Source organism: Stutzerimonas sp. NM35 (assembly GCF_054604355.1).
In genome coordinates this window covers 4,043,968-4,099,726 of sequence record NZ_CM137728.1, presented here as the reverse complement: position 1 = coordinate 4,099,726, position 55,759 = coordinate 4,043,968, and the positions used below count along the sequence as shown (strand labels likewise).

At 63.5% G+C, this 55,759-nt stretch carries 56 protein-coding genes (2 of these 56 running past the window's edge); 24 read left to right on the top strand and 32 right to left on the bottom strand.

Going from position 1 to position 55,759, the window contains the following annotated elements; all coding sequences use genetic code 11:
* The 3 genes in view from pilO to ACYCFC_RS18915 are tightly spaced (each overlapping or abutting the next) and all read right to left on the bottom strand, a layout consistent with a single transcriptional unit that may run on beyond the window.
* A protein-coding gene (gene pilO / locus ACYCFC_RS18925; RefSeq protein ID WP_181082848.1) for a type 4a pilus biogenesis protein PilO crosses the window boundary here: on the bottom strand, positions 1-87 show its 5' end (the start). It extends 537 nt beyond the left edge of the window; only the first 87 of its 624 coding nucleotides appear in the window; it begins with the start codon at positions 85-87; its stop codon lies off the left edge, out of view.
* On the bottom strand, positions 84-653 hold the full coding sequence (gene pilN / locus ACYCFC_RS18920) for a type 4a pilus biogenesis protein PilN (RefSeq protein ID WP_181082847.1): 570 nt from the start codon (positions 651-653) through the stop codon (positions 84-86). The genes pilO and pilN overlap by 4 nt, the downstream gene beginning before the upstream one ends.
* Positions 653-1,717 carry a type IV pilus assembly protein PilM gene (locus ACYCFC_RS18915; RefSeq protein ID WP_181082846.1) on the bottom strand — a complete coding sequence of 355 codons (1,065 nt, stop codon included), beginning with the start codon at positions 1,715-1,717 and terminating at the stop codon, positions 653-655. The genes pilN and ACYCFC_RS18915 overlap by 1 nt, the downstream gene beginning before the upstream one ends.
* Positions 1,718-1,900: 183 nt before the next feature.
* On the opposite strand from ACYCFC_RS18915, the gene ACYCFC_RS18910 reads away from it, so the two are divergent.
* Entirely contained in the window at positions 1,901-4,339 is a 2,439-nt protein-coding gene (locus ACYCFC_RS18910) for a penicillin-binding protein 1A (RefSeq protein WP_181082845.1), read from the top strand.
* A 203-nt stretch (positions 4,340-4,542) separates the two neighbouring features.
* Here the strand turns inward: ACYCFC_RS18910 and ACYCFC_RS18905 are convergent, their stop codons facing one another.
* From ACYCFC_RS18905 to rpmE, 3 genes are all read right to left on the bottom strand, one after another.
* Positions 4,543-5,811, bottom strand: coding sequence for a malic enzyme-like NAD(P)-binding protein (locus ACYCFC_RS18905; protein WP_181082844.1), 1,269 nt, complete (start codon positions 5,809-5,811; stop codon positions 4,543-4,545).
* 173 nt (positions 5,812-5,984) lie between these two features.
* A complete protein-coding gene (locus ACYCFC_RS18900) occupies positions 5,985-6,782 on the bottom strand; it encodes a thermonuclease family protein (RefSeq protein WP_181082843.1) in 798 nt (265 codons plus the stop codon).
* Positions 6,783-6,805: 23 nt separating this feature from the next.
* The gene (gene rpmE / locus ACYCFC_RS18895) at positions 6,806-7,018 is read right to left on the bottom strand and encodes a 50S ribosomal protein L31 (protein ID WP_003283472.1); all 213 of its coding nucleotides are present in this window, start codon (positions 7,016-7,018) and stop codon (positions 6,806-6,808) included.
* A gap of 220 nt (positions 7,019-7,238) precedes the next feature.
* Between rpmE and ACYCFC_RS18890 the strand changes: the two genes are divergently transcribed.
* From ACYCFC_RS18890 to ACYCFC_RS18880, 3 genes are all read left to right on the top strand, one after another.
* Positions 7,239-9,458 (top strand): primosomal protein N', encoded by a 2,220-nt coding sequence (locus ACYCFC_RS18890; RefSeq protein ID WP_459652572.1) that lies wholly within the window; start codon positions 7,239-7,241, stop codon positions 9,456-9,458.
* 103 nt (positions 9,459-9,561) lie between these two features.
* Positions 9,562-11,301: an arginine--tRNA ligase gene (gene argS / locus ACYCFC_RS18885; RefSeq protein WP_181082841.1), complete on the top strand. Its 1,740-nt coding sequence runs from the start codon at positions 9,562-9,564 to the stop codon at positions 11,299-11,301.
* Positions 11,302-11,967: an SPOR domain-containing protein gene (locus ACYCFC_RS18880; RefSeq protein ID WP_459652571.1), complete on the top strand. Its 666-nt coding sequence runs from the start codon at positions 11,302-11,304 to the stop codon at positions 11,965-11,967.
* A gap of 45 nt (positions 11,968-12,012) precedes the next feature.
* On the opposite strand, the gene ACYCFC_RS18875 is transcribed toward ACYCFC_RS18880, so the two are convergent.
* From ACYCFC_RS18875 to trxA, 4 genes are all read right to left on the bottom strand, one after another.
* Entirely contained in the window at positions 12,013-12,984 is a 972-nt protein-coding gene (locus ACYCFC_RS18875; protein WP_459652570.1) for a CDP-6-deoxy-delta-3,4-glucoseen reductase, read from the bottom strand.
* Between the two features lie 114 nt (positions 12,985-13,098).
* Positions 13,099-14,565 carry a 4-hydroxy-3-polyprenylbenzoate decarboxylase gene (gene ubiD / locus ACYCFC_RS18870; RefSeq protein WP_459652569.1) on the bottom strand — a complete coding sequence of 489 codons (1,467 nt, stop codon included), beginning with the start codon at positions 14,563-14,565 and terminating at the stop codon, positions 13,099-13,101.
* Positions 14,566-14,665: 100 nt separating this feature from the next.
* Positions 14,666-15,925, bottom strand: coding sequence for a transcription termination factor Rho (gene rho, locus ACYCFC_RS18865; RefSeq protein WP_181082837.1), 1,260 nt, complete (start codon positions 15,923-15,925; stop codon positions 14,666-14,668).
* Positions 15,926-16,143: 218 nt separating this feature from the next.
* A complete protein-coding gene (trxA, locus tag ACYCFC_RS18860; RefSeq protein WP_181082836.1) occupies positions 16,144-16,470 on the bottom strand; it encodes a thioredoxin TrxA in 327 nt (108 codons plus the stop codon).
* A gap of 210 nt (positions 16,471-16,680) precedes the next feature.
* On the opposite strand from trxA, the gene ppx reads away from it, so the two are divergent.
* Positions 16,681-18,180 carry an exopolyphosphatase gene (gene ppx, locus ACYCFC_RS18855; protein ID WP_459652568.1) on the top strand — a complete coding sequence of 500 codons (1,500 nt, stop codon included), beginning with the start codon at positions 16,681-16,683 and terminating at the stop codon, positions 18,178-18,180.
* A 173-nt stretch (positions 18,181-18,353) separates the two neighbouring features.
* Here ppx and ppk1 read toward each other — a convergent pair whose 3' ends face one another.
* Positions 18,354-20,570, bottom strand: coding sequence for a polyphosphate kinase 1 (ppk1, locus tag ACYCFC_RS18850; protein ID WP_181082834.1), 2,217 nt, complete (start codon positions 20,568-20,570; stop codon positions 18,354-18,356).
* 18 nt (positions 20,571-20,588) lie between these two features.
* Positions 20,589-21,602 carry a porphobilinogen synthase gene (gene hemB, locus ACYCFC_RS18845; protein ID WP_459652567.1) on the bottom strand — a complete coding sequence of 338 codons (1,014 nt, stop codon included), beginning with the start codon at positions 21,600-21,602 and terminating at the stop codon, positions 20,589-20,591.
* Positions 21,603-21,900: 298 nt separating this feature from the next.
* Here hemB and elbB point away from each other — a divergent pair, with 298 nt between their 5' ends.
* Positions 21,901-22,566, top strand: coding sequence for an isoprenoid biosynthesis glyoxalase ElbB (gene elbB, locus ACYCFC_RS18840; protein ID WP_181082832.1), 666 nt, complete (start codon positions 21,901-21,903; stop codon positions 22,564-22,566).
* 146 nt (positions 22,567-22,712) lie between these two features.
* On the opposite strand, the gene ACYCFC_RS18835 is transcribed toward elbB, so the two are convergent.
* Genes ACYCFC_RS18835 through ACYCFC_RS18820 form a run of 4 tightly spaced genes read right to left on the bottom strand, consistent with a single transcriptional unit; the run spans position 22,713 to position 26,622 of the window.
* Entirely contained in the window at positions 22,713-23,345 is a 633-nt protein-coding gene (locus tag ACYCFC_RS18835; RefSeq protein WP_459652566.1) for a LysE family transporter, read from the bottom strand.
* 10 nt (positions 23,346-23,355) lie between these two features.
* Positions 23,356-24,126 (bottom strand): TerC family protein, encoded by a 771-nt coding sequence (locus tag ACYCFC_RS18830; protein ID WP_459652565.1) that lies wholly within the window; start codon positions 24,124-24,126, stop codon positions 23,356-23,358.
* A gap of 7 nt (positions 24,127-24,133) precedes the next feature.
* Positions 24,134-24,715 (bottom strand): mechanosensitive ion channel domain-containing protein, encoded by a 582-nt coding sequence (locus tag ACYCFC_RS18825; RefSeq protein WP_459652564.1) that lies wholly within the window; start codon positions 24,713-24,715, stop codon positions 24,134-24,136.
* On the bottom strand, positions 24,712-26,622 hold the full coding sequence (locus tag ACYCFC_RS18820; protein WP_459652563.1) for an ATP-binding cassette domain-containing protein: 1,911 nt from the start codon (positions 26,620-26,622) through the stop codon (positions 24,712-24,714). Before ACYCFC_RS18820 ends, ACYCFC_RS18825 begins: the two co-directional genes overlap by 4 nt.
* 66 nt (positions 26,623-26,688) lie before the next feature.
* On the opposite strand from ACYCFC_RS18820, the gene ACYCFC_RS18815 reads away from it, so the two are divergent.
* On the top strand, positions 26,689-27,168 hold the full coding sequence (locus tag ACYCFC_RS18815; RefSeq protein WP_459652562.1) for a TIGR02444 family protein: 480 nt from the start codon (positions 26,689-26,691) through the stop codon (positions 27,166-27,168).
* A 2-nt stretch (positions 27,169-27,170) separates the two neighbouring features.
* Here ACYCFC_RS18815 and ACYCFC_RS18810 read toward each other — a convergent pair whose 3' ends face one another.
* The 9 genes from ACYCFC_RS18810 to ACYCFC_RS18770 form a co-directional block, all read right to left on the bottom strand.
* A complete protein-coding gene (locus tag ACYCFC_RS18810) occupies positions 27,171-27,899 on the bottom strand; it encodes an AlgP family protein (RefSeq protein ID WP_459652561.1) in 729 nt (242 codons plus the stop codon).
* A gap of 227 nt (positions 27,900-28,126) precedes the next feature.
* Complete coding sequence (gene rsd, locus ACYCFC_RS18805; RefSeq protein WP_181082825.1) at positions 28,127-28,594, bottom strand: sigma D regulator; 468 nt, start codon at positions 28,592-28,594, stop codon at positions 28,127-28,129.
* Positions 28,595-28,843: 249 nt separating this feature from the next.
* Positions 28,844-29,335, bottom strand: coding sequence for a disulfide bond formation protein B (locus ACYCFC_RS18800; protein ID WP_459652560.1), 492 nt, complete (start codon positions 29,333-29,335; stop codon positions 28,844-28,846).
* A gap of 280 nt (positions 29,336-29,615) precedes the next feature.
* Complete coding sequence (locus tag ACYCFC_RS18795) at positions 29,616-30,854, bottom strand: heme biosynthesis HemY N-terminal domain-containing protein (protein ID WP_459652559.1); 1,239 nt, start codon at positions 30,852-30,854, stop codon at positions 29,616-29,618.
* A complete protein-coding gene (locus ACYCFC_RS18790; protein WP_459652558.1) occupies positions 30,851-32,035 on the bottom strand; it encodes a uroporphyrinogen-III C-methyltransferase in 1,185 nt (394 codons plus the stop codon). The genes ACYCFC_RS18795 and ACYCFC_RS18790 overlap by 4 nt, the downstream gene beginning before the upstream one ends.
* A gap of 19 nt (positions 32,036-32,054) precedes the next feature.
* A complete protein-coding gene (locus ACYCFC_RS18785) occupies positions 32,055-32,825 on the bottom strand; it encodes a uroporphyrinogen-III synthase (RefSeq protein ID WP_459652557.1) in 771 nt (256 codons plus the stop codon).
* Positions 32,822-33,760 (bottom strand): hydroxymethylbilane synthase, encoded by a 939-nt coding sequence (gene hemC / locus ACYCFC_RS18780; RefSeq protein WP_459652556.1) that lies wholly within the window; start codon positions 33,758-33,760, stop codon positions 32,822-32,824. The genes ACYCFC_RS18785 and hemC overlap by 4 nt, the downstream gene beginning before the upstream one ends.
* A gap of 98 nt (positions 33,761-33,858) precedes the next feature.
* The gene (locus ACYCFC_RS18775; RefSeq protein ID WP_181082819.1) at positions 33,859-34,605 is read right to left on the bottom strand and encodes a LytR/AlgR family response regulator transcription factor; all 747 of its coding nucleotides are present in this window, start codon (positions 34,603-34,605) and stop codon (positions 33,859-33,861) included.
* A 5-nt stretch (positions 34,606-34,610) separates the two neighbouring features.
* The gene (locus ACYCFC_RS18770; RefSeq protein WP_459652555.1) at positions 34,611-35,684 is read right to left on the bottom strand and encodes a sensor histidine kinase; all 1,074 of its coding nucleotides are present in this window, start codon (positions 35,682-35,684) and stop codon (positions 34,611-34,613) included.
* Positions 35,685-35,851: 167 nt separating this feature from the next.
* Here ACYCFC_RS18770 and argH point away from each other — a divergent pair, with 167 nt between their 5' ends.
* From argH to ACYCFC_RS18730, 8 genes are all read left to right on the top strand, one after another.
* Positions 35,852-37,246: an argininosuccinate lyase gene (gene argH / locus ACYCFC_RS18765; protein WP_459652554.1), complete on the top strand. Its 1,395-nt coding sequence runs from the start codon at positions 35,852-35,854 to the stop codon at positions 37,244-37,246.
* Positions 37,243-37,788: an AAA family ATPase gene (locus ACYCFC_RS18760; RefSeq protein WP_459652553.1), complete on the top strand. Its 546-nt coding sequence runs from the start codon at positions 37,243-37,245 to the stop codon at positions 37,786-37,788. The genes argH and ACYCFC_RS18760 overlap by 4 nt, the downstream gene beginning before the upstream one ends.
* Before the next feature lie 18 nt (positions 37,789-37,806).
* The gene (locus ACYCFC_RS18755; RefSeq protein ID WP_181082815.1) at positions 37,807-38,286 is read left to right on the top strand and encodes a GNAT family N-acetyltransferase; all 480 of its coding nucleotides are present in this window, start codon (positions 37,807-37,809) and stop codon (positions 38,284-38,286) included.
* 35 nt (positions 38,287-38,321) lie between these two features.
* A complete protein-coding gene (locus ACYCFC_RS18750) occupies positions 38,322-39,476 on the top strand; it encodes an NnrS family protein (RefSeq protein WP_459652552.1) in 1,155 nt (384 codons plus the stop codon).
* A gap of 91 nt (positions 39,477-39,567) precedes the next feature.
* Entirely contained in the window at positions 39,568-40,095 is a 528-nt protein-coding gene (locus ACYCFC_RS18745) for a hypothetical protein (protein ID WP_181082813.1), read from the top strand.
* A gap of 46 nt (positions 40,096-40,141) precedes the next feature.
* Complete coding sequence (locus ACYCFC_RS18740; RefSeq protein ID WP_181082812.1) at positions 40,142-40,561, top strand: hypothetical protein; 420 nt, start codon at positions 40,142-40,144, stop codon at positions 40,559-40,561.
* A 100-nt stretch (positions 40,562-40,661) separates the two neighbouring features.
* Entirely contained in the window at positions 40,662-40,907 is a 246-nt protein-coding gene (locus ACYCFC_RS18735; RefSeq protein ID WP_181082811.1) for a TIGR02647 family protein, read from the top strand.
* A gap of 104 nt (positions 40,908-41,011) precedes the next feature.
* A complete protein-coding gene (locus ACYCFC_RS18730; RefSeq protein ID WP_459652551.1) occupies positions 41,012-43,864 on the top strand; it encodes a class I adenylate cyclase in 2,853 nt (950 codons plus the stop codon).
* Positions 43,865-43,885: 21 nt separating this feature from the next.
* Here ACYCFC_RS18730 and rnk read toward each other — a convergent pair whose 3' ends face one another.
* Together rnk and cyaY are read right to left on the bottom strand one after the other, a co-directional pair.
* Positions 43,886-44,293 (bottom strand): nucleoside diphosphate kinase regulator, encoded by a 408-nt coding sequence (gene rnk, locus ACYCFC_RS18725; RefSeq protein WP_181082810.1) that lies wholly within the window; start codon positions 44,291-44,293, stop codon positions 43,886-43,888.
* Between the two features lie 151 nt (positions 44,294-44,444).
* On the bottom strand, positions 44,445-44,777 hold the full coding sequence (gene cyaY, locus ACYCFC_RS18720; protein ID WP_181082809.1) for an iron donor protein CyaY: 333 nt from the start codon (positions 44,775-44,777) through the stop codon (positions 44,445-44,447).
* A gap of 149 nt (positions 44,778-44,926) precedes the next feature.
* On the opposite strand from cyaY, the gene lptM reads away from it, so the two are divergent.
* The 6 genes from lptM (at position 44,927) to ACYCFC_RS18690 (ending at position 49,599) form a co-directional block, all read left to right on the top strand.
* On the top strand, positions 44,927-45,067 hold the full coding sequence (gene lptM / locus ACYCFC_RS18715) for an LPS translocon maturation chaperone LptM (protein WP_181082808.1): 141 nt from the start codon (positions 44,927-44,929) through the stop codon (positions 45,065-45,067).
* 12 nt (positions 45,068-45,079) lie between these two features.
* Positions 45,080-46,327, top strand: coding sequence for a diaminopimelate decarboxylase (lysA, locus tag ACYCFC_RS18710; RefSeq protein ID WP_459652550.1), 1,248 nt, complete (start codon positions 45,080-45,082; stop codon positions 46,325-46,327).
* 10 nt (positions 46,328-46,337) lie between these two features.
* Entirely contained in the window at positions 46,338-47,168 is an 831-nt protein-coding gene (gene dapF / locus ACYCFC_RS18705; protein WP_459652549.1) for a diaminopimelate epimerase, read from the top strand.
* Positions 47,165-47,860 carry a DUF484 family protein gene (locus tag ACYCFC_RS18700; RefSeq protein ID WP_181082805.1) on the top strand — a complete coding sequence of 232 codons (696 nt, stop codon included), beginning with the start codon at positions 47,165-47,167 and terminating at the stop codon, positions 47,858-47,860. The genes dapF and ACYCFC_RS18700 overlap by 4 nt, the downstream gene beginning before the upstream one ends.
* Before the next feature lie 141 nt (positions 47,861-48,001).
* Positions 48,002-48,901 carry a tyrosine recombinase XerC gene (gene xerC, locus ACYCFC_RS18695; RefSeq protein ID WP_459652548.1) on the top strand — a complete coding sequence of 300 codons (900 nt, stop codon included), beginning with the start codon at positions 48,002-48,004 and terminating at the stop codon, positions 48,899-48,901.
* Positions 48,898-49,599 (top strand): HAD family hydrolase, encoded by a 702-nt coding sequence (locus ACYCFC_RS18690; RefSeq protein ID WP_459652547.1) that lies wholly within the window; start codon positions 48,898-48,900, stop codon positions 49,597-49,599. The genes xerC and ACYCFC_RS18690 overlap by 4 nt, the downstream gene beginning before the upstream one ends.
* 478 nt (positions 49,600-50,077) lie before the next feature.
* Here the strand turns inward: ACYCFC_RS18690 and sutA are convergent, their stop codons facing one another.
* From sutA to glnK, 5 genes are all read right to left on the bottom strand, one after another.
* Positions 50,078-50,410, bottom strand: a complete 333-nt coding sequence (gene sutA, locus ACYCFC_RS18685; RefSeq protein WP_181082802.1) for a transcriptional regulator SutA — start codon at positions 50,408-50,410, stop codon at positions 50,078-50,080.
* 74 nt (positions 50,411-50,484) lie between these two features.
* Complete coding sequence (locus tag ACYCFC_RS18680) at positions 50,485-50,910, bottom strand: secondary thiamine-phosphate synthase enzyme YjbQ (RefSeq protein WP_181082918.1); 426 nt, start codon at positions 50,908-50,910, stop codon at positions 50,485-50,487.
* 94 nt (positions 50,911-51,004) lie between these two features.
* On the bottom strand, positions 51,005-52,258 hold the full coding sequence (locus tag ACYCFC_RS18675; RefSeq protein ID WP_181082801.1) for an ammonium transporter: 1,254 nt from the start codon (positions 52,256-52,258) through the stop codon (positions 51,005-51,007).
* Between the two features lie 155 nt (positions 52,259-52,413).
* Positions 52,414-52,644 (bottom strand): hypothetical protein, encoded by a 231-nt coding sequence (locus tag ACYCFC_RS18670; protein WP_459652546.1) that lies wholly within the window; start codon positions 52,642-52,644, stop codon positions 52,414-52,416.
* 75 nt (positions 52,645-52,719) lie between these two features.
* Positions 52,720-53,058 (bottom strand): P-II family nitrogen regulator, encoded by a 339-nt coding sequence (gene glnK, locus ACYCFC_RS18665; protein WP_003096476.1) that lies wholly within the window; start codon positions 53,056-53,058, stop codon positions 52,720-52,722.
* A 379-nt stretch (positions 53,059-53,437) separates the two neighbouring features.
* On the opposite strand from glnK, the gene ACYCFC_RS18660 reads away from it, so the two are divergent.
* The 3 genes from ACYCFC_RS18660 to ACYCFC_RS18650 form a co-directional block, all read left to right on the top strand.
* On the top strand, positions 53,438-53,701 hold the full coding sequence (locus ACYCFC_RS18660) for an accessory factor UbiK family protein (protein WP_181082799.1): 264 nt from the start codon (positions 53,438-53,440) through the stop codon (positions 53,699-53,701).
* A 32-nt stretch (positions 53,702-53,733) separates the two neighbouring features.
* Entirely contained in the window at positions 53,734-55,233 is a 1,500-nt protein-coding gene (locus tag ACYCFC_RS18655; RefSeq protein WP_459652545.1) for a YifB family Mg chelatase-like AAA ATPase, read from the top strand.
* A 160-nt stretch (positions 55,234-55,393) separates the two neighbouring features.
* Positions 55,394-55,759, top strand: the beginning of a protein-coding gene (locus ACYCFC_RS18650; RefSeq protein WP_181082797.1) for a BCCT family transporter. 1,608 nt of this gene lie beyond the right edge of the window; 366 of the gene's 1,974 nt are visible here — the first part of the coding sequence; its start codon is at positions 55,394-55,396; its stop codon lies off the right edge, out of view.

Below are 55,759 nucleotides of genomic sequence, written 5' to 3'. Positions count from 1 at the left end.
CGCCGCCGGCCAGGAGCCGAGGTTGTTCATGTCGAGATCGGACAGGTCAACGCTGCGCAGACTTTCCAGGGAACTCGCCAGGCTCATGGCTTGCCTCCTTCGGCAGCAGCCGGCTGCGTTTGCTGCACCGTAAGCTGGAAGACATTCTCCTGATCCAAGGCACCGGCAGTGACGGCCTTCACTTCGTTCAGATTCGGCGCTTCAAGCCATTCCGAGCCATCCAGATTGCGCATAAGATTGGAAACCCGGTTGTTGGATTCCGCTGCGCCTACAATGGCGATGTTCTTGCCTGTCATTTTCAAGCCTGTGAAATACACACCGTCGGGCAGAGTTCTCACCAACTGATCGAACACTCGACCGATAATGGGTCGGTTACCCTGCAGGTCCTGGATGATCTTCATACGCTCAAGCAATTGCTGCCGACGCTCTCGCAATTCCTTGATTTCGGAAATGCGCGCATCCAGCACTGCAATTTCCTTGCGGACAAAATCATTGCGCGCATTCTGCTGCTCGATGGAGCTGGTCAGATATTGACCGGCAAGAAATACCAGCCCCCCACCCACGAGCAACACGCCCGCGAGAGAGACCAGAAAGCGCTGCTTGCGCTCTTCACGAAGCTGTTCGCGCCAGGGCAGAAGGTTGATCTGAGCCATCAGTCGAAACTCCTCAACGCCAGCCCGCAAGCAATCATCAGGGACGGCGCATCACTGGCCAGCGCGCCCGCGTTGACCTTGCTGCTCAGTGCCATGTCGGCAAAAGGATTGGCGACCAGGGTCTGCGTGCCGATTTTCTGCTGAATCAGGCGATCCAGCCCCGCTATGGAAGCAGTACCGCCAGCCAGAAGGATGTAATCGACATCGTGGAACTGCCCGGCAGCGAAGAAGAACTGCAGGGAGCGCGACACCTGCTGCACGACTGCATCCTTGAACGGCTGCAACACTTCGCTGTCGTAGTCATCTGGAAGACCACCCTGCTTCTTGGCCAGGCCAGCTTCTTCCATCGACAGGCCATAGCGACGCTGGATCTCCTCGGTGAGCTGGCGCCCGCCGAAAAGCTGCTCTCGCGTATAGATGGTGCGACCGTTGTGCAGAACGCTCAGCGTGGTCATGGTTGCGCCGATATCCACCAGCGCGACGGTCAGCTCGTCGTGCCCGCTGCCGAGCTGCGAGGCCAGCAATCCGTAGGAGCGTTCCAGAGCATAGGCTTCGACGTCGACAACCTTGGCGGTCAGCCCGGCGAGGGCAAGCGCCGCCTCGCGAATTTCCACATTTTCCTTGCGGCACGCTGCCAGCAGCACCTCGACACGCCCCGGCGAGCGCGCCGCCGGTCCTTGCACCTCGAAGTCGATGGCAACTTCTTCGAGCGGATAGGGAATGTACTGATCGGCCTCGATTTTCAGCTGGTTCTCCAGCTCATCATCGTTCAGCCCAGCTTCCATTTCGATGCTTTTAGTGATGACCGCAGAGCCGGAAACCGCAACAGCCGCAGACTTGACCCCGGTCTTGGCCTTGGCCAGCAAACGGCTCAGCGCCTGCCCCACGCCCTCCAGCTCCGCGATATTCTTCTCCACCACGGCATTGGGCGGCAAGGGTTCGACCGCATAGGACTCGACCCGATAGCGGGAGCCCGAACGGCTTAATTCGATGAGCTTGACGGATGTCGAACTGATGTCGATTCCAAGCAGCGTGTTCGCTTTCTTCGTGAAGAGCCCTAGCACGACCGATTTCCTATCTTATCCGCTACTTACGGATTAATTATATTCATCCACATTAGATAACAGCCTTGACAGGAGCGCAAATGGCTCCCCGACAGAAAAACCGCTTATAATGTGATCGGCTTTTCCTTTCAGCATCGTCTGCGGCTTACACCCATTTCCCCATCCTGGATTCAACGAACCCCGATGCGTTTTCTGAAGTTTTTCCTTTGGTCGTGCCTGGCTATTTTCTGCGGACTTCTGCTCAGTCTCAGCGGCGCCTTCCTCTACCTCAGCCCCAACCTGCCATCCGTCGACTCGCTACGCAGCATACAGCTGCAGATACCGCTGCGTATCTACAGCGGCGATGACAAACTGATCGCCGAATATGGCGAAATGCGCCGCTCCCCCATTGGCTTCAATGAAATACCCAAGGACTTCATCGAAGCCCTGCTGGCCGCCGAAGATGACAACTTCGCGAATCATTATGGCGTCGAAGTCTCCAGCCTGATGCGCGCTGCCACGCAATTATTGAAAACCGGCCAGATTCAGACTGGCGGCAGCACCATTACCATGCAGGTGGCGAAGAATTACTTCCTGACCAGCGAGCGAAGTTTCTCACGCAAGATCAACGAAATCCTTCTGGCCCTGCAGATCGAACGCGAGCTGAGCAAGGATGAGATTTTCGAGCTGTACGTCAACAAGATCTATCTTGGCCATCGGGCTTACGGCATCGAAGCGGCTGCCCATGTCTACTACGGAAAATCGATCAGCGAACTGAGCCTGGCGCAGATGGCCATGATTGCCGGGCTGCCAAAGGCCCCGTCGGCATTCAACCCGTTGACCAACCCTGCGCGCGCCAAGGAAAGACGCGACTGGATCCTGGGCCGCATGTACCGGCTCGGCGCCATCGATGAAGCCCGCTACCAGCAGGCGCTGGCAGAAGTCGTGGATGCCGCTTATCACGGCGCATCGCCAGAGCTTGACGCACCCTATATCGCCGAGATGGCGCGTGCCGAAATGGTCGGTCGCTTCGGCAGTGATGCTTACACCGAAGGCTTTCGCGTCTATACGACCGCAACCAGCAAGCGCCAGATCGCAGCCAACCAGGCCCTCGTTCAAGGCCTTGTCGAATATGACCAGCGCCACGGTTATCGCGGCCCCGAAGCCAGCCTGGCCGGCACCGGACGCGAAGGCTGGCTGCAGGAGCTGAACCGCTACCGGGGCCTGTCGGGGATGCTGCCCGCCGTTGTCAGCCAGGTGGGCAAGGATTCGATCAGGGTGATGCTGCGTGACGGCAGCGAACGCAGCGTCCACTGGGACAGCATGAAATGGGCGCGCCCCTTCATCAACACCAACAGCCTGGGACCACAGCCCAAGGGCCCCGCCGATGTAGTCGCAACCGGGGACATCATCCGCATCCGCTTCGTCGAGGGTGTCGCGCTGTTCAGCCAGGTGCCGCTGGCCCAGGCGGCGCTGGTATCGCTGGACCCCATCGACGGTTCCATCGAGGCGCTGGTCGGTGGCTTCTCCTTCGGGCAGAGCAATTACAACCGGGCCATCCAGGCGAAACGTCAGCCGGGCTCCAGCTTCAAGCCGTTCGTCTACAGCGCGGCGCTGGATGCAGGCTTTACCGCCGCGACGCTGGTCAATGACTCACCCATCGTCTTCGTCGAGGAAGGCATGGATCGCGTCTGGCGTCCGAAGAATGACAACAACACCTTTCTCGGGCCGATCCGCCTGCGTGAGGCCCTGTACAAATCGCGCAACCTGGTCTCGATTCGCCTGCTGCAAACCCTCGGCATGGGTTACACCATCGATTATATAGAGCGCTTCGGCTTCAAACGCGAAGACCTGCCGGCAAACCTGTCGCTGGCGCTTGGCACGGCGACCCTGACGCCGATGGAGATCACCGTCGGCTGGACTGCCTTCGCCAACGGCGGCTACAAGATCGAGCCCTATCTGATCGAACGCATCGAGGACAGGGACGGCAAGGTGGTGTTCACCGCCAACCCGCCACGAGTACCCGAAAACGACCAGCCATCGCCACTGAACGATGAAGCCGCCATCGAGACGTTCGCCCAGAACGACAAGCCGCTCGATAGCGACGCCGAGCCAGGGGAGCAGCCTCCGCTGTACGCCGAACGAATCATCGACGAGCGTACCGCCTACATCATGACCAGCATGTTGCAGGACGTCATCAAGCGCGGAACTGGCCGCAGAGCCCTGGCAATGGGGCGGGACGATATTGCCGGCAAGACCGGTACCACCAACGAATCCAAGGACAGCTGGTTTTCCGGCTACAACGCCGACATGGTGACGTCCGTCTGGGCGGGGTTCGATCAGCCGCAGACCCTCGGTCGACGTGAATACGGAAGCACCGTGGCTCTGCCGATCTGGATGGATTACATGAGCGCGGTACTCGAAGGCATGCCCGAGCATGCCCCCGCCGAGCCGGAAGGCATCCTCGCGCTACGCATCGATCCCGCCAGCGGTCGCGCCGCTCCTCCCGGCACCCCGGATGCCTACTTCGAATTGTTCCGCAGCGAAGATTCGCCACCGGACATGGGCGAACTGGAGCCTGGCAGCCCGGCTCCCGGCAGCCCGTTGCCAGCCACCGAAGCGGCGCCCATGGACCTGTTCTGACCGGCAGCCTTGTGACGCGCCGCAGTGGAACAAGAATTCACGGCCATGAAAATTGCTGGGAGCGATGCTTAACGTCGCGCCGCGACAGCCCGAGGGGCGGTCGCCATGGTTGGCAGACCATAAAAAACCCGAAGCTCCTGAGAGCTTCGGGTTTTTCTTTACGCTGCTTTGTGGCAACAAACGATGGTCGGTTGCCGTAGCAGTCAGCTGCCGAATACGTCCGCTACAGACTTGAGCGGATAGTTCGCAGGGTAAGGCAGGGTCGCCACGCCACTGTCGATCGCAGCCTTGGCCACCGCATCGGATACCAGCGTGATCAGGCGCGGGTCCATTGGCTTGGGAATGATGTACTCGCGACCGAACTCCAGACCACAAAGGCCATAGGCCGCACAGACTTCCTCGGGCACCGGCAGCTTGGCCAGATCGCGCAAGGCGTGTGCAGCGGCGATCTTCATCTCTTCATTGATGCGCGAAGCGCGAACATCCAGCGCCCCACGGAAAATGAAGGGAAAGCCCAGCACGTTGTTGACCTGGTTCGGGTAATCCGAGCGACCGGTGGCCATGATCACGTCGGAACGGGTTGCATGCGCCAGTTCCGGGCTGATCTCGGGATCGGGATTGGAGCAGGCGAATACAACCGGGTTCGGCGCCATGCGCTTGAGGCCTTCCGGCGTCAGCAGATTCGCACCGGAAAGACCAACGAACACGTCCGCGCCATCGAGCGCATCGTCCAGGGTGCGCTTGTCGGTTTCGTGAGCGAACACGGCCTTGTACTGGTTCAGATCGTCACGCCCGGCGTGGATTACGCCCTTGCGGTCGATCATGAAGATATTCTCGACCTGCGCACCCATGCTGATCAGCAACTTCATGCAGGAGGTGGCTGCCGCGCCGGCGCCCAGACAGACGATTTTCGCCTCTTCCAGAGTCTTGCCGGCAATCTCCAGCGCGTTGAGCATGCCTGCCGCAGTCACGATGGCGGTGCCGTGCTGGTCATCGTGGAATACCGGGATGTCGCATTGCTCGATCAGCGCCCGCTCGATCTCGAAACACTCCGGCGCCTTGATGTCTTCGAGGTTGATACCACCGAAGGTGATAGAGATGCGCTTGACCGTGTCGATAAAGGCCTGGGGGCTTTCCGCATCGACTTCGATGTCGAATACGTCAACACCGGCAAAGCGCTTGAACAGCACGCCCTTGCCTTCCATCACGGGCTTGGATGCCAGCGGCCCGAGGTTGCCCAGCCCGAGAATGGCAGTGCCATCGGAAATCACTGCCACCAGGTTGCCTTTACCGGTATAGCGGTAAGCCAGTTCGGGGTCGCGGCCAATTTCCCGTACCGGCTCGGCAACACCTGGGCTATAGGCCAGCGCCAGATCGCGAGCGGTGGAAGTGGGCTTGGTCAGCTCGACACTCAGCTTTCCCGGACGGGGTTGCGAATGGTAGTCGAGCGCGGCGGTTTTCAGGTCAGTCATGGGGCTTTTCCGCTTGTTTTTACTAGGGACAGACAGGCGGTCGAGCATACGCCAAGACTGAGCGCCCTCACAAGTCGATGAGATCGCGGCCTGTCAAGAGCCCACCCTACGACTTTAAGCTGACATACAGGACGACCGCTGCCGCTTCGCCCCGAAGCATCCGGGATACCGCGTCAGGGCACAGGACCGAGCATTGCAGGATGGCTGATCTTCATCAGCCAACGCGCCTGGCGCGACATATCCGCACGCCCCTTGCGGTCGATCACCCAGCCCCGCGCCTCGATCTCCCGTCCGCGTAGACCGGCCAGCGAATTCTGATCGAAGCCTGCCACTGCTTGCCGGGGAATCTGCAGGACCAGCGGGCCTTCAAGCTCCAGCCAGACGCCACCGCGATTCGTCTCCAACCGCTCGACACGCGCCCTGACCACTGCGAAGCCACCACGACGCACCCGTTCTGCAGCAATGACTGGCGAGCGCTGCCAGAGCCCCCGCTTGGCAACGCGGGCCCGCTGCTCGGTACGCCGATGACAATCGGCCAATGCCGTGTTCGGCGCAATGGCCACGAAGTAGCCCAGGCCCTCGGCGAGCAATGCGGCTTCGAGATTCGAGCCCTGGCGATCGAAGGCATGGGCCAGCACCCGCCCGTAATGATCCCGTGCCTGCTGCCCGTGGAGAAGGCCAATGCGACCGTCGCTGGCATCGACCAGCGCCTGCAAACGTCGCTTCGCAGCCTGCGCAAAGGGTTCGGCACTGCGCCCCTTGCGGCCCATCTCGGGCGCATTCAGACCGATCAGACGCACGCTGCGACCGTCACGCAGGCGCAATGTGTCGCCATCGGTGACCGAGGCCACCTCCACCGGGGACAGCGGCCCCGCGACCGGGCACAACGCCTGAGCCTGCAGGCTGAACAGTGCGAAAACGAAAAAGGCGCCCACCAGGGACGCCTTTTTCAGATGTTCGGAAAACCGCATCGGGCTTCCGTCTCGGCAACCGCTTACTTGGCGCCGAACACACCGAAACGCTGCTTGAAGCGGTCGATACGGCCGCCGGTATCCAGCACTTTCTGCTTGCCGGTGTAGAACGGGTGGCACTCGGAGCAGACATCGATGCTCAGGTTCTTGGCCAGCGTGGAGCGAGTCTTGATGACGTTGCCGCAGCTGCAGGTGGCTTCGATTTCAACGTAGTTTGGATGGATATCGGCTTTCATGGAAAATCCTCGGGGACTTGTGCCGCCACCCGACCCTATGTCGAGTACCGCACGGAAGGGCGCGAATAATACCAGAGCGCAAAGCTGATGCAAGCGCAAGCCGTCGCTTGTCAAGCGCACGTCAGCTCATGCTGAAGCGACAGCCGATCGCACACACCTTAAACAGGCTTCCCGCTTGCTGGATCGTTTACCATCGCCTTTCGCCGTCAAGGACTTCCGCGTGTCTCTCATACTTCGCCTTGCGCTGCCTTCCCCCCTGCGCAGCCTCTTCGATTATCGACCGCCCTCCGGTGTGCCCCATTCGGCACTGCGACCGGGAGCGCGGCTACGTGTACCCTTTGGCCGCCGCGAAGTGGTGGGCGTGCTGATTGAAGTCGCCTCGCACAGCGAAGTGCCGGAAGCGAAACTCAAGCCCGCGCTGGAATTGCTGGACAGCACGCCCCCGCTGCCACCTGCGCTGTTCAGGCTGTGCCTCTGGACCGCCCAGTACTATCAACACAGCCTTGGCGACACCTTCAGCTGGGCCTTGCCGGTGCTGTTGCGCCAGGGCGAGCCGGCCGAAGCCCGACAGGAACGCTTCTGGCATGCCGCCGCCGGCGCCCGAGCGGACGACCCTCGCCTGAACCGGGCCCCGCGCCAGCGTGAGGCACTGAAAACCATCGCTCAGCACCCTCATGGCGTCGCCCACTCACTGCTGAGCCAGTTGCAGCTGAGCAAGGACAGCCTCGATCAGCTGCTGCAAAAGGGCCTGCTGCGTATCGAGACGCGGCGCACTCACCAGGCCCGGCAGCATCAGGGCAGCTGGTTGCTGCAAGCGGAACTGCCGCTCAACCAGGAGCAGCGCGCCGCCTTCGAAGCCATTCGCGCCGGCCTCGATGGCTTCCAGGCCTTCCTTCTCGCGGGCGTCACCGGCAGCGGCAAGACCGAGGTCTACCTGCAGCTGATCCACCAGGTACTCAAGGCCGGCAAGCAGGCGCTGGTGCTGATCCCCGAGATCAACCTCGGCCCGCAGACACTGGCGCGCTTCGAGAAGCGCTTCAATGCCCGCATCGCCCTGCTGCATTCCAACGTCAATGATCGTGAACGGCTCGACGCCTGGCTGGCTGCCCGTGACGGCGAAGCCGACATCATCATCGGGACGCGCTCGGCGCTCTTCACGCCGATGAAGAAGCCGGGGCTGATCATCCTCGACGAAGAACACGACGCCTCTTATAAACAGCAGGAAGGCCTGCGCTACCACGCCCGCGACCTGGCAATCGTCAGGGCGCGCCAGGAGAATCTGCCCGTTGTACTGGGTTCGGCGACGCCCTCGCTGGAAAGCCTGCACAACGCCCATATCGGTCGCTACGCGCTGCTCAGGCTGACGCAGCGTGCCGGTGGGGCGCAGGCTCCGCGATTCCTGCGGCTGGACGTGAAAAGCCGCCCGCTGGATTCGGGCATCTCGGGGCCGCTGCAACAGGCCATGGCGCAGACACTCGCCGCCGGTCAGCAGGTGCTGGTGTTTCTCAATCGTCGCGGCTTCGCGCCTTCCCTGCTCTGTCACGATTGCGGATGGCTCAGCCAGTGTCCGCGCTGCGATGCGCGCATGACCCTGCATCAGCGCCACAACGAGCTGCGCTGCCACCATTGCGGCCATGTCGAGCGCCCACCGCTGAACTGCCCGCAATGCAACAAAGTCGATCTGCGCCCCGTGGGGGCCGGCACCGAACGCGCCGAGGAGCGCCTGGGCATTCTCTTCCCGGATTTTCCGGTACTGCGCATCGACCGTGACAGCACGGCACGCAAGGGCTCGATGGAGCAGTTGCTGAGCATCATCAACCGAGGCGAGCCCTGCCTGCTGGTGGGCACCCAGATGCTCGCCAAGGGCCATCACTTTCCACGCGTCACGCTGGTGGCCATTCTCGACGCCGATGGCGGGCTGTTTTCGGCGGACTTCCGCGCCAGCGAACGCATGGCGCAGCTCATCGTGCAGGTCGCCGGGCGTGCCGGTCGTGCCGAAGAGCCCGGCAAGGTGATCATCCAGACCCACCTTGCCGACCATCCGCTGCTGGTACAGCTGACCGAACAGGGCTATTTCGCCTTCGCCGAGCAGGCCCTGAGCGAACGCCGCGCCGCCGGCCTGCCGCCGTTCAGCCACCTGGCATTGCTGCGCGCCGAGGCGCAGAAGCCAGGCCAGGCCGAAGACTTCCTCGATCAGGCCTGCGGCGAGGCGGAACAACTGCTGACAGAACTCGAACTGACCGGTATCGAACTGCTGGGGCCGGTCCCGGCACCCATGGAGCGCCGCGCCGGGCGATTTCGCGCGCAACTGCTGCTGCAAGGCAGTGCCCGCACACCGCTGCACCGCCTGATGAACGCCTGGCTGCCACGGGTCGAGCAGCTCCCCGGGAGTCGTTCGGTGCGCTGGTCGCTGGATGTCGACCCGATAGATCTGTTTTAGCCAGCTATCCCGCTCGTCGGGTCGGTGAAACGTGACCCGACCTGCCTGCTGCTCCTATAATGTGCGGTTTTCGACCAATGCCTCCGGGCCGACCGAGCAGACGATGAAAGACAGTATTCGCCACCTCATTCAGCAAGCCCTGATCCGTCTCACCGCCGAAGGTGTGTTGCCGGAAGGACTGACGCCCGCGATCCAGGTGGAGAACACGCGCGACAAGACCCACGGCGACTTCGCCAGCAACATCGCCATGATGCTGGCCAAGCCTGCCGGCATGAAGCCACGCGACCTGGCGCAGAAGCTCATCGAGGCGCTGCCGCAGGATGCGCAGGTCACCAAGGTCGAGATCGCCGGGCCGGGTTTCCTGAATTTCTTCCAGAACACCGATGCGCTAGCCGGACGCCTGGAGGCGGCGCTGGCCGATCCGCAGCTGTCGGTATGCAAGGCCGGCGCGGCGCAGCGCGTGGTGATCGACCTTTCCTCGCCGAACCTGGCCAAGGAAATGCACGTCGGCCACCTGCGCTCGACCATCATTGGCGATGCTGTGGGCCGCGTACTGGAATTTCTCGGCGACACGGTGTTCCGTCAGAACCACGTCGGCGACTGGGGCACCCAGTTCGGCATGCTGCTGGCCTATCTCGAAGAAAAACCGGTCGCCGCGCAGACCGAGCTCTCCGATCTGGAGCAGTTCTACCGCGCGGCCAAGCAACGCTTCGACGAATCCAGCGAATTCGCCGACCGCGCCCGCGAGCTGGTGGTGAAGCTGCAGGCCGGCGATGCGGACTGCCTGCGTCTATGGACGCGCTTCAACGAGATTTCCCTGTCGCACTGCCAAAAGCTCTACGACCGGCTCAACGTCAAGCTGACCCCTATGGATGTCAAGGGCGAAAGCGCCTACAACGCCGAGCTGCCCGGCATCGTCGACGCCCTGCGTGACAAGGGCCTGCTGACCGAGGACAACGGCGCTCAATGCGTCTTCCTCGACGAATTCAAGAACGCCGAAGGCAATCCGCTGCCGGTGATCGTGCAGAAGGCCGGTGGCGGCTACCTCTACGCCACCACCGACCTGGCCGCCATGCGCTATCGCAGCCAGCAGTTGCAGGCGGACCGCGTGCTGTATTTCGTCGACCAGCGCCAGGCACTGCACTTTCAGATGGCTTTCGAAGTCGCACGCCGCGCCGGCTTCGTGCATGACGGCATGCAGCTGGAACACATGGGCTTCGGCACCATGAACGGCGCCGATGGCCGTCCGTTCAAGACTCGCGATGGCGGCACCGTAAAGCTGGTCGACCTGCTCGATGAAGCCGAACAGCGCGCCTACGCCCTGGTAAAAAGCAAGAACTCGGATCTGGACGAGGCTGAGCTTCGCACCATCGCCCGTTCCGTAGGCATCGGAGCGGTCAAGTACGCCGACCTGTCCAAGCACCGCACAAGCGACTACCGCTTCAACTTCGAGCTGATGCTGAGCTTTGAAGGCAATACCGCGCCCTATCTGCTGTACGCCTATACCCGTGTGGCCAGCGTGTTCCGCAAGCTGGGCAAAGGCATCGACGAAATCGCCGGACATATCCAACTGGATGCCGAGCAGGAGCTGACCCTGGCCGCCAGGCTCGCACAGTTCGGCGAAGTGCTGAACAGCGTCGGCGAAAAAGGTGAACCGCACTTGCTGTGCACGTATCTGTACGACCTGGCCGGCCTGTTCTCCAGTTTTTACGAGCACTGCCCGATCCTCGGCGCCGAGAGCGAAGCCGTGAAACAGAGCCGCCTGCGCCTGGCTGCCCTTACCGGCAAGACCCTCAAGCAGGGCCTGGAACTGCTCGGCCTGGAAACCCTGGAGCGCATGTAAGTGGCCGCCCGGAAAAAGCCCGCGCCCAAGCGCGGCGCCAGCCGCTACCAGGCCCCCGCGAAAAAGCCCGTTCCCGGCTGGATCTGGCTGGTCTGTGGCCTGGTGATTGGTGGCTTCATCATGTTCCTGATGAATCTGGAGCCGGGCGGTGAAGAGGTCAAGCGCAACAAGGAAACCCCCAAGCCGGTCCGCGAGCAACCCAAGCGCACCAGTCCGACGGAGCAGCCGCCGAAGCCCAAGTACGATTTCTATACGTTGCTGCCCGAATCGGAAGTGATTCTGCCGCCCGAGATCAAGCAACCCGAGCCGCCACCGAGCAAGCCGGTGACACCGGAAGAGGCGGCGAAGATCGACGAAGCCCGCGCCCAGGCCGCACTCAACGGAGAAGTACCGCCGCCACCACCGACCGTGGCCAAGGCACCGGTGGTCCAGTTCTTCCTGCAGGCCGGCTCGTTCCGCCAGCAGGCAGAGGCCGACCGCGTGCGAGCCCAGATCATCCTGCTCGGCCAGGACGTGCGCGTGGAAAGCGTGCGGGTACGCGACGAGCCCTGGTTCCGCGTGCTGGTCGGCCCCTACAACAGCCGCGAACAGTTGAATGCGGCGCAGAAGACTCTGGCCGCCAGTGGTTACAAGAATCTGCTACTGCAACAGCGGCAGGTGCGCTGAAACAAGAACGCCGGGCTAGCCCGGCGTTTTTCCTTCACGCTTTCCTCAGACTTCGCGCGGTGCATAAGCGAACACATCGGCACGCATCTGATGCGGGTCCATCCCAGCTCCCACCAGCGCATCCAGAGTGCCGTAAACCATGGCCGGCGAGCCACTGGCATAGACGTGCAGCGGCTTGAGGTCGGCAAAGTCTTCGCAGACCGCCTCGTGCAGCATGCCGCAGCGCCCCTCCCAGCCACAGACGTCGCTGACCACCCGATGCAGGTGCAGGTTGGGCATGCCCAACCATTCGTCCCAGTGCGGCAGCTGATAAAAATCCTCGGGGCGGCGCACGCCCCAGTACAGATGTACCGGATGCACGAAACCGGCCGCACGGCAATATTCGATCAGGCTATGCATCTGCGCCATACCGGTTCCTGCAGCGATCAGCACCAACGGCCCCTCGGGCAGCTCCGCCAGATGGGTATCACCGAATGGCAGCTGGATGCGGGCAAAACCTTGTCTGCGGATGAATGCCAGCAGCTCGATGACCGAATCCTCGCGCGCCAGCACATGCAGCTCCAGTTCACGACCAGAGCCCGGCGCAGAAGCCAGGGAAAACGCCGACCATTCACCATCCTCGCGCTGTAGCAGCAGGTACTGCCCCGCGTAATAGCGCGGCTGTCGCCCTGCAGGCAGCCTCAACACCAGACGCACCACATCGCCGCCCAGCTCCTGGCACTCCGCCAGCTGGCAACTCAGTTCCCGCGCAGGCAGCTCGCCCGGCGCCAGCACACCATCCCAGAGCACCACGCAATCCTCCAGCGGCTCGGCCATGCAGGCCAGCAGCTCGCCATGATCACGAATCTCGTCGCCTTGGCGCACGCGGCCTTCCACCAGAAGCGAGGCGCAGATATGGCAATTGCCGTTGCGACAGCTTTGCGGGCATTCGTAGCCCAGTCGCTTGGCAGCATCGAGAATGCGTTCGCCCGACCGGACATCGAGCACGGTGCCGGCAGGTTGCAAGGTTACTTTCATATGCACGTCATCCATTGAACGGGGCAGGCCCGCCAAGGCTCCGGACGAGTTCCAACAGACCATCGAAAACCATCTGCGCTTTCAACGGCCTGTTACCCGCCTCTTTCAGTTATGTCAGTCGATGCCCAGCTGCGACCAGAGTTCATCCACACGCCGCTTCACCGCCGGGTCCTGGACGATGGCGCGCCCCCATTCGCGGCTGGTCTCACCTGGCCACTTGTGTGTCGCATCGAGGCCCATCTTCGAACCCAGGCCGGAGATCGGCGAGGCGAAGTCGAGGTAGTCGATCGGCGTATTGTCGATCAGCACTGTGTCGCGCTTGGGATCCATGCGCGTGGTAATGGCCCAGATCACATCGTTCCAGTCACGGGCGTTGATGTCATCGTCAGTGACGATGACGAACTTGGTGTACATGAACTGGCGCAGGAAGCTCCACACGCCGAGCATCACCCGCTTGGCATGGCCAGGGTACTGCTTCTTGATGGTCACCACCGCCATGCGATACGAGCAGCCTTCGGGCGGCAGGTAGAAGTCGACGATCTCCGGGAACTGCTTCTGCAGGATCGGCACGAACACTTCGTTCAGCGCCACGCCGAGAATCGCCGGCTCGTCCGGCGGGCGCCCGGTGTAGGTGCTGTGGTAGATCGGGTCCTTGCGGTGGGTGATGCGCTCGACGGTGAATACCGGGAAGCTGTCTACCTCGTTGTAGTAGCCGGTGTGGTCGCCATAGGGACCTTCGTCGGCCATCTCGCCGGGATAGATATGCCCTTCAAGCACGATTTCCGCTCCGGCCGGCACCTGCAGGTCGCTGCCGCGACATTTCACCAGTTCGGTGCGCGAACCGCGCAGCAGGCCGGCAAAGGCATATTCGGACAGCGAATCAGGTACTGGCGTGACCGCACCCAGGATGGTCGCCGGATCGGCACCGAGCGCCACCGCCACCGGATAGGGCCGGTCCGGGTACTTTTCACACCACTCGCGATAGTCCAGCGCACCGCCACGATGGCTGAGCCAGCGCATGATGACCTTGTTGCGGCCAATCACCTGCTGGCGGTAGATGCCCAGGTTCTGCCGCTCCTTGTTGGGACCCTTGGTGATGGTCAGGCCCCAGGTGATCAGCGGTGCCGCATCACCCGGCCAGCAGGTCTGCACCGGCAACGCGGACAGATCGACATCCTCACCTTCGACGATCACTTCCTGACAGGGTGCATCCTTGAGCACCTTGGGCGCCATACTGATGACCTTCTTGAAGATCGGCAGCTTGCTCCAGGCATCCTTGAGCCCCTTGGGTGGCTCCGGCTCCTTCAGATAGGCCAGCAACTTGCCGATCTCGCGCAACTCGCTCACCGAGTCAGCCCCCATGCCCAGCGCAACACGTTCAGGCGTGCCGAACAGGTTACCCAGCACGGGCATGTCGAAGCCGGTCGGGTTCTCGAAGAGCAGCGCCGGCCCCTGCTTGCGCAACGTACGGTCGCAGATCTCGGTCATTTCCAGAACGGGGGAAACCGGCACGGCTATGCGCTTGAGCTCGCCGCGCTGTTCGAGGACGCGAATGAAATCGCGCAGGTCGGTGTATTTCATCAGGCTTCTCGATAAAAGCGCCGAAGGCCGGAGGCCGGACGAAAAACCAGGTCTCGTCCCGCCTCCAGCCTTCAGCCTCAGGCGGCTCGCCGCCTGTCGATCACTTACGCTTCATGGACATGAAGAATTCGTCGTTGGTCTTGGTGTCCTTGAGCTTGTCGAGGAGGAACTCGATGGCGGCACTTTCATCCATCGGGTGCAGCAGCTTGCGCAGAATCCAGATGCGCTGCAACTCTTCCTCGCTGGTCAGCAACTCTTCGCGGCGGGTGCCGGAGCGGTTGATGTTGATGGCCGGGAACACGCGCTTCTCGGCGATGCGGCGATCCAGCTGCAGCTCCAGGTTGCCGGTGCCCTTGAATTCCTCGTAGATCACCTCGTCCATCTTCGAGCCGGTTTCCACCAGCGCGGTAGCGAGGATGGTCAGGCTGCCGCCCTCCTCGATGTTGCGCGCGGCGCCGAAGAAGCGCTTGGGTTTTTCCAGCGCGTGGGCATCGACACCACCGGTGAGCACCTTGCCGGAGCTGGGAATCACGGTGTTGTAGGCACGCGCCAGACGGGTGATGGAGTCGAGCAGGATGACCACATCCTTCTTGTGCTCGACCAGGCGCTTGGCCTTCTCGATGACCATCTCGGCGACCTGAACGTGGCGGGTCGGCGGCTCGTCGAAAGTGGAAGCGACCACTTCGCCGCGCACGGTGCGCTGCATTTCGGTCACTTCTTCCGGGCGCTCGTCGATCAGCAGGACGATCAGATGGCACTCGGGGTTGTTGCGGGTGATGTTGCTCGCGATGTTCTGCAGCATGATGGTCTTGCCCGCCTTCGGCGGGGCGACGATCAGGCCGCGCTGGCCCTTGCCGATCGGCGCGCAGAGATCGATCACGCGACCGGTCAGGTCTTCGGTGGAGCCGTTGCCGGCTTCCATCTTCAGGCGCTCGTTGGGGAACAGCGGCGTGAGGTTCTCGAAGAGGATCTTGTTCTTGGCGTTTTCCGGACGATCGAAGTTGATCGAGTCGACCTTGAGCAGTGCGAAGTAACGCTCACCTTCCTTCGGTGGCCGAATCTTGCCGACGATGCTGTCGCCAGTACGCAGATTGAAGCGGCGGATCTGGCTGGGCGAGACGTAGATATCGTCAGGGCCGGCCAGGTAGGAAGAATCCGCGGAGCGCAGGAAGCCAAAGCCATCCTGGAGGATCTCCAGCACGCCGTCACCGGAGATTTCCTCGCCGCTTTTCGCGTGTTTCTTGAGCAGGGAAAAAATCACGTCCTGCTTGCGCGAACGGGCCATGTTGTCGATGCCCATCTGTTCGGCCATTTCCAGCAGATCGGTGATGGACTTTTGCTTGAGTTCGGTCAGATTCATAGGAAGAGATCAGGAAGGATGAAGCGATTAGCTTGAGAAGCCGCGCAGCAGAATACGAACGGGTCGTTGTGCGATATGAGGCTGAAGTGCGTCGGCGACGAATGCAGAGGGCGACGGAAGAATCGTCGCGAGGCCGAATTTAGCATCGCTCAGGCGAGGCGTCCACCCCGTTGCAGCAAAAAGCCCCCGCGATTGCAGGGGCCTTAGCGGAGCGAGGCTCAGATGTTGCTGTCGAGAAACGCTGCCAGCTGAGACTTGGAAAGTGCCCCAACCTTGGTGGCTTCGACGTTGCCGTTCTTGAACAGCATCAGGGTCGGAATACCACGCACGCCATACTTGGGCGGTGTTTCCTGGTTCTCGTCAATGTTCAGCTTGCAAACCTTGAGCTTGCCTTCGTACTCCTTGGCAATCTCGTCGAGTACCGGCGCGATCATTTTGCACGGGCCACACCACTCCGCCCAGTAATCGACCAGAACAGGACCGTCCGCCTGGAGCACATCCTGCTCGAAGCTGCTGTCGCTGACATTGTTGATGTGCTCGCTCATGGAATGTCTCCAGGGTGAAAACCGAAAGTGACGCCATGATAGCCCGGCTTGGTAAGGACCGAAAGTCGCAGTCCATCGCCAAGCCCATTGCCGCATGGCGGCCCACTAGACCACCAGACAGACCCCAACGGGGAGTATTGCAGGGTGTTGCGCGTTGGCGTATGCCGATGATCGTGTCAGGATGTCACGATTTTTCACAGAGATCAGCCCATGCGCCAACCAGCCGCCGAACCCTTTCCACTGATCGCCGGCCTCGATCTGGGATCGAACAGCTTCCACATGGTGCTGGCACGCATCAGCAATGGTGAAGTGCGCATCCTCGAACGGCTCGGCGAAAAGGTCCAGTTGGCCGCCGGCATCAACGAACAGCGCATGCTGGACGAGGATGCCATGGAACGCGGCCTCGACTGCCTGCGCCGCTTTGCTCAACTGGTCAATCATCTGCCCCAGGGGGCTGTGCGCGTGGTCGGCACCAACGCCTTGCGCGAAGCCCGCAACCGGGCGTTGTTCATCCGCCAGGCGGAAGCCATCGTCAATCATCAGGTCGAGGTCATTTCCGGACGCGAGGAAGCGCGCCTGATCTACCTGGGGGTCGCCCACACCTTCCCGAGCGCAGCCGGCAAGCGCCTGGTGGTCGATATCGGCGGCGGCAGTACCGAATTCATCATCGGCGAAGGCTTCGACTCACACCTGCGCGAAAGCCTGCAGATGGGCTGCGTGAGTTTCACCCAGCGTTTTTTCCGTGACGGCAAGATCACCCCGGCACGTTACGCCCAAGCCTACACGGCAGCTCGCCTGGAGTTGATGAGCATCGAGCATGGTCTGCGCCGACTCGGCTGGCAGGACGCGGTCGGTGCGTCCGGCACCATCCGCGCGGTCGGCCTGGGCATCAAGGGCGCCGGCCTGGGCAACGGCGAGGTCACCCGCGAAGGCATTGGCTGGCTCAAGCGCAAGCTGTTCAAACTCGGCGACGTGGAAAAGATCGACATCGAGGGCGTCAAACCGGATCGGCGCAGTATTTTCCCGGCGGGTCTGGCGATCCTCGAAGCCATCTTCGACGCTCTGGAACTGAACGCCATGGCCCATTCCGAAGGCGCCCTGCGCGAAGGCGTGCTCTACGACCTGATTGGCCGCCATCATCAGGAAGACATCCGTGACCGCACTCTGAGCTTCCTCATGGAACGCTACCACGTGGATACGGAACAGGCCGCGCGCGTCGAGAGCAAGGCGCTGGAAGCCTTCGATCAGGTCGCGACCGACTGGGGCCTGAATGAGGACTGGCACCGCGAACTGCTGGCCTGGGCCGCGCGCGTGCATGAGGTGGGCCTGGACATCGCCCACTATCACTACCACAAGCACGGCGCCTACCTGATCGAGCACTCGGACCTGCCGGGTTTTTCCCGCCAGGATCAACTCATGCTGGCCCTGCTGGTACGCGGCCATCGACGCAACATCCCGCAGGACAAGTTCAGCGAAACCGGCGCCGACGCCGATACCCTGGTACGCCTGTGCATCCTTCTGCGCTTCGCCATTCTGTTCCACCATATCCGCTGCCACACCGCTTCCGAGGTGCAACTGAAGCCGGCTGAGCGCAGCCTCGAACTGGTTTTCCCGGATGGCTGGCTGGAAGCCAACCCGCTGACCCGCGCCGACTTCGAAGCCGAAGCCGCCTGGCTGGCACGGGTCGGTTATGAACTGCGGGTGAAATAGGCTGCCGAGGCCCTGGAAAGCCAGGGCCTGCTGAAAAGCCGAGAAAGCTGCGTGACTGAAGTCACTCCCACAGGCAACGAACCTGTGGGAGCGGTCGGGCGGCGTTCCGCTTTATCCACGAATATCGCGGCTGAAGCCGCTCCCACAGAAGCCAGCACACAAGCTGAAAGCGCTCAGCGCCCGCCGACCGGCGGGCTGGTCAGCCGCTCCAGCAGGGTGCCCTGAACGTTGCGTGGAAGCTGGTTGCCACTGGGGCTGTTACGCACGTAGCTGCCGTCGGGTTGCAGCAGCCAGCTCAGAGTGTTGTCGGTCAGGAACGCTTCCAGTTCCTTTTTCACCCGTGTCAGCAGTTTCTTGCCTTCCACCGGGAAGCAGGTTTCCACTCGCCGGTCGAGGTTGCGCTCCATCCAGTCGGCGCTGGACAGGTAGAGCTTCTCGTCGCCGCCGTTGAAGAAGTAGAACACCCGACTGTGTTCGAGGAAGCGGCCAATGATCGAGCGCACCTGGATATTGTGCGACACCCCGGCAATCCCCGGACGCAGGCAGCACATGCCGCGCACCACCAGATCGATGCGCACGCCCGTCTGACTGGCCTTGTACAGCGCCTTGATCATCTTCGGGTCGGTCAGTGAGTTGACCTTGAGCATGATGTGCGCAGGCTTGCCTTCGGCGGCATTCTGGGTTTCCTGGGCGATCAGGTCGAGCAGGGTCTTCTTCAGGGTGAAGGGCGCATGCAGGAGCTTCTTCATGCGCATGGTCTTGCCCATGCCGATCAGCTGGCTGAACAGTTTGGACACGTCCTCGCAGAGCGCATCATCGGAGGTCAGCATGCTGTAGTCGGTATACAGCCGCGCGTTACCGGCGTGGTAGTTGCCGGTGCCCAGGTGCGCGTAGCGACGCAGCTCGCCATTCTCGCGCCGCAGGATCAGCATCATCTTGGCGTGAGTCTTGTAGCCCACCACACCATAGATGACCACCGCCCCGGCCTGCTGCAGGCGACTGGCCAGCTGCAGGTTGGATTCCTCGTCGAAGCGCGCCCGCAACTCGATCACCGCGGTGACTTCCTTGCCGTTGCGCGCCGCCTCGACCAGCGCATTGACGATTTCCGAGTTGGCCCCGGAACGATACAGCGTCTGCTTGACCGCCAGCACGCAGGGGTCCTTGGCGGCTTCGCGCAGGAGGTCGATCACCGGCGTGAAGGACTCATAGGGATGCAGCAGCAGGATGTCCTGCTTGCCGACCACGTTGAAGATGTTTTCGCTGTTCTGCAGCAGCTTCGGAATCGCCGGAGTGAACGGCGTGTACTGCAGCTCCGGGTGGCTGTCCAGGCCGGTGACGCTGAACAGCCGGGTCAGGTTGACCGGACCGTTGACACGATAAAGCTCGCTCTCGCCCAGGCCGAACTGCTTGAGCAGAAAATCGGCGAGATGCGCCGGGCAGGTATCGACGACCTCCAGACGCACCGCATCGCCATAGCGCCGCGACATCAGCTCGCCGCGCAGCGCGCGGGCAAGATCCTCGACATCCTCGGTATCCACCGACAGGTCGGCGTTGCGGGTCAGGCGGAACTGGTAGCAGCCCTTGACCTTCATGCCATGGAACAGATCGTCGGCGTGGGCGTGAATCATCGACGAGAGGAACACATGGTTGGCGCCCGGCCCGCCCACTTCCTCGGGCACGCGGATGATGCGCGGCAGCAGTCGCGGCGCCGGAATGATCGCCAGGCCGGAGTCGCGACCGAAGGCATCGATGCCTTCCAGCTCGACGATGAAGTTCAGGCTCTTGTTCACCAGCAGCGGGAACGGGTGGGTCGGATCGAGGCCAATGGGGGTGATGATCGGTGCGATTTCCTCACGGAAATAGCGCCGCACCCAGGTCTTGATCTTGGCCGTCCAGTGACGCCGGCGGATGAAACGCACCTGCTGCTTGGCCAGTTCGGGCAGCAATACCTCGTTGAGGATGCTGTACTGGCGGTCGACCTGCTCATGCACCAGCTCGGAAATCCGCGCCAGCGCCTGATGCGGTTGCAGGCCATCGGCACCGGCCTGTTCGCGGGCGTAGGTGACCTGCTTCTTCAGGCCCGCCACGCGGATCTCGAAGAACTCGTCGAGGTTGCTGGAGAAGATCAGCAGGAACTTCAACCGCTCCAGCAGCGGACAGGATTCATCCAGCGCCTGTTCCAGCACACGAATATTGAACTGCAGCTGCGACAGCTCGCGATGGATATACAGGCTGCTGTCGTCCAGGTTCGGCACCGCAATCACCACCGCCGGTGCTTCCTCGACCACTTCGGGCTGCGTCACCAGCTCCGCCTCGGACACCGTCTGTTCCAGCACTTCACCGTTGACGATCTCCTGCAGGCCCTGCTCGCTGAGTTCTTGACTGTTCATCGCTCTGCCTCGGAGGGCTCACTGCCCTCGTTTCAACTGTTGTGCCGCCTGTTTGGCGAAATAGGTGAGAATGCCATCGGCTCCGGCACGCTTGAAGCCGACCAAAGACTCAAGGATCACCGCTTCGCTCAGCCAGCCATTCTGGATCGCCGCCATGTGCATGGCGTACTCGCCGCTGACCTGATAGACGAAAGTGGGCGCCTTGAAGGCCTCCTTGACCCGCCAGACGATATCCAGATACGCCTGGCCCGGCTTGACCATCACCATGTCCGCGCCTTCGGCCAGATCGGCGCCGACTTCGTGCAGCGCCTCGTCGCCGTTGGCCGGGTCCATCTGATAGGTATTCTTGCTGCCCTTGCCCAGGTTCGCCGCCGAGCCCACCGCGTCGCGGAAAGGCCCGTAGTAGGCGCTGGCGTACTTGGCCGAGTAGGCCATGATGCGCACGTTGTGGTGCTCGGCCACTTCCAGCGCCTCGCGAATGGCCTGGATGCGACCGTCCATCATATCCGACGGCGCCACCACCTGGGCGCCGGCTTCGGCGTGGGACAGCGCCTGCCTGACCAGCGCATCGACGGTGACGTCGTTCTGCACGTAGCCGTCCGCGTCGAGGATGCCGTCCTGGCCATGGGTGGTGAAGGGGTCGAGCGCCACGTCGGTGATGATGCCCAGCTCGGGAAAACGCTCACGCAGCGCACGGGTGGCGCGCTGGGCGATACCGTCGGGGTTCCAGGCCTCGGCGGCGTCGAGGGATTTCTTTTCCAGCGGCGTGACCGGGAACAGCGCCAGCGCCGGGATACCCAGCGCCACCAGTTCCTCAGCCTCCTTTAGCAGCAGGTCGATGGACAGCCGCTCCACACCCGGCATCGAGGGCACCTGCTCGCGGCGGTTTTCGCCGTCGAGCACGAACACCGGCAGAATCAGGTCATCGACTGTCAGCACGTTCTCGCGCACCAGGCGCCGGGAAAAATCATCACGACGATTACGACGCAGACGAGTGGCGGGGAACAGCCGGCTGGCGGGAACGAGACTCACGACGAACTCCTGGCCCGCAGAACGGGCGAACATGACAGTTATAGGCCGCCCATATGACGAGAACATGACAGCGATATGGGCGCGACGCCAAAGCCCGACCATTGTCGCCAGCCATGCCGATGTCTGCCAGTGCTTTGAGCATTCAGCGCGCAGCAATGAACGCGCGCACCTGCAGCGAATCCAAGACTACAGAGCGGGATTTACCTTGATCCGCCCCAGGCAGTAGCATCGAATACATTCTGCAGCGCCCTGTCAGGACCTGATACCGGGCCGTTTGAACTTGACCAGGAGTACCACCATGAACAAGAAAGTCGCCGTGATTCTTTCCGGCTGTGGCGTCTACGACGGCTCGGAAATCTACGAGAGCGTCATCACTCTGCTGCGGCTGGATCAGCGCGGTGCCAAGGTGCAATGCTTCGCACCGAACATTGCGCAGCTGCACGTGATCAATCACCTCACCGGCGAGGAAATGCCCGAGTCTCGTAACGTACTGACCGAATCGGCGCGCCTGGCCCGTGGCGAGATCAAGGACCTGCGCGAGCTGGATGCCGTGGAGTTCGACGCCCTGATCATGCCGGGCGGTTTCGGCGCGGCGAAGAATCTGTCCGACTTCGCCAGTCAGGGTGCCGACTGCAAAGTTCTGCCGGATGTCCTCTCCGCCGCCCAGGCCTTTGCCCAGGCAGGCAAGCCCGTCGGAATGATGTGTATCGCACCGACCATGGCCGCACAGGTCTTCGGCCCCGGCGTGGTCTGCACCCTGGGCAATGATGATGATCCGGCAGCCGCTGCCGCGCGCACCATGGGCGCCGAACACCAGCCCTGCGAGGTCAGCGAGATCACCGAGGATTCGAAACACAAACTCATCACCACACCCGCCTATATGCTGGCGCAATCGATCAGCGAAGCAGCCTCGGGCATCTACAAGCTGGTGGACCGGGTGCTGGAGCTGACGGTCAGCAAATAAGGCTCACCGGGCCGGCAGCTACGGAGGTGGGTCACGCTGCTTCAACGGAAACCGTCACCCACCGCTGTAGGGCCGAACTTGTTCGGCCACCTGTCGCAAGAGGCCGAACAAGTTCGGCCCTATGGGATGTGAGCAGCGACACCCACCTACGCCGCCGCTTTTCGCACCGTCGCCAATAATGCCGCGGCAGCGGCGAACATCGTCGCGAAGCTGCGGTTGACCAGGCGCTGCTGGCGCGGGGTGCGCAGCAGCCGCAGGACCCTGGCGGCCAGGCCCGTATAGCCGGCCATCACCACCAGATCGACCATCACCATGGTCGCCGCCATTTCCACGTACTGCAGCACGAGCGGTCGTTGCGGGTCGAGAAACTGCGGCAGCACCGCCAGGATGAAGACGATCGCCTTGGGATTGCTGGCATTGATCAGAAAGCCCCGGAACACCAGTGCCAACGGACGCCCGATGGGCCGTGGCATGGCCGAATCGTCCAGCGCCTCGGGAATCGCCTGCCATTGCCGGAACGCGAGCCACAGCAGGTAGGCGACACCGAACCACTTGATCAGGCTGAACGCCAGCGACGAAGCCGCCAGCACCGCGCCCACCCCCGCCGCGACGACGGCAATCTGCAGCACCAGCGCCAGCTGCAGGCCAATGGCGTTCCAGTAGCCGCGCCAGAAGCCATAGCGCAACCCGCAGGACATCGAGGCGATGGCGCCGGCACCCGGCGACAGGCTGATCACCCAGCAGGCGACGAAGAAAGCCAACCAGGCTTCAAGCGACATGGCTCAGCCCTCAGTCTTTCAGGTCGGGCATATCCTTGCCCAGTTTCACCGGCTCCTTGAGCGGGCGCTTCATGGCCTTGCGCATGCGAATGTTCAGTGCCTCGACGCCCAGCGAGAAGGCCATGGCGAAGTAGACGTAGCCCTTGGGCACGTGCACATCGAACGCCTCGGCCACCAGCAGGGTGCCGACCACGATCAGGAACGACAGCGCGAGAATCTTCAGGGTCGGGTGCTTCTCGATGAAGTCGCTGATGGTGCCGGCGGACAGCATCATCACCAGGACCGCGATGACGATGGCCGCCACCATCACCGGCACGTTGTCCACCAGACCCACCGCAGTGATGACCGAGTCCAGCGAGAAGATGATGTCGATGACGGCGATCTGCAGGATCACGCTGGTGAAGCCGGCCTTCGCCGCACCACCGGCATCGGCGGGTTTTTCCTCCTCACCCTCAACGCTGTGCCAGATTTCCATGGTGCTCTTGAACAGCAGGAACAGCCCTCCGAAGAACAGGATCAGGTCACGACCGGAGACGCCTTCGCCCCAGACGGTGAACAGGTCCGCGGTCAGGCGCATGACCCAGGTGATCGAGAGCAGCAGCAGGATTCGCGTACCCATCGCCAGCGACAGGCCGAAGAACCGTGCCTTGGGCTGCTGCGCCTTGGGCAGGCGGCTGACCAGAATGGAGATGAAGATGATGTTGTCGATGCCCAGGACGATTTCCAGGGCGGTCAGGGTCAGAAACGCGACCCAGATTTCAGGGCTGCTAAGCCATTCCATGAAGGGATTACTCGTGGGATATAGGTTTGATTGACTGGATCTCGGCCCCGCGCCAGCGACGCACGACCTTCTGGAAGAACAGACTGTTGGGCACCTGCACGGTGGCGCCGGTTCCGTCTTCGTTCACCTCTTGCAGCGTAGTGTAGAGCAGGTTGATATCCATCACCCGGCCCTTGACGATCGGCTTCTCGAAGCTCTCCACCAGCTCCACCAGGTCGCCGAGGCGAAAGGGGCCGACGGTCATGATCAGCACGGCGCAGAGCAGGTTCGACAGCACGCTCCAGATGGCGAAGAAGGCGATGGCCGCCACCGCCACGAAACCGGAAAAGGCCGTCCAGAGCACCGTTGCCGAAACGCCGAAACGCTCCAGCACCATGATCAGCGCACCGCCGATGATGAACCAGCGGATGCCGCCACGCAGCGGCAACAACAGCTCGGGCGGCAGTGGATAGCGGCTGCCCAGTCGCGTCAGCCCACGCACCACGAGGCGCTGCAGGATATAGGCGATCAGCAGGATCAGCACGATCTGCAGGCCCAGCAGCAACTGGTCGCCCCACTCCTGGGAAAGAATCAGCAACTGTTCGTTCATGGGTTGGCCTCAAGTTGACCCTGCAGAGCTTCCAGCGCCTCGAGCGCCTCCATCCAGGACTCCTCCAGCGCGCCTTCGCACGCCTTCAACTCCGCCTGCCTGGCCAGCAGGTCGCGCAGTTCGTCCTTGCGCGCCGCTTCGTAGAGCGCGCTGTCGGCGAGACGCGCCTCGACGAGCGCGAGCTTTTCATGCACGCCGGCCAGCTCCTTTTCATGCTTTTCCGCCTGCCGCTTCAGGGGCGCCAGTTGCTGGCGCAACGCCGCAGCCGCCTGACGCAGCATGCGTTTGTCGGTCTTCTCGCCTGCCGAAACGGTCGCCGCGACGGGTTGCTGGCGAACCCGGTAGTCGGCCAGCCAGCGAGCATAGTCTTCAAGATCGCCTTCGAAGCAAACGACCCGCCCCTCGGCCACCAGCAGAAATTCATCGGTGGTGCTTTTGAGCAGATGCCGATCATGCGAGACCACCAGCACCGCACCCTCGAAATCCTGCAGGGCCAGCGTCAGTGCCAGGCGCATCTCCAGATCCAGGTGGTTGGTCGGTTCGTCCAGCAGCAGCAGGTTGGGCTTGCCCCAGGCGATCAGCGCCAGCGCCAGGCGCGCCTTCTCGCCACCGGAAAAGTTGAGCACCGGCTCATCGCAGCGGTTGCCGCGAAAATCGAAACCACCGAGGAAGTCGCGCAGCACCTGCTCGCGCTCGCCCGGGGCGATGCGTTGCAGGTGCAGCAACGGGCTGGCTTTGGCGTCGAGCGCATCGAGCTGGTGCTGGGCGAAATAGCCGATGACCAGGTTCTCGCCGCGCTGCAGGCGCCCGCCCAGGGGTTGCAGCTCATTGGCCAGGGTCTTGATCAGCGTCGATTTGCCCGCGCCATTGGGGCCGAGCAGGCCGATGCGCGCACCGGGCACCAGCTGCAATTTGACCTTCTCCAGCACCCGCTTGTCAGGGTAGCCGAGCGTGCCCTCGGCCAGGTCCAGCAGGGGGCTGGAGACCTTGTCCGCTTCGCGGAAGACGAAGTCGAATGGCGAATCGACATGCGCCGGCGCCAGCTCCTCGAGCCTCTCCAGCGCCTTGATCCGGCTCTGCGCCTGGCGTGCCTTGCTCGCCTTGGCCTTGAAGCGGCGGATGAAATCCTCCATGTGCTCGCGTTGCGCCTGCTGCTTCTCGAAGGCCTGCTGCTGTTGCGCCAGGCGCTCGGCACGTGCCCGCTCGAAGGCCGAATAGCCGCCGCGATAGAGGGTCAGCTTGCGCTGCTCGACATGCACCACGTTGCCGACCACCTCATCGAGGAAGTCGCGGTCATGGGAAATCAGCATCAGGGTGCCGGGATAGCTCTTCAGCCAGGCCTCCAGCCAGAGGATTGCATCCAGATCCAGGTGGTTGGTCGGCTCGTCGAGCAACAGCAGGTCGGAGGGGCACATCAGCGCCTGCGCCAGGTTCAGGCGCATCCGCCAGCCGCCGGAAAAACTGCTCACCGGCAGCAGCATCTGCTCGTTGGCAAAGCCAAGGCCGGCGAGCAGCTTGCGCGCACGCGCGTCGGCGCTGTAGCCGTCGGCATTGTCCAGTTCGGTATGCAACCGCGCCAGCGCACTGCCGTCATGCCCGGCCTCGGCAGCCGCCAGCTCGGCCTGAATCCGCCGCAGCTGCACATCGCCATCGAGCACATAGTCCACGGCCAGGCGGTCGAGCGTATCGACTTCCTGGCGCATATGGGCGATGCGCCAGTCCGGCGGCAACTGGCAGTCGCCACCATCGGGGGTGAATTCGCCGCGCAGCAGGGCGAACAGGCTGGATTTTCCGGCGCCATTGGCACCGACCAGCCCGACTTTCTGGCCGGGATGCAGGGTCAGCTCGGCGCCTTCCAGCAGACGCTGGGGGCCACGCTGTAGAGTCAGGTTCTGAAGTCGGATCATAATGGCGGCGGAGTTTATCAGTTCGCCTGGAATCCATCCGGGCGCCCATGAAAAAAATCACCCCCGATGCCCCCTGACGATTTGCGCGATTTTGCCCTGACCTGCTACGCACAGCCTGGCGTGGAAAGCGCCTGCCTTGAGCTGCAGGCCGCCGGTGCGGATGTCTGCCTGTTGCTTGCAGGCGCCTGGCTGGAACGACACGCCGTCGCCTGTACGGCAGAGCGTCTGCAACAGCTGAGGCGGCTTGGCGATGACTGGCAGGCTCAGGTGGTCGCACCGCTGCGCAGCCTGCGCCAGGCCTGGCGCGAACAGGCTGCGGCGGATGATGCACTGAGCGCCTTGCGCGAGCGGGTCAAGCAGCTGGAGCTGGATGCGGAATATATCCAGCTCGACCGGCTGCAACAGGCAACGCAGCACTGGACGGCTGCGCAGGGATCAGTCGACTGGCTGGGCGCACTTTGCAGCCCTCTCGGTGGCGATAGCCGTGCGCCGCTGGAAAAGCTGCGGCGCACGGCGATGGCGCTGGGGAAAAGCCGGGACAGCTGAGATCAGGATTCACTCGCCGGGGTCGCCGCCGGCTTGCGGGTGGCGGGTTTCTTTGCCGCAGCAGGCCGGGTTGCGGCTGGCTTTGGCGCAGTGGCGGGCTTGGCGCGACTGGCGGCTGGACGGGCAGCAGGCGCTTTGGTTGCAGTCGGCTTGTCTGCGACGGGCTGAGCGGCAGGTTTCGGCGCCGCAGCAGGCTTGCGGGCACGGGTAGCGGCTGCGGCTGAACGGGTCGAAGCTGCTGCAGGCTTGGCTGGAGCAGCCTTGGTTGCAGGCTTGGCAGTCCGAGCAGAAGGCCGTGCCGGTGCTTTCGCGACTGGCGCAGAAGCCTTGTCGCGCGCGGCCAGTGCCTGCACGGCAGCCTGCCCGACCTTGGTAACACCTTGGGCCAGCGTCAGACTCTTTTCAGCATCACGCTTGAGTTCGGCCAGATAACTCAGGGTTTCGTTTTGCCGCGCCTGCAGCAGCGCCAGCATGTCATCCAGTTCGGCCAGTTTCGAGCGCGCCTTGGCCTGCGCTTTCGACTTGCCAGCATTACCCGCCTCGTCGAGCCTGGCCCGAGTCTTGACCAGTTTTTCCTGAACCTTGCCACGCTGCTTTTCGAGCTTGGCAAGCAGCAGCTCCGGCTCTTTCTGCGCGTCGTCGCAGGCTTTCTGCAAATGTTCCACCAGGCTGCGCGAGAGCTGCTCGAGCAGATGCAACGGAGTGGTAACCGACTTTTTCTTCGCGGGCATGAAGACGCCTCCTGGCGATATGGGTCCGGCCATATTAGCAGGCCGGTGAAAAGCTATGTCCCTGTTGGCTGCTGCCGATGGACGCCCCCCTGCGGAGCGGGCCATGCCCGCGAAGCTTTTACGCGCTGAATATTCGCGCGCATGACTCGGCGTCCCTGCCCTCTACGGACTTTCGGAACGCAGCCGCACTGCGAGCAACACGCTATCGGACAGAGCCGGCGTGCGACTCAGACGGTCGCAGCTGCGGCCTGCTTGTGCGCCATATGCAGAACTTCGATCAGGCAATCTTCAAGCTCGAAACGCTCGTGGAGCAACTGTCCGAGATGCTGCAATTCGTCATGCAGACCTGGGCTGTCCAGGCAGTCGCCCTTGTCACAACGATCGTTGAATGCCACGGCGACATCGGTAATGGCCTCGATGCGCGGGTATATCTGATGGGCCAGCTCAAGGCCACGTTTGTCGCCGAAGGCCTCGGCTTCCTGAAGCAGCTGTTCGTATATCTCGAAATGCCCCGCCGAGACATAGTCCAGCAGGATCTGACAAAAGCTCTGCAAAGCCGGACGGCTCAGCGCAGCCTCTGCGCCCTTCAGCTCATCGAATACCTTGATCAGTGCATGGCGTTCCTGCAGCCAGCGGTCGATCAGCAGGTGTACACCTCCCCAGCGTTCCTGGGCGTTCCGACAGCTCTCGAGCATGATGACCTCACTTCCCTAATCGATATTGTCTGTTGCGCCTTCCGAGACATGTTTGTCTGGTGATATCGCCTTGGCCGAGTGATCGCGCAACGGCGGAGTCAGACGCTGTCCGAGCAGACTAAGCCCCGGCGATCGAAGCTTCAAGCTGCGCGGACAATTGTTCGGCGCTCGAGCAGGCGAGCGGAACGCGCCGATCTGCAATCTTGACCACCCAGCGCAGCGATCATTCACTCGCGGCGACAAATCGCCTCAGTCGCGGCGCAGCAACTGCCAGAAACAGAACAGCGTCATGCCGATGAACGACAACAGGGTCCATTCGGGAATGCTCATGCCGAGCAGGGTCCAGCTGACTTCGGCGCACTCGGCCGTGCCATGCAGCACCAGGCGGGCAATCTCCTGGAACGGCAGTGCATCCATCATGTATTCGAGGCTGGGCAGGCAACTGGGCAACTGGTCGGCAGGCAGGCCTTGCAGCCAGATTTGCCGAATGGCCGTCGCGCCACCCGCCAGCGCGAACAGCAGGGCCAGGATCGAATAGCCACGCCGTCCGGCCTTGCGCGGCCCGTGCAGCGCGGCGACCAGGCAGACCAGGCCGAAGCCGATCACGCAGATCCGCTGCACGACACACAGCGGGCATGGCGCCAGGCCGACCACATGCTCCAGGTAGAGTGCGGCGATCATCATCAGCACGCAGCCGATGAAGGCCAGAAGAAAGAGAGAACGAGGGCTGGCCAGGTTCATGATGGCTCCGCAGGCAGGAAAAGCTCGCTACGGTATTAGCCTGCGTGGCAAGCTGCAAGCGTGCTCATCGTGACAGCAGGGCGATCGCGCCATGCGCTCAAAGAGCCGAAAACAGCGCTGGAAAGCTGGAGGCTGAACGACAAGCGATCCAGGTTCGAGCGCACATGGCGTTTTTTCGTCCAGCCTTCAGCGCTTTTATCGAACGACCATCGCAGCATAACGGCATAGCGCAATCGCCCTGATCGTGACAACAGGCGCCCTCAGGCGCCTGTAGCTGTTGCTAACTGTTGCTGATTACCGGCAATCGGCTGTCGCCCGCCCCCTCGACCAACCCGAGCCCCTCCTGAAACAGCCGGTTGCTGCGTTCCTTGTCACCGAGTCGCGCCAGCAGCCGAGCCAGTTCGGCGCAGGTTTGCGGGCGGTGCTCCAGACGCAGGCTGGCTTCGAAATAGTCGCGCGCCTTGCCCCAGAGTTCGTTGCGCAGGCTCAGCCGGGCCAGCGCCAGCAGCAGCTCGGCATTGTCCGGATGATCCTTCAGCCAGCCTTCGGCATGATTCAGCTGCCGCGACGGCTCACGCCCCAAGACACGCCCATAGCGCTCGATCAGACGGTCATCGAACTGCCGCTTGAGCGCCGCATGAAGAACCTCTTCTGCCCTGACCTCATCTCCGAGGCGCGCGAGGCCATCGGCATAGGCGCGTACCAGCGCGGGCTCGTTGCGCAGACTGTTCGGCACGCTCTGCCAGCGCTGCCCGAGCGCCTGCCGGGCTTCTTCGGCAGTTGCTTCGGGAAGCAGCACAGACTGTTCGATGGCCGCCGTCCACGCCAGCAGCTCCAGTTCGCTCAGGCGTGCCGGTGACAGTACACGGTGCTTGCGCAGCTCCGGAAGCAGGCGGCACAGGGCGGGCCAGTCGCGCAGCTGCACATAGAGCTGTTGCAGCAGGGTCAGCACCTGATGATGACGCGGATGCTCGTCATGCAGTCCGTTCAGCGTTTCCCGCGCCTCGGCATACTGGCCCCTGGCGATCTGCAGCTGCGCCTGGGTCAGGCCGATGGCCAGGCCGGCTTCGGGTTCACGCTCGCGCGCACGGCGCAGCAGTTCGTCGCTCTGCTCATGCTCACCCAGCTCACTGGCTGCCCGGGCAGCGCCCAGGTAATGCACCAGCGGCTGCCGGTCATGCTCGGCGGCGACCCGCAGATGAACGAGCGCGTTGCTCCACTGGCCTTCGGCCAGCTCGCGCAGTCCGCTGCGCGATGCCTTGGCGATACGGCGCTCGCGATGACGGCGCGACCAGGGATTGACCAGCGCACCGGACGCCTGCAACAGACCCAGAACCCAGTGCACAAGCACGCTCAGCAGCCAGAGGCAGGCCAGCAGCCCGAGCAGAACCCAGAGGCTCGACTCGTAGCGAAAGCGGTCATAGCTGATCAGGACATAGCCGGCGTCCTTCGAGACGGCCCAGCCGACGGCGCCGACAATGGCCAGCAGAACGATAAGGAACAGGGCCAGCCGCTTCATGAGCGCACATCCTCTTCACTCGCCTGTTCGCCTTCGCCGGCAGGCGCTTCGTCCGCCTCGTCGCTCTTGCCGGTCTGGCGCTTCTGCACATAGACCTGCAGGGTCTGCAGCGCAGGAGCAAGATCCGGCAGGGTGACCGATACCTGCCGCGCGGACAGCGCTTCGATGCGGTCGCGCAGCCCACGGCTCTGACCGTTGTCTTCGTTGAAGTGATCCTCGATCAGGCGCACGGCCTGGGCCAGCGACTGCCGATAGACCTCGGTGTTGCCGTTGAGCACGGCCCATTGCGCCTGCTCGATGGCCAGCGAAAGGGCCAGTCGCACCTGCCCCAGGCTTTGCCCGGCCAGCAGCGGCTTGACGTCGGTGCCCGCATTGAAATCGATCCGCACGTAGCGAGTCAGCTCGTCCAACCACTGCCGCCAGCGACTGTCGCCCTGGCTCTCGCGGGCCTGGCCAAGCTGGAACTCCGGCGCCAGGGCGCTCAGCTGGTTGGTCTGGCCGCCGAGGGCGCCAAGCTGCAGGAACAGGCCGGTACGGTCCAGTTCGGGCAGGCTGCGCAAGGCCTCCAGACCTTCCAGCAGCTTCTGCCGGGCGGCGTAGGCGCCCGGATCATCCTGCCGCCGCAGGATCAGGTCCGCCTCTTCGACCAGCGAAACGGCGCTGTTCACATCCTGCATGGCCGACAGACGCAGCATGGCCATGCGCAGCAGGTGCTCGGCTTCGGCCAGCTGCCATTGCTCGCGACTGGCGCCCAGCACCTGTTCGACACGCCCGGAAAGCCGCTGCTGATCGCTTTGCAGTTCCGCCAGCAAACGCCGCTGCTCGCCCAGCTGCTCCGCCGTGGGCAATTGCTCCAGGCGTGTCAGGCGCGTGGCCAGTTGCTGGCTGCGCTCGTTCAGCTGCGCCGTCTGCTGCTGGGCGGCCTGCACGCGCTCGATCTGCTGCTGTTCCTGGCCGGCCAGTTGCTGCATCTGCCAGAGGCTGTAGCCGCCGGCGGCCAGACCGGCCATGCCCACCAGCAGGGCCAGACTGGCCAACGCGCCGCGACCATTCGTGTTCTTGTGCGTGGTGCCGGTCTGTGTGGTGCCGGTCGCTGTGCTCGATGGATTTTCCCTGGCGGGGGTAACGGGTTCCGGCTTCGAGGGTTGCCGAGGCGTCTTGTCGGACTCTACTTCGCTCACATTTCCATCCTTTGCATCGTTAAGCGGGCTCGGGGGTTGCCCGCAGCGCCGCCAGCAAAGCCGCGATTCCGGCACCGCGGCAGTCCACTATTTTTTTCGCGCCCAGCGCTTCAGCCATTTTTGCAACGCGGGGACTGGGTACGAACAAGGGTAGCTCACAAAGTTCGGGCCAGTCCGAACCCGCCAGCGCGTGCAACGACTCCAGCCCCTGGCCGCTGCTGACCAGCAGTGCATTGAGTCGCTGCGAGCGCAGGGTTTCGATCAGCGTTCCGGGCGGATACTCCGGCAGGTAGCGCCGATAGAGTTCCAGTTTGTCTACCTGGACGCCCCGGCTGCAGAGGGTATCGGCCAGGTGCTCGCGACCGCCCTGACCACGCAGGATCAGCACTTTGGGGTCCGTTGCGGCCTCCAGCACCTCGTTGAAGCGAGGCAAGGCCAGCAGTGCTTCGCTATCGTCGCCGCTGAGCGGCCAGCTGGCATCCAGACCAAAGTCTTCCAGCAGCGCACCGGTGGCGCCGCCGACACTGAACCAGACCTGCGCGTGCGGCGGCTGTGGCCAGTAACGATCCAGCAACTCCAGCCCCAGCCTGGCCGCCGGCTTGCTCACCACCACCACCGCGCAGTAGCGATCCAGTTCGAGCATGGTCGCGCGCTGTTCGGGCGTTTCCGGCAGCGCTTCGATGGCGAGCAGCGGCAGGCTGCTACTCTGGATACCTTCTGCCGACAGCGCAGCCGACAGCGCGACGCACTCGTCAGCCGGGCGCGTCAGCAGCAGACGCCAGCCGCTCACGCCTTGCCGGCCTCGCCGTAGATGTCCTGAAGGATTTTTCCGGCGCCCTGCGCCAGCAGTTCTTCGGCGATACGCACGCCCAGCGCTTCGGCCTCCGCGGCGGGCGCCCGGCCTTCGGCACGCAGCAGCACTTCGCCATCCGGCTGGCCGACCAGGCCACGCAGCCAGAGCTGGTCGTCTTCGAGCACGGCATAGCAGGCGATGGGCACCTGGCAGCCGCCATTCAGATGACGGTTCAGCGCACGTTCGGCGGTGACGCGCAGCGCGGTCTCGGGGTGATTCAGGCATTCCAGCAACTGATGCAGTTCGCTGTCGCCGGTACGGCATTCGATACCGACAGCGCCCTGCCCGCCTGCCGGCAGGCTGTCCTCGACGCCGATGCTGGAACGGATGCGCTCACCGAAGCCAAGACGGATCAGCCCGGCGGCGGCGAGGATGATGGCGTCGTACTCGCCGGCATCCAGCTTGGCCAGGCGGGTGTTGACGTTGCCACGCAGGAACTGGATTTTCAGGTCCGGACGCCGCGCCAGCAGTTGGGCCTGACGGCGCAGGCTGGAGGTGCCGACCACCGCGCCCGCCGGCAGCGCGGCGAAATCCTCGAAGCTGTTGGAGACGAAGGCATCGCGCGGGTCTTCACGCTCGCAGATGCAGTACAGGCCGAGCCCCTCAGGGAACTCCATCGGCACGTCCTTCATGGAATGCACGGCGATATCGGCCTCGTTCTCCAGCAACGCGGTTTCCAGCTCCTTGACGAACAGGCCCTTGCCGCCGATCTTCGCCAGCGGCGCATCCAGCAGCTTGTCGCCACGGCTGACCATGGGCACCAGGCTGACCGTCACATGGGGGTGTTCGGCTTCGAGGCGCGCCTTGACGTATTCGGCCTGCCACAGGGCCAGGGCACTCTTGCGGGTGGCGATGCGGATTTCGCGAGACATGGGCAATTCCAGAACAGTGAATTGCCGGTGATGATAACAGGCCCGGCCCTGTCACTGGTTTGGCAGGAATCAAGGAAGCAGCTTCAAGCCAGGAGCTGCTATAGCGTATTCATCAACTTGCGCACACCCGCGACATGTCGGCGGCTGACGGTCAGCGGCTCGCCTTCGAGTCCCTTGAGAAACAGCTGGAAATGGCCAAGCGGGGTGCGCTGCAGGCGCTCGATGCGGTCGCGGTAGACCAGCGCATTACGGTGAACGCGCACGAAACGCTCGCCAAATTCATCTTCCAGCGCTTTCAGTGGCTCATCCAGCAGCACCTCGCCGTTCTCGTGCCGCAGGGTGACGTACTTGTGATCGGCAATGAAGTAGATCACCTGAGCCAGCGGAATCAGCTCGATGCCCTTGCGCGTGCGGGCGCTGATATGGCTGCGCGGGCCGCTGCCGGCAATCGCCGCGGGCCGGGTCAGCGCCGCGAGCTGGACGCGGTTCGGGCGCTCGGCCTTTTTCAGCGCCTCGGCCAGATGCTCCGGGCGTACCGGCTTGACCAGATAGCCGACCGCACTGACCTGGAACGCTTCAAGGGCAAATTCGTCATGGGCGGTACAGAAGATCACCGCCGGCGGCGCATCACGTTCGCACAGTTTCGCCGCGACCTGCAGGCCATCGAGGCCCGGCATGCGGATATCCAGCAGAACGATATCAGGCCGCAGCTCCTCGATCAGGGTGAGGGCTTCTTCGCCATTGCTGGCAGAAGGCTCCAGGACACGATAGCCGTCAAGTTCACCTACCAGGCGACCGAGGCGCTCGCGTGCCAGAGGTTCGTCATCGACAATCAGCACATTCATATGGATCAGGCTTCCTGCTTTTGTGTCGTACATGGATAGCGTAGACACGTGTAGTAACGGGCGTTACGCCACTCCACGCTGAGACTCGCCGCAGGGCCGAAAAGTGCCGTTAGTCGTGCGTCTATATTGTGCAGCGCCTGCCGGGTGCCCCGGGAAGGCTGTGCTTGAGCGGTCCCGTCGAAGGGATTGCTGACCTGCAAATGAAAAACGCCATCGGCATAATAGGCCGTCACGCCAACCGTACCGCCCTCGATGCGCGGCTGGATGCCGTGGATCAGCGCATTTTCCAGCAACGGTTGCAGGGTCAGTTGCGGAATGGGCAGGTCATCCGGCACGCCATCCACCTGCCACTCCACCTGTAACCGCTCACCGAGGCGGTAGTGTTCGATGGACAGGTAACGTCGCGACAACTCCAGCTCTTCGCGCCAGGGCACCAACGTACCGGGCCGGGCCAGACTGGCGCGAAACAGATCGGAAAGGTCCAGCACCGCCTGCTCGGCCTGTCGCGGATCGGTTGCCACCAGGCTGGCGATGCTGTTCAGGCTGTTGAACAGGAAGTGCGGGCGAATCCGCGCCTGCAGCGACTCGATGCGCGCGCGCAACTCGGCCTGTTCCTGACGTCGCCACTGGCTCTGCAGGTAGAAATAACGCAGCAGCAGGCCCGACATGATCAGGCCGATCAACGCATGGCGCAGATACAGGTTCACCTCGCCCTCGCGCGGCAGCGGCCCGCCCAGTTGATAGATATCGGCAACCGCCGTGCAGGCCAGCGTCAGGCCCACCACCAGCGCGCAGCAGGCGAGCCCGGCTAGCCAGGGCGACAGCCTGGCCAGCAGTGATCGCAGCCGGCAGGTAAGCCCGACCGAAAGCAGCATCACCCACTGCACGAACAGTGACGTCAGCGCCAGCCGTACCCAGTCGAAGCCCGGCTGCATCGGCTGGGCCAGCACCAGTACCAGCACCAGCAGCTCGGCCAGCAACACCAGGCCGAGCAGCGCCTCGGGCTGGCACAGCTCGGGCACGAAGAAATCATCCACCGCAGCCATCGGGCGCGCGGTTTTTTGCGGGATTGTTTGCATGCCGGCAGTGTCGGCGGGCCTCGGCACGACCGCAAGGCACCCGCGCACGGAGTTGACGACAAAGTTCGGAAATGCTGCGCAGCTCACTGTTCGCCGCGCCTCCGAGTCACCCGCCAACCCTGTTATCATCCGCGTTTTTACAGTTCCCGATTTCAGCGAGCGCATTCATGAGCACCGACAAGACCAACCAGTCCTGGGGCGGCCGTTTCAGCGAGCCCGTCGACGCCTTCGTCGCCCGATTCACCGCCTCCGTCGAGTTCGACAAGCGCCTGTACCGCCACGACATCATGGGCTCGATCGCCCACGCCACCATGCTGGAAAAGGCCGGCGTGCTGAGCAGCGATGAGCGCGACCAGATCATCGCCAATCTCAAGGACATCCAGGCCGAGATCGAGGCCGGCCGCTTCGACTGGCGCGTCGACCTGGAAGACGTGCACATGAACATCGAGGCGCGCCTGACCGACCGCATCGGCGTCACCGGCAAGAAGCTGCACACCGGGCGCTCGCGCAACGACCAAGTGGCCACCGACATCCGCCTGTGGCTGCGCGACGAAATCGACCTCATCCTCGACGAAATCACCCGTCTGCAGCAGGGCCTGCTGGGCCTGGCCGAAGCCGAGGCCGACACCATCATGCCCGGTTTCACCCACCTGCAGACCGCCCAGCCGGTGACCTTCGGCCATCACCTGCTGGCCTGGTTCGAGATGCTCTCGCGCGACTACGAGCGCTTGGTCGACTGCCGCAAGCGCACCAACCGCATGCCGCTGGGCTCGGCGGCGCTGGCCGGCACCACCTACCCGATCCAGCGGGAGATCACCTGCGAACTGCTGGGTTTCGAAGCGATCTCCGGCAATTCCCTGGATGGCGTCTCGGATCGCGACTTCGCCATCGAATTCTGCGCCGCCGCCTCGCTGGCGATGATGCACCTGTCGCGCTTCTCCGAAGAGCTGGTGCTGTGGACGTCCGCGCAGTTCCAGTTCATCGACCTGCCCGACCGCTTCTGCACCGGCAGCTCGATCATGCCGCAGAAGAAGAACCCCGACGTACCCGAGCTGGTACGTGGCAAGACCGGTCGCGTGTTCGGCGCGCTGAGCGGCCTGCTGGTGCTGATGAAGGGCCAGCCGCTGGCCTACAACAAGGACAACCAGGAAGACAAGGAACCGCTGTTCGACGCCGCCGACACCCTGCGCGACTCGCTGCGCGCCTTCGCCGACATGGTTCCGGCGATCCGCCCGAAGCGCGAGATCATGCGCGAAGCGGCGCTGCGCGGCTTCTCCACCGCCACGGATCTGGCCGACTACCTGGTGCGCCGTGGCCTGCCGTTCCGCGACTGCCACGAAATCGTCGGCCACGCGGTGAAATACGGCGTGGACAGCGGCAAGGACCTGGCCGAAATGAGCCTGGACGAACTGCGCCGCTTCAGCGAGCAGATCGACGACGACGTGTTCGCCGTGCTGACCCTGGAAGGCTCGGTGAACGCCCGCGACCATATCGGCGGCACCGCGCCGAATCAGGTGCGCGCCGCCGTCGAGCGCGGCAAAGCACTGCTCGCTTCGCGATGATCGCACCCGGTCGCCGTATCTCGGTGGTCGGCTGTTCGGGTGCCGGCAAGACCACGCTGTCACGCCGGCTGGCGCATCGGCTCGGTTATCGCCATATCGAGCTGGATGCGCTGTATCACCAGCCCGGCTGGCAGCCACTGCCGACCGCCGCCTTCCAGCAGGCCGTAGCCGAGGCCATCAAGAGCGATGGCTGGGTGGTCGAAGGCAACTACTCCGCCGTTCGCCCGCAGATTCTCGAACAGGCCGACATGGTGATCTGGCTGGACCTGCCGCGCCCCACCGTGATGCATCAGGTGCTGTGGCGCACGCTAAGGCGCCTGTTCAGGCGCCAGGTGCTGTGGAACGGCAACCGCGAGCGCTGGACCAATCTGTTCAGCCTCGAGCCCGAGCAGTCGATCCTGGCCTGGTCGTGGACGCGCCATGCCAAGTACCGCCAGCGTTATGGCGAGGAAATGCGCAACGCCCCGGCCCATCGCCATTACCTGCGTCTGGACTCGCGCCAGGCCATCGACGACTTCCTGGCCAGGCTGCCAGCCCGATAACTCTCAGGAATTCCTGCCATGTCGCTCAACATCCGCCCCGCGGTACGCGAAGACGCCGCACTGATCCTGCGCTTCATCACCGATCTGGCCATCTACGAAAAGGCCGAACACGAGGTCAGGACCGATGTCGCCGGTATCGAGAACAGCCTGTTCGCCGAAGGCGGTAGCGCCCATGGCTTGATCTGCGAACTGGACGGCGAACCCATCGGCTATGCGGTTTATTTCTTCAATTACTCGACCTGGCTGGGCAGGCACGGCCTGTATCTGGAGGATCTGTACGTCGCCCCGCAGCAGCGCGGCGTCGGCGCCGGCAAGGCGCTGTTGCGCCACCTGGCCAGACTGGCGGTGGCGCGCGGCTGCGGTCGCTTCGAGTGGTCGGTGCTGGACTGGAATCAGCCGGCCATCGACTTCTACGATTCCATCGGCGCCAAACCCCAGAACGAGTGGATCGGCTACCGCCTTGCCGGCGACGCATTGACGGCGTTCGCTGCAGGTTGAGCAGCCGTTCAAGCGCGCCTGATTCGGGAGAGGCAATGCACCCGCGCAAACCGCGTCTGCCCTTCGCCAGCGCCTGGTTCTTCCCCGCCGCCGCCCTGTATGCGGCACTGCTGCTGCCTGTCTCGGTGCTGGGCCTGCTCGGCCTGATCCCCGCCCTGCCAGGGCTGACCACGCCCGCCGGACATGCCCAGGAGATGCTCTTCGGCTTCGCCCTGGCGGTGATCGCCGGCTACCTGCTCGGCCCGCAGCCGCTGCGCCTGACGCTTGCGCTGCTGGGCTGCTGGTTACTGGCGAGGCTCGGCTCGGTTTTCTGGCCCGGCTCCTGGCTGGCGCTCGGCGCTGGCCTGCTGTTCGCCGCCGGGCTCGCCTGGAAGGTGCTGCCGCGCTTTGTCAGCGCGGCGAAGAAGTGGCGCAACCAGTCCGTCGCGCCGGTGGTCGGCGGGCTCGCGCTGCTCAGCGCCATCACTGCCAGCGGCCTCGATCAGGATCTGGTTCGCCTGTTGCAGCACGAGGCACTGCTGCTGCTCGCCGCCCTGCTGTTCTTCATGGGTGGGCGGATCATCGCGCCAGCGCTCGCCGGCCACGCGCAGAACCAAGGGCGACGGCTGGAGGCCCGCGTACAGCCACAGCTGGAAGGCGCCGTGCTGATCCTGCTGGCCCTCGCGCTGCTGCTCGCACCGCTGCCCTGGCTGCTGCTGCAGCGCCTGGCCGGCGCCATCCTGATTGCCGCCAGCGTGCTCACCGCCATTCGGCTGTTGCGCTGGCAGCCCTGGCACTGCCACACGCGGATGGACCTGCTGGTACTGCTGCTCGGCTATGCCTGGCTCACCCTCGGCCTGCTGCTGCTCGGCCTGAGCGCGCTGCTTCCTAGCCTGCCTGCGACCGCCACGCTGCATGCCCTGAGCATCGGCGCGCTGGGCAGCCTGACCTTCGCCGTGATGGCGCGCACGCGGCTGGTCCAGCGCTTTCGCGACCCTGCCGCGCGGCGCTGGATTCATCCACTGGCGCTGCTGATCAGCCTGGCGGCGCTGGCGCGTATCGTCCCGGCGCTGCTCGGATGGCAACAGACAGGCTGGCTGCTGCTCGCCGCCGGCTGCTGGGCGCTGGCCTATCTGGCGCTGGCCGTGCTGCTCTGGCAGTGCCGCGATACCCGGCCCGACAGCTCGCGTCACTTATCGGCAGACCGCTGAGCCCGGTGCCGGAACTCCAGAGCCAGGCACGGGACCTACAAGCATTGGCTGGCGAAATCCGCTTGTTCTATTGAACCTCACCGGAACCGGCATGACTGACCTTCGTACACTGTTGCTGAACCAGGACACCCAGGGTGGCGAGCTCTTCGAGTCGCCCAAGGAGCGCCTGGTCTTCTACCGCTCGGAAATCCACTTCGAATCATCTTTGCTGGCCGAACGAACCAGCGCCTACCTGTCCTCGCAGTCCTTCCTGATGATCGCCTTCGCGTCGACGATGGCCAACAGCAATCCGGACTGGGGCAACCTGTTCCGCCTGGTGGTTCCGGCGGTGCTGGCACTGCTGGGCCTGATCACCTCCCTGCATGCGATGCCGGGCATCAAGTCCAACTTCGAGGTCATCGAACGCTGGCACCAGAAGCAGGCTGAACTGCTGCAACGAGAGGGTCACGTCGGCATACTGCCGAACAATGAGTCGGCGTTGTTCGGCGAAGGCGACAGCCCCGCAGGCGGCAAGCGCTACAAGCGCACGCTGTTGTTTTCGCTACGCACGCCACTGATCTTCTCGCTGGTATGGTCGGTATTCGGTCTGCTGTGCCTGGTGCTGAGCTTTATCGACTGAAGTGCTGCGCGACGGCGCCGAAGACCATCAATCAAGGGAAACTGCCATGTCGAAACCGGACCGCCCACGCTTTCGCGTCGATGCCAATCGCCAGAGCGGCAATCGACGGGTACGCTACATCGAAACCAGCCGCCCGGATGACGGCAGCTGCACCCTTTGTCAGCTGGATGAAGAAAATCCCGCGCCACCCGAGAACCGCGCCATGTCCGAACCGCAAGATGACGAAGCCTTCGCCGAATCAACCCTGATCCAGGCCATCGAGAACCAGCTGCAAGCCGGTGAGCCAGCAGTGGCCCAGGCCACGCTGAACAAGCTGACGCTGGTCGGCTACGAGCGCGAGGAGAGCCTGCACATGATGGCGCTGGTGCTGGCGCAGGAGATCCGCCAGATGCTCGCCGATGATCGACCGTTCGACGCCCAGGCCTACGAAAGCATGCTGCGCAACCTGCCCGAGCTGCCTGAATAACCGAAGTCCCAACAGCCTGCCAGACGTGGATCAAGCCAGGGTTACCTTCTCCGATTACACTCAGCACACAGGGCCAGCGCCCACCACCCGAGGAACGAGCATGTCGTATACCCCCGAGCGAATCGCCGAACTGGACGTACTGTGCCAGTTCAACCTGGAAAATCTCCAGGAAGGCCTCAAGGTTCACCACAACGCCAGCCCATCCACCATCGCCGCCTTCGAACGCCTGCACCAGAAGGGGTTGACCAGCCAGCCCGACGGCGGCTATCTCACCAGCCTGGGTCGCGATGCGGCTGAGCAGGCACAGACGCTGCTGACCATCCTCGCCGAGACGGTAGAGGCCTGAACCGGTTCGTGGCGGCGCCGCGCCGTCGTCGCCACGATCCCTTGAGCCGCAGCAGCCTGAACACCACTCGTCGCACCGCCCTCAAGCGCGGCAATCACTAGCCGATGACGAGTGCAAGCCCCCGCGACCTGTACGAAATGATCCCTGAAATCCACCCGATTCTCGAAGACGGCATCGACCGCAAGGTGCTGGCGACGTTGCGCACGCGCTTTCTGACGATCAACCGGGGGCGCCTGGAGCGGGCACTGGAAATCCTGTCGCCACGCCAGCAGCCGGTACTCAAGCTGTTGCCGCTGCTGTTTCACGTCAACCATCCGATCCTTCCCGGCTATGTTTCCGCCAGCGTGCCTGCCGGGCTGGCAGAGTTCGAACCGGACGCCGAGATACTGGCCGAGGCACAGCGCCTGAGCCGCTCGTTCTCTCACAAGCCCCAGCGTGGCAAGCCATCCCAGCCGATTCAGGGCCTGTTCCTCATGGGCAGCCTGGGCACCATCGCCCAGGAAGAACAAAGCGATGTGGACGTCTGGGTTTGCCACGACCCGCAGCTGTCGCCGCAACAGCTCGACGAGCTGCGCAGGAAATGCGAAATGCTGCAGGCCTGGGCCGCGAGCCTGGGCAGCGAAGCGCATTTCTTCCTGATCAATCCGGAGCGTTTCGTCCAGGGCCAGCGCGAGACAAGGCTGACTACCGAGGATTGCGGTACTACCCAGCACTATCTGCTGCTGGACGAGTTCTACCGCACCGCCATCTGGCTCGGCGGATGCACGCCGCTCTGGTGGCTGGTGCCCGACTACGAGGAGCATCGTTACGACGAGTACGTCCGCACCCTGCTCAGCAAGCGCTTCGTGCGCGCCGAGGAGGTGCTGGACCTGGGCAATCTCGGCAGCATTCCAGCAGGCGAATACCTCGGTGCGGGCCTGTGGCAGCTGTACAAGGCGCTCGAAGCCCCTTACAAGTCGCTGTTCAAACTGCTGCTGATCGAAGTCTATGCCAACGAGCATCCGCAGCTGCGCTGCCTCAGCCTGGACTTCAAGCGGGCCGTCTATCGCGGGCATCTGGAACTGGACGAACTCGATCCCTATATCGCCGCCTACCGCCGCATCGAGGGCTATCTTGCCGAGCGCGGCGACCAGGAACGCCTGGCGCTGCTGCGCCGCTGCCTGTACCTGAAGATCAACAAGCCTCTGAGCCGGCCACCGACCCGGCACAGGAAAAGCTGGCAGCGCTGCCTGCTCGAACGCCTGAGTCGCGACTGGAGCTGGGACGAACGCCAGTTCCTCCAGCTGGATCGGCGCGGGCGCTGGAAGACCCGCCAGGTCGAGCAGGAACGGCGAGCGCTGGTCAACGAACTGACCTATGCCTACCGCTTTCTCAGCGAATTCGCCCGCTGTCAGCAGATCGCCAGCAGCATCGACGAACGCGACCTCGGCGTACTCGGCAGACGCCTGCAGGCGGCCATCGAGCGCAAGGCCGGCAAGATCGAAGCGATCAACCTGGGCATCTCGCCAGACATCGCCGAGGACCAGCTGACCCTGGCGCAGGGCTGCGACGCTGCCGGCGACCTGTCCTGGGCGCTTTACGAAGGCAGCCTGCATGCCAGGGAAATTGCCAACTTTTCACCCCTGAAACGCACCCGCGAGTTGATCTCCCTGCTGGGCTGGTGCCATCTCAATGGCATCATCGGCAGGGCCACGCATGTCTCCCTCCATCCAGGCGACAGCGGCATGTCCGAAACCGAGCTGTTCGCCCTGCTCAGCGGCCTGCGACAGGCGATGCCAATGCCGCCCCCTGCCGTCAGCGAAGAGACTCTACTCACCGCTGCCGTGCCCACCCAGGTGCTGCTGCTGATCAACGCCGGGGTCGACCCGTTCAAGCCGAAACACGCACCGGCATCGAGGGACGCAGTCCTGCCCGGCTACGATACGCCACGGGAAAACCTGGTCCTGAGCATCGACCAGCTCACGCTAAACAGCTGGAACGAACTGATCGTCAGCCATCACACCGGCCCGCTGGCACTGGCCAGCTGCCTGAGCAGCTATCTCGTCAGCCTGTCCGCAGGCAACCGCCCCGAACTGCAGGTTCGCTGCTTTTCCCCGCAGACCGGGCCCGCTATTGCGCGGCGGGTGGAAGACATTCTCCGCGATAGCCAACAGGCGCTCGGCGAGATGAATGACAGCCGCTACCTGCTGCAGGTCAGGCAACAGTTCCATGTGTTCGAACTGCTGTCGGGACAGATACGTCATATCGAGCTCAACGACGTCGGCGCACTGATCGAGTATCTGGGCGAAGCCCATCATCGTCACCGTCCACTGCATCTGGATCGCAACCTGCTGGCCGGCCATGATCTGCCGCTGGTCTTGGCACAGAGCGAAATGGATTGTTTGCAGATTTTCTACCGCATCGAAGGTGATCAGGCTGAGCTGAGCGTACTGGACGAGTACAACGCACTGTGGCGCCAGCGGCTGCCTTATCGTGACGAGCAGAGCCTGCTGACGCCGCTACGGCGCTTCCTGCAATCCATGGAGCATCGCCGCAGCGCACAGGGGGCGCTGGACGAAGCCGGTATCGCGACGATGGAAACACTCTTCTATCGAATCATGCCGGCCCTTGGCGAGCGCCCTGCCTGGGTAGAACGCCGCAACCCGCCGCGCATCGAGGTGAACGATCCGCTGCATGATGTGCAAGCGATCGTCGAACCCGGCGAGCGGAGCCGCTCGCAGGTCACCCTGTATTGCAATCATCAGGAGTTTTCCAGCCTGGAATACGGCAGCGGCCTGTTCGTCGCCGTGGCCCGCTACATCCTGGCCCAGCGCCGCATGGGCGAGCGCTATCCCTGCTACATCACCGATCTGGACCTTTCGGCGCTGCATGGCGGCGGGCGCTCGCAGACGGTGCAGTACCTGCGCTACAAGGCCCATCTTGAAGCGGCGCTCAATCAGGCCATGGCGGCCAGCTGATCTCTGGTGCCGTAGCGCTGCTTACAGATTGAGATCGCCAGCGGCCTCGGGCTGGTATTCGACTTCCAGCAGGGCCAGTTTGAGTACCTTGCCACCGGGCGTCGGCCAGTCGATATGCTGACCTACGGTCATGCCCAACAGTGCAGTACCGACCGGCGCCAGTACCGATACGGTGCCTTCCTTGCCGGCATCCTGAGGGAAAACCAGCGTCAGGTGGTAATCCTTGCCGCTACCTTCCTCGCGGCAATGCACACGGGAGTTCATCGACACCACACCGGCGGGCAGCTCGCTACGCTCGACCACCTGGGCACGGGACAACTCCTGCTCAAGCGCTTCGGCGGCCGGACCGTAATCATCCAGGCTATCGAGCAGCCGCTCCAGCCGCTGAAGATCGGGTTTGGTGATTATGATTGACGGTGCAGTGGTCATGGGTCCTGGCAAGCTCCAGCGTTAAGTCAGATGGGAAAAAGCAAAAACCCCGCCCGAAGGCGGGGTTTTTAAACCTGAACGAGACCCTATCACAGCCTATTAAATAAGCAAGTGGGACAAGGTCACAGCGCCTGCGCAGAAGGCGTCGCGTTCAGAGCTCCTCGAAGTCGAGCGCCTCGCCGCCCTGCTCCAGCACGACCCGGTTCAGCAGCTCGCCCAGACGCTCGTCATTGGCGTCGCAGATCCACAACGCAGCGGTTTCGTCATAGTCGAAATGGAAGCCGCCCGAGCGCGCGGCAACCCAGAGCTGGCGCAGCGGCGGCTGGCGACTGAAGATCAGCTGACTGCCGTTCTCGAAACGCACGGTCAGCACGCCACCGGAGTTCTCCAGATCGACATCCAGACCGCTGTGGTCGAACACATCTTCGATTTCTTCCTGTACCGCATCGACAAGGTCGTGGTAGCGCGCTTCGCTAAGGCTCATGGATCGTTTTCCTGCTGACTGAGAGGGCGGCCCGCAGCCGCAATACGCCGGCGAGCTTATCAGGCCTGTCGCTCATCTGCCGCTCACATAGGCAATCCACCGAGCGCTGGGTATACTCGCGGCATTCGTTTTTTCAAGGATTTCGCCCCATGAAGCGTCTGCTGCTTCCTCTTATCGCCCTTGCCGTGCTGAGTTCCGTACTCACCGGCTGCGGCCAGAAAGGCCCGCTGTACCTGCCGGATGACGAGGCCACCGTCAAAGAACGTTCCAAAGACCGATTCGAACTGTAAGGAGGCATCACCATGGAGGCCTTCTCGTACCGCGACGGTCAACTCTTCGCGGAGGGCGTGGCACTGTCCGCTCTCGCGCAACGCTTCGGCACCCCCACCTACGTCTATTCCCGCGCGCACATCGAAGCGCAGTACCGGGCCTATGCCGACGCACTGTCGGGCATGCCGCACCTGGTCTGCTTCGCGGTAAAAGCCAACTCCAATCTCGGCGTGCTCAACGTGCTGGCGCGCCTGGGCGCCGGCTTCGACATCGTCTCGCGCGGTGAACTGGAGCGCGTGCTGGCCGCTGGCGGCCAGCCGGAGCGCATCGTCTTCTCCGGCGTCGGCAAGACCCGCGACGACATGCGCCGCGCGCTGGAAGTGGGCGTGCACTGCTTCAACGTCGAATCCACCGACGAGCTCGAACGCCTGCAGCAGGTCGCCGCCGAGCTCGATCTCGTCGCGCCGGTATCGCTGCGGGTCAACCCGGACGTGGATGCCGGCACCCATCCGTACATCTCCACCGGGCTCAAGGAAAACAAGTTCGGCATCGCCATCGCCGATGCCGAAGCGGTCTATGTCCGCGCCAACGAGCTGAGCAACCTGGAAGTGGTCGGCGTCGATTGCCATATCGGCTCGCAGCTGACCACCCTGCCGCCCTTCCTCGATGCGCTGGACCGGCTGCTGGGCCTGATCGACCGCCTGGCCGCACGCGGCATCCACATTCGTCATCTGGATCTGGGCGGCGGCCTCGGCGTGCGCTACCGCGACGAGCAGCCACCGCTGGCCGGCGACTACATCCAGGCCGTGCGCCAGCGCATCGAGGGCCGCGACCTGGCACTGGTATTCGAGCCGGGCCGCTCCATCGTCGCCAACGCCGGCGTGCTGCTGACCCGCGTGGAATACCTCAAGCACACCGAGCACAAGGATTTCGCCATCGTCGACGCGGCGATGAACGACCTGATCCGCCCGGCGCTGTACCAGGCCTGGATGGACGTGGTGCCGGTGCAACCGCGCGAAGGCGAAGGCCGTCCGTACGACATCGTCGGGCCGATCTGCGAAACCGGGGATTTCCTCGCCAAGGACCGTGAACTGGCCCTGGCCGAAGGCGATCTGCTGGCCGTGCGTTCAGCCGGTGCCTATGGCTTCGTCATGAGTTCCAACTACAACACCCGCGGTCGTGCCGCCGAGGTGCTGGTGGACGGTGACCAGGCTTTCGAAGTGCGCCGCCGCGAAAGTGTGCAGGAGCTCTACGCCGGCGAAAGCCTGCTGCCCGCCTGAGGCCAAGACGATGCTTCTGCGCTTCACCAAGATGCACGGGCTGGGCAACGATTTCATGGTCATCGACCTGATCAGCCAGCACGCGCACATCCAGCCCAAGCACGCCCGGCAATGGGGCGACCGGCATACCGGCGTGGGCTTCGACCAGCTGCTGCTGGTCGAGCCGCCGCACGATCCCGATGTCGACTTCCGCTATCGCATCTTCAATGCCGACGGCTCGGAAGTGGAGCAGTGCGGCAACGGCGCGCGCTGCTTCGCCCGCTTCGTGCTGGACAAGCGCCTGACCACCAAGCGCCGGATACGCGTGGAGACCAAGGGCGGCATCATCGAGCTGAACCTGCGTGCCGACGGCCAGATCGGCGTCGACATGGGCCCGCCACGGCTGGTGCCGGGCGAGATTCCGTTTCAGGCGGACAGCGAAGCCTTGAGCTACCCGCTGAGCGTCGATGGCCAGACGCTGGAGATCGCCGCGATTTCCATGGGCAATCCCCATGCCGTGTTGCGCGTGAGCGACATCGACAGCGCCCCGGTGTATGAGCTGGGGCCGAAGATCGAACATCACCCGCGCTTTCCGCAACGGGTCAATGCCGGCTTCCTGCAGGTCCTCGATCGTCAGCATGCGCGGTTGCGCGTCTGGGAACGCGGCGCGGGCGAAACCCAGGCCTGCGGCACCGGCGCCTGCGCCGCCGCCGTAGCCGCGATTCGCCAGGGCTGGATGGATTCGCCGGTGCAGATCGACCTTCCCGGTGGCCGTCTGTCCATCGAATGGGCAGGTTCCGGACAGCCCGTTATCATGACCGGCCCCGCCGTTCGCGTTTACGAAGGACAGGTTCGCCTATGACCGAGCAGAACCCAGCCAAACCACAGTTGCCCGACGCCGAAGCCGTCGCCGCCTATCTGAGTGCTCACCCGGAATTTTTCGTCGATCACGACGAGCTGATTCCCGAGCTGCGCATTCCGCATCTTCCGGGCGGCGCCGTGTCGCTGGTCGAACGCCAGGTGAAGCTGCTGCGCGAACGCAACATCGAGATGCGCCATCGCCTGTCGCAACTGATGGATGTAGCGCGCGACAACGACCGGCTGTTCGACAAGACCCGTCGCCTGGTGCTCGACCTGCTCGATGCAGGCAGCCTGGAGGACGTCATCGGTGCCGTGGATGAAAGCCTGCGTCATGAGTTCCAGGTGCCTTTCGTCAGCCTGATCCTGTTCAGCGAAACCCCGCTGTCGGTTGGCCGCAGCGTTAGCCAGGCCGAAGCGCAGCAGGCCATTGGCGGCCTGCTGGCCGGTGGCAAGACGATTTGCGGCGTGCTGCGTCCGCATGAACTGGCCTTCCTCTTCGGCGAAGAGGCCAGCAAGGAAATCGGCTCCGCCGCAGTGGTCGCGCTCGATCACCAGCAGGGCATCCTGGCCATCGGCAGCCGTGACCCGCAGCATTACAAGAGTTCGCTGGGCACCCTGTTCCTGGGCTATATCGCCGAGATACTGACCCGCGTCCTGCCGCGCTTCTCCGCGCCGCTGCGCTCGGTACGATAAAAGAGGCTGGAGGCTGGAGGCTGGAGGCTGGAGGCTGGAGGCTGGAGGCTGGACAGCGTGCCGACCAACACCGAAAGCGGTCAAGCTCTTCGTCCAGCCTTCCAGCCTTAAGCGCTTTTATCGGCTCCTGAGGCTTTAACCATGCAAATCGCCCTCGACACCTATTTCCAGCATCTGCGCAGCGAGCGGCAGGTCTCGCCGCACACGCTGGATGGCTATCGGCGCGATCTGCTCAAGGTGGTCGATTATTGCGAGCGGCAATCGTTGCGGCAGTGGTCCGATCTGAAGGCCCACCACGTTCGCCAGTTGATTGCCGACCAGCATCGCCAGGGACTGTCCAGCCGCAGCCTGGCGCGGCTACTGTCATCGCTGCGCGGGCTGTTTCGCTACCTGAATCAGGAAGGACTTTGCGCCCACGACCCGGCTGCCGGCATTTCCGCGCCCAAGGGCGAGAAGCGTCTGCCCCGGCTGCTCGACACCGACCGGGCCATGCAATTGCTCGATGGCGGCATCGAGGATGACTTCATCGGCCATCGCGACCAGGCCATGCTGGAACTGTTCTATTCGTCCGGTTTGCGCCTGTCGGAACTGGTCGGCCTGGATCTCGACCAGCTCGATCTGCCGGCGGGCCTGGTGCAGGTACAGGGCAAGGGCAACAAGGCGCGCGTGCTGCCGGTCGGGCGCAAGGCGCGCGAGGCCCTGCAGGCCTGGCTGCCGCTGCGCGCACTGAGCAATCCCGCCGATGGCGCGGTGTTCGTCAGCCAGCAGGGACGCCGCCTGGGCGCGCGCGCGGTGCAGCTGCGGGTGCGCCAGGCCGGTGTGCGCGAGCTGGGCCAGCATCTGCACCCGCACATGCTCAGGCACAGCTTCGCCAGCCATATGCTCGAATCCTCGCAGGACCTGCGTTCGGTGCAGGATCTGCTCGGCCATGCCGACATCGGCACTACGCAGATCTACACCCACCTGGATTTCCAGCACCTGGCCAAGGTCTACGATCAGGCGCACCCGCGCGCCAAGCGCAAGCAGGACAGTGAATCATGAGCATCCGGCTGATCACCTTCGACCTCGACGATACGCTGTGGGACGTGCGCCCCGTCCTGCACAGCGCCGAGCTTACCCTGCGCGAGTGGCTGGCCCGGCACACACCCGGTCTGAACGATTTCTCCGTCGAGGCGCTGGGCGCCATCCGCCGCACCCTGCTGGACGCACAGCCGGAGTTGCGCCACCGCATCAGTGAGCTGCGCCGGCGCGTGCTCTGTCACGCATTGGAGGAAGCCGGCTATCCACAGCGCGAAGCACGCGAGCTGGCCGAGCAGGCCTTCCAGGTGTTTCTCGAAGCACGGCATGCGGTGCAGCTGTTTCCCGAAGTGCATCCGACCCTGGAGCTGCTCGCCAACCACTACATGCTCGGCGTGCTGACCAACGGCAACGCCGACGTGCGCCGGCTGGGGCTGGCCGACTATTTTCACTTCACGCTCTGCGCCGAGGAACTGGGCGTCGGCAAGCCCGATCCCCGCCCCTTCTGCGAAGCGCTCAAACGAGCCGGCGTCGAGGCGAACCATGCCGTGCATATCGGCGATCATCCGCGCGACGACATCGGCGGCGCCCAACAGGCCGGCATGCGCGCGATCTGGTTCAATCCCGGCGGCATCCCGTGGCAGCACGATCACCAGCCGGACGCCGAGATCCGCAGCCTGGCGGACCTGCCCGGGCTGCTCGACAGCTGGCGCAAGCCGTAGGGCCGAACTCGTTCGGCCTTTGTGTATCTATGGCCGAATAAATTGGCGATATGCCCGTTACGTGTTGCTGGAGCAATCCTGCTTTTGCGGGAGCGGTTTTCCAGACCAGAGCACTCCGCGAAATTCGCGGCTGAAGCGAAACGCCGCCCGACCGCTCCCACAGGCGGTTCGTCACATCGGGTAGGTCGGGTCACGCTTCACCGACCCGACAAGCGAGCGGCCAAGGGCGTTAAAAGGCTGGGCGGTCAGACATGGATGGCCGCCTTACACCTTCGGATCGTCGGATTACGCCTTCGGCTAATTCGACCTACAACAGCCTGCGCCTCGGATATTTGCGCCTGAAACCGATCCCAGGCCCTAATCGCACACGAAAAAGCCCAGCAACCGATCGGTGCTGGGCTCCATAGGAGGAAGTCTGGGGCGCTACCGGCGAAGCTTCCAGTAGCCTCGCCCGTCATCCGCCGCTGCACCGCTCCGATCAGATAGGCCGGCTGCCGTACTTGCTGTCCGGCTTCTTCGGCGGGTCGGCGACCACATTGGGTTCGACCTCCTGCACCCGGCCACCGCGCGCCAGGTATTCCTCCATGGCCCGCGCAAGCTCATCGCGTTCGCGCTGCTTGGCTTCCAGGCTGGGCAATTCCTCGGGCTCCGCCGCCTTGGCCTTGGCCTTTTTCGGCGTTGGCGTGGCGCGCTCGCTGTCGGTGCCTTCGTGGTCATCGCTGTCGTCGCCATCATCGGCGGCGCCCAGCTCTTCGCCGTCATCCTCCTCGCCTACGTCCAGATCGTCTTGTTCTAATTCTTCTTCGCTCATGTTCCAACCTCATGCCTAGCCAGCGATAAGTTATAGCCCAGCGATGCGCGATCTCCGCCATCGCAAGAAAAAATTCAACTCGCCATCCCGTGCAACGTTGCGATTACCTGTCGCGGGCCGCCCTGGTCCCGGTGCTCACCGAGATAGATGCCCTGCCAGGTGCCCAGCGCCAATCTCCCTTGCGCCACCGGCACACTCAACTGACAGCCCAGCAGGCTGGCCTTGAAGTGTGCAGGCAAGTCGTCCGGCCCTTCGTAGTCATGCTCGTAACCACCCACCCCCTGTGGCACCAGCCGATTGAAGAAGCGCTCGAAATCACGGCGGACCGCGGCGTCGGCGTTCTCGTTGACGGTCAACGAGGCCGAGGTGTGCCGCAGCCACAGGTGTAACAGACCAACCCGGCATTGCTGCAGTTCCGGCAGGGCCGCGAGCAGCTCATCGGTGATCAGGTGAAAGCCGCGTGCTCGCGGGCGCAACGTGATGGTCGTCTGCTGCCACATGCCGAAAGCGCCCTCGCAACTGAACGCGCGCATTCTAGCGCGGCGCCAGAAAAAACAAAGGGCGCCGAAAGGCGCCCTTGTCATGACTCAGGAATCACTTCTTGCTGGTGAACTCCGGGTAGGCTTCGAGGCCGCATTCAACGACATCCACACCTTCGTATTCCTCTTCTGCCGATACTCGCAGCCCCATGATGGCCTTGATGATGCTCCAGACGATCAGGCTGGCGATGAACACCCAGGCGAAGATGCAGGCCACACCCAGCAACTGCGCCGCGAAACTGGCGTCGGCATTGGTCGCCGGCACGATCAGCACGCCCCAGATACCGACCACGCCATGCACCGAGATGGCGCCGACCGGGTCGTCGATCTTCAGCTTGTCCATGCCGAGGATGCTGAACACCACCAGCACGCCACCCACCGCGCCGATCAGCACGGCCTGCAGCGCGGTCGGGGTCAGCGGCTCGGCGGTGATCGCGACCAGGCCAGCCAGGGCACCGTTGAGGATCATGGTCAGGTCGGATTTGCCGAACAGCAGGCGCGAGGCGATCAGCGCCGCCACCAGGCCGCCGGCGGCAGCCATGTTGGTGTTGGTGAAGACCTGGGCGACGGCGTTGGCGTCCTCGATGGTGCTCATGCGCAGTTGGGAGCCGCCGTTGAAGCCGAACCAGCCCATCCAGAGGATGAAAGTACCCAGGGTCGCCAGCGGCAGGTTGGCACCGGGAATGGCGTTGATCTGCCCGTCAGGGCCGTATTTGCCCTTGCGCGCGCCGAGCAGGATGACACCGGCCAGCGCAGCGCTGGCGCCGGCCATGTGGACGATGCCTGAGCCGGCGTAATCCATGTAGCCCGCCGCATCGAGGAAACCGCCGCCCCACTTCCAGAAGCCCTGCACCGGGTAGATGAACCCGGTCATCACCACCGCGAAGGCGATGAAGGCCCAGAGCTTCATGCGCTCGGCCACCGCACCGGACACCACCGACATGCAGGTCGCGGCGAATACGATCTGGAAGAAGAAATCGGCGCGTGCGGAGTAGTACGGCGCATCCTCGCCACCGGCGGCCACGACATCCACCGCGTGTTCATCACCAATCAGGAAACCCAGGCTCGGCAGGATGCCGCCCTCGGGGCTCGAATACATGATGTAGTAGCCGATCAGCAGGTACATGATCGACGCCACCGAATACAGCACGATGTTCTTGGTGAGGATTTCCGCCGTGTTCTTCGCCCGCACCAGCCCGGATTCGAGCATGGCGAAACCGGCTGCCATCCACATCACCAGGGCGCCGCAAAGGACGAAGTAGAAAGTATCGAGCCCGTACTGGACGGGTATCAGAGCTGTGCTGTCCATGTGTCACCTCTTGCTGTCGCGCATCTCGCGCCGTTCGGTCGCCGCCCAGCCGCCTTTCTTGCGGCAAGCCGGCCCCAGACCCCGGTGCTGACTCCGGGGGTTCGTACTCTTGAAAATCGGATTTGCTGCCTGCCAGTGCGCCTGGCGTGGCTGCGCTACGTCGAGCCGCGGATGGGAATGTCGGTGCGGATATCAGGCAGGCGAGAGCGGCCACCGGCAGAGGCGCCATCCAGGGCCAGCCTGTGGCCGACCGTGCAGAGGACGCTCACCAGGCTGGGGATGGCCACGAACGGCAGCGGGCCGATGGCCGTGCGCCTCCGTGGCATGTCGCCTGAGTCGAGCGTTGTCGCCTGCGTCAGGCGCGAGCCTGGGATATGCGGGGACAAAAGGGCTCCTAGCCCTGCGATCTTTCGCAGAGTCATGGTGTTCACTCCTGGGGCGTGGGGTTCGGTGGGCCTGGCTTAGATCGCGTCGGTATCGGTTTCGCCGGTACGGATGCGGATGGCCTGCTCCAGGTTGACGACGAAGATCTTGCCGTCGCCGATCTTGCCGGTGTTGGCCGCCTTGGTGATCGCCTCGATCACGCGGTCGAGCTGATCGTCGGCAATCGCCACGTCGATCTTCACCTTCGGCAGGAAGTCGACGACATATTCCGCACCGCGATACAGCTCGGTGTGTCCCTTTTGCCGACCGAAGCCTTTGACTTCGGTAACGGTGATGCCCTGTACGCCGATTTCCGACAGCGACTCGCGGACATCGTCCAGCTTGAACGGCTTGATGATGGCAGTGACTAGTTTCATGAAAACTTCTCCCGTTTAGGTGGACTTGCCCCAGAAGTACGAACCCGGTGACAAGTCTAAGCTCAGTGTCCGGCTCTTGTAACGCGCCGCTGCAATCCGGCACCGTTCCGACACCTTTCGCCGCTCTGGCAAAACATCCCGAATCACCTGCGCCGCATCCCTGCGATGCGTGCGCTGCAACAGGCCAAGCAGAATCGATGCCAACTCCATGAAACCGCTGTTGCTGCGGCTTTGAAGGCTTCATCGATGCCTGCAAACAGAACCCATGCACCAGATCGAACCGCATGCCCGCAGCAGTGCCCGCTAATCGTGCATGGCCGCCAGAACCAGCCGCAGGCCGGCGTGTTACACTGCCCGCCGCTCAGAAACAGGTGAAACCATGTTCCCGCCCAAAGCCCTTCTCGACGCCATCGGCTCCCAGGCCTCGCGCCTGTTCAATGGCGAAACGCCCCTGCCGAACGCCGAAATCGAAACCCGCTTCAAGAGCATCGTGCAAAGTGCCCTGAGCAAGCTCGATGTGGTCAGCCGTGATGAGTTCGACGGCCAGATGCTGGTTCTGACCCGCACCCGCGCCCGCCTGGAAGCGCTTGAGGCCAAGGTCGCCGAGCTGGAAGAAAAACTTACGCCGCCTACTGCCGAGTAGCTGCAGCGGCGACACGATCAAGGAGTGATCGAATGTCCCTGGCCATCGTCCACAGCCGCGCCCAAGTGGGTGTGGAAGCGCCATCCGTCACGGTCGAGGCACATCTCGCCAACGGTCTGCCGTCGCTGACCCTGGTCGGCCTGCCGGAAACCGCCGTGAAGGAAAGCAAGGACCGCGTGCGCAGCGCCATCCTGACGTCCAGCTTCGATTTTCCCGCGCGCCGCATCACGCTCAACCTCGCGCCCGCCGATCTGCCCAAGGACGGCGGGCGTTTCGACCTGTCCATCGCCTTGGGCATCCTCGCCGCCAGTGGCCAGATCCCCGCCGACAGCCTGAACGGTATCGAATGCCTGGGCGAGCTGGCGCTTTCCGGCGCGCTGCGTCCGGTGCAGGGCGTCTTGCCAGCAGCCCTGGCGGCCCGCACAGCCGGTCGCGCGCTGCTGGTGCCACGGGCCAATGCCGAGGAAGCCAGCCTGGCCTCGGGCCTGACCGTCTACGCCGCCGACCACCTGCTGGAAGTCGCCGCGCACCTCAGCGGCCAGACGCCTATCGCCGCCTACCAGGCCCAGGGCCTGCTGCGCCAGGTGTTGCCCTATCCCGATCTTGCCGACGTGCAGGGGCAGTTGTCGGCCAAGCGCGGCCTGCTGATCGCCGCGGCAGGCGCCCATAATCTAATTTTCAGCGGCCCCCCAGGCACCGGCAAGACGCTGCTGGCCAGCCGCCTGCCGGGCCTGCTGCCGCCGCTGGAGGAACAGGAGGCGCTGGAAGTGGCGGCGATCCAGTCGGTGGCCAGCCAGTCACCGCTGGAGCACTGGCCGCAGAGGCCGTTTCGCCAGCCCCATCACAGTGCATCGGGACCAGCGCTGGTGGGTGGCGGCAGCCGACCGCAGCCCGGCGAGATTACCCTGGCGCATCAGGGCGTGCTGTTTCTCGATGAGTTGCCGGAGTTCGATCGCAAGGTGCTGGAGGTTTTAAGGGAGCCTCTGGAAAGTGGCCATATCGTGATCGCCCGTGCGCGGGACCGGGTGCGTTTCCCCGCGCGTTTTCAACTGGTGGCGGCGATGAATCCCTGTCCCTGCGGTTATCTGGGCGACCCCGGCGGTCGCTGCCGCTGCACACCGGACCAGATCCAGCGCTACCGAAGCAAACTCTCCGGGCCACTGCTCGACCGCATCGACCTGCACCTGACCGTCGCCCGCGAAGCCACCTCGCTCAGCGCCACGCCCATTGCGAGTGAAAGCAGCGCAACGGTCGCCGCCGTCGTGGCGCATGCGCGGCGGATTCAACAGACGCGCCAGGGCTGCGCCAATGCCTTTCTCGACCTTGCCGGCTTGCGCAGCCACTGCGCGCTGGGCGGCGAAGATCAGCAATGGCTGGAACGTGCCTGTGAGCGACTGGGTCTATCGCTACGTGCCGCACATCGAATCCTCAAGGTTGCGCGAACCCTGGCCGACCTGGAAGAAAGCGCTGCCATCGGTCGCCGGCATCTGGCCGAAGCCCTGCAATATCGACCGGGAAGCCAGGCCGGCTGAAACCAGAAGAAGTTGGAATCCACAGCGGCGCTCGGTGTCCGAACGTCCGCTCAGTGAGTGGATACCGGCCCTTCGATTCGGACCTGAGCGGTCAGTGATGTTAAATTGCGCCCCTTCGCCACAGGCGGCCACTCCCCAATAAGCAATCAAGGAGCGCAGCATGGAGGCCAACAAGTCTTCCCCTTCCACCATCAATCCGCCGGTTTTCTACGGCTCGGCGGTATTGATTCTGGCGCTGGTACTGTACAGCGTCATCTTCCCTTCGCACGCGCAAGGACTGTTCGGCCAGGTGCAGGCCTGGATCATTTCCAACCTCAGCTGGCTGTATATCCTCACGGTGGCGATCATCCTGCTGATGGTGGTGCTGGTCGCCTTGAGCCGCTACGGCGACATCAAGCTCGGCCCCGATCATAGCGAGCCCGACTACAGCAGCCTGACCTGGTTCGCCATGCTGTTTTCCGCCGGCATGGGCATCGGCCTGATGTTCTTCGGCGTCGCCGAGCCGGTGATGCATTTCATCTCGCCC

Excerpts from the sequence above, each read along its gene's own strand:
- pilN (WP_181082847.1), bottom strand. The coding sequence starts at position 653 with ATGGCTCAGATCAACCTTCTGCCCTGGCGCGAACAGCTTCGTGAAGAG.
- ACYCFC_RS18910 (WP_181082845.1), top strand. The coding sequence starts at position 1,901 with ATGCGTTTTCTGAAGTTTTTCCTTTGGTCGTGCCTGGCTATTTTCTGC.
- ACYCFC_RS18905 (WP_181082844.1), bottom strand. The coding sequence starts at position 5,811 with ATGACTGACCTGAAAACCGCCGCGCTCGACTACCATTCGCAACCCCGT.
- ACYCFC_RS18900 (WP_181082843.1), bottom strand. The coding sequence starts at position 6,782 with ATGCGGTTTTCCGAACATCTGAAAAAGGCGTCCCTGGTGGGCGCCTTT.
- rpmE (WP_003283472.1), bottom strand. The coding sequence starts at position 7,018 with ATGAAAGCCGATATCCATCCAAACTACGTTGAAATCGAAGCCACCTGC.
- argS (WP_181082841.1), top strand. The coding sequence starts at position 9,562 with ATGAAAGACAGTATTCGCCACCTCATTCAGCAAGCCCTGATCCGTCTC.
- ACYCFC_RS18875 (WP_459652570.1), bottom strand. The coding sequence starts at position 12,984 with ATGAAAGTAACCTTGCAACCTGCCGGCACCGTGCTCGATGTCCGGTCG.
- ubiD (WP_459652569.1), bottom strand. The coding sequence starts at position 14,565 with ATGAAATACACCGACCTGCGCGATTTCATTCGCGTCCTCGAACAGCGC.
- rho (WP_181082837.1), bottom strand. The coding sequence starts at position 15,925 with ATGAATCTGACCGAACTCAAGCAAAAGTCCATCACCGATCTGCTGGAA.
- trxA (WP_181082836.1), bottom strand. The coding sequence starts at position 16,470 with ATGAGCGAGCACATCAACAATGTCAGCGACAGCAGCTTCGAGCAGGAT.
- ppx (WP_459652568.1), top strand. The coding sequence starts at position 16,681 with ATGCGCCAACCAGCCGCCGAACCCTTTCCACTGATCGCCGGCCTCGAT.
- ppk1 (WP_181082834.1), bottom strand. The coding sequence starts at position 20,570 with ATGAACAGTCAAGAACTCAGCGAGCAGGGCCTGCAGGAGATCGTCAAC.
- elbB (WP_181082832.1), top strand. The coding sequence starts at position 21,901 with ATGAACAAGAAAGTCGCCGTGATTCTTTCCGGCTGTGGCGTCTACGAC.
- ACYCFC_RS18835 (WP_459652566.1), bottom strand. The coding sequence starts at position 23,345 with ATGTCGCTTGAAGCCTGGTTGGCTTTCTTCGTCGCCTGCTGGGTGATC.
- ACYCFC_RS18830 (WP_459652565.1), bottom strand. The coding sequence starts at position 24,126 with ATGGAATGGCTTAGCAGCCCTGAAATCTGGGTCGCGTTTCTGACCCTG.
- ACYCFC_RS18825 (WP_459652564.1), bottom strand. The coding sequence starts at position 24,715 with ATGAACGAACAGTTGCTGATTCTTTCCCAGGAGTGGGGCGACCAGTTG.
- ACYCFC_RS18820 (WP_459652563.1), bottom strand. The coding sequence starts at position 26,622 with ATGATCCGACTTCAGAACCTGACTCTACAGCGTGGCCCCCAGCGTCTG.
- ACYCFC_RS18815 (WP_459652562.1), top strand. The coding sequence starts at position 26,689 with ATGCCCCCTGACGATTTGCGCGATTTTGCCCTGACCTGCTACGCACAG.
- ACYCFC_RS18810 (WP_459652561.1), bottom strand. The coding sequence starts at position 27,899 with ATGCCCGCGAAGAAAAAGTCGGTTACCACTCCGTTGCATCTGCTCGAG.
- rsd (WP_181082825.1), bottom strand. The coding sequence starts at position 28,594 with ATGCTCGAGAGCTGTCGGAACGCCCAGGAACGCTGGGGAGGTGTACAC.
- ACYCFC_RS18800 (WP_459652560.1), bottom strand. The coding sequence starts at position 29,335 with ATGAACCTGGCCAGCCCTCGTTCTCTCTTTCTTCTGGCCTTCATCGGC.
- ACYCFC_RS18795 (WP_459652559.1), bottom strand. The coding sequence starts at position 30,854 with ATGAAGCGGCTGGCCCTGTTCCTTATCGTTCTGCTGGCCATTGTCGGC.
- hemC (WP_459652556.1), bottom strand. The coding sequence starts at position 33,760 with ATGTCTCGCGAAATCCGCATCGCCACCCGCAAGAGTGCCCTGGCCCTG.
- ACYCFC_RS18775 (WP_181082819.1), bottom strand. The coding sequence starts at position 34,605 with ATGAATGTGCTGATTGTCGATGACGAACCTCTGGCACGCGAGCGCCTC.
- ACYCFC_RS18770 (WP_459652555.1), bottom strand. The coding sequence starts at position 35,684 with ATGCAAACAATCCCGCAAAAAACCGCGCGCCCGATGGCTGCGGTGGAT.
- argH (WP_459652554.1), top strand. The coding sequence starts at position 35,852 with ATGAGCACCGACAAGACCAACCAGTCCTGGGGCGGCCGTTTCAGCGAG.
- ACYCFC_RS18760 (WP_459652553.1), top strand. The coding sequence starts at position 37,243 with ATGATCGCACCCGGTCGCCGTATCTCGGTGGTCGGCTGTTCGGGTGCC.
- ACYCFC_RS18755 (WP_181082815.1), top strand. The coding sequence starts at position 37,807 with ATGTCGCTCAACATCCGCCCCGCGGTACGCGAAGACGCCGCACTGATC.
- ACYCFC_RS18750 (WP_459652552.1), top strand. The coding sequence starts at position 38,322 with ATGCACCCGCGCAAACCGCGTCTGCCCTTCGCCAGCGCCTGGTTCTTC.
- ACYCFC_RS18745 (WP_181082813.1), top strand. The coding sequence starts at position 39,568 with ATGACTGACCTTCGTACACTGTTGCTGAACCAGGACACCCAGGGTGGC.
- ACYCFC_RS18740 (WP_181082812.1), top strand. The coding sequence starts at position 40,142 with ATGTCGAAACCGGACCGCCCACGCTTTCGCGTCGATGCCAATCGCCAG.
- ACYCFC_RS18735 (WP_181082811.1), top strand. The coding sequence starts at position 40,662 with ATGTCGTATACCCCCGAGCGAATCGCCGAACTGGACGTACTGTGCCAG.
- ACYCFC_RS18730 (WP_459652551.1), top strand. The coding sequence starts at position 41,012 with ATGACGAGTGCAAGCCCCCGCGACCTGTACGAAATGATCCCTGAAATC.
- rnk (WP_181082810.1), bottom strand. The coding sequence starts at position 44,293 with ATGACCACTGCACCGTCAATCATAATCACCAAACCCGATCTTCAGCGG.
- cyaY (WP_181082809.1), bottom strand. The coding sequence starts at position 44,777 with ATGAGCCTTAGCGAAGCGCGCTACCACGACCTTGTCGATGCGGTACAG.
- lptM (WP_181082808.1), top strand. The coding sequence starts at position 44,927 with ATGAAGCGTCTGCTGCTTCCTCTTATCGCCCTTGCCGTGCTGAGTTCC.
- lysA (WP_459652550.1), top strand. The coding sequence starts at position 45,080 with ATGGAGGCCTTCTCGTACCGCGACGGTCAACTCTTCGCGGAGGGCGTG.
- dapF (WP_459652549.1), top strand. The coding sequence starts at position 46,338 with ATGCTTCTGCGCTTCACCAAGATGCACGGGCTGGGCAACGATTTCATG.
- ACYCFC_RS18700 (WP_181082805.1), top strand. The coding sequence starts at position 47,165 with ATGACCGAGCAGAACCCAGCCAAACCACAGTTGCCCGACGCCGAAGCC.
- xerC (WP_459652548.1), top strand. The coding sequence starts at position 48,002 with ATGCAAATCGCCCTCGACACCTATTTCCAGCATCTGCGCAGCGAGCGG.
- ACYCFC_RS18690 (WP_459652547.1), top strand. The coding sequence starts at position 48,898 with ATGAGCATCCGGCTGATCACCTTCGACCTCGACGATACGCTGTGGGAC.
- sutA (WP_181082802.1), bottom strand. The coding sequence starts at position 50,410 with ATGAGCGAAGAAGAATTAGAACAAGACGATCTGGACGTAGGCGAGGAG.
- ACYCFC_RS18680 (WP_181082918.1), bottom strand. The coding sequence starts at position 50,910 with ATGTGGCAGCAGACGACCATCACGTTGCGCCCGCGAGCACGCGGCTTT.
- ACYCFC_RS18675 (WP_181082801.1), bottom strand. The coding sequence starts at position 52,258 with ATGGACAGCACAGCTCTGATACCCGTCCAGTACGGGCTCGATACTTTC.
- glnK (WP_003096476.1), bottom strand. The coding sequence starts at position 53,058 with ATGAAACTAGTCACTGCCATCATCAAGCCGTTCAAGCTGGACGATGTC.
- ACYCFC_RS18660 (WP_181082799.1), top strand. The coding sequence starts at position 53,438 with ATGTTCCCGCCCAAAGCCCTTCTCGACGCCATCGGCTCCCAGGCCTCG.
- ACYCFC_RS18655 (WP_459652545.1), top strand. The coding sequence starts at position 53,734 with ATGTCCCTGGCCATCGTCCACAGCCGCGCCCAAGTGGGTGTGGAAGCG.